Genomic DNA, 57,671 nt, shown 5'->3' on the forward strand with positions numbered 1-57,671 from the left:
CCCGACCTATTAACAACCACCCAACACGCTTACAGCCACAAGGCCAAACCCCCAACATAAACAACGCGTTTAGTTCCTATAGCCCTATAATGGTGTAACGGTGGTGCTACTGTCACCGTTGATGTAATAACTCAAGAATGATAGTTAGGCCTATCTATCAGTGCAGTATTCCAGTTTTAGCTGGGTTGTCAGAGGTGCCATGGCTGACACCGCTGACTTCGTTATTGGTTATCAAGGATGAATTGACTCAACAAACGGAAAGGGGCTTATGATGAAAGCCCTGAACACTATCAAAAGTAGGTTGCTCGCCAGCGTTGCTGTTCCACTTGCGCTGTCTATGGGAGTCGCCATGGTTCCCAGTCAGGCGATGGCTGCAGAGCCTGTGGATACCGCTTCGACATCTATCGTGAGTCAAGTCACCGATTCGCTGACTCCGAGGGATGTGCTGGAGATAGCGGATACCGCATGGGAAAACGGTGATTATGAAGGTGCTGGCATCCTGACCGAGTATGCATTCTCGATGCATGATGGCACTGCCGGTAATGGCTTCCAATCGAGGAATTGGGCTACGACGATCGCCAAGAAAGCTGTCATTAAGCTTCTGCGCTGGGGAGGTTCCAAGCTTCCTGCCAAGATTGCTCCGTGGGCCGGTCGGATTGCAGACTTCCTGGAAGCCACCGGCGTCTGGACTCATGCCGCTATCGTCTCAGGTTTGATGCAGCTGGGCATCCCTTACGATATTGCTGAATACACGGCGACATGGGTTGATTTGTTCCTCTGATTCATGGAGAGAGGGGTGAGCGATGAGTGACCGTGGACGATCAGACCATGTAACGGTTTCGGATGCGATTACCGGTGTTGGTTTTTTCGGAACTGTGTTGTTGGGTTTTGTCTTTCCTTTTGCGGTCGGCATTGGTGTCACTTATCGCTTGCTCCCTTTCGGTGGCGTTCGTTCCTGGGTGCATGGGTGGCGTGGGGTTTTGGGTACCATCGTTATCTTTCTGTTGTGGTTCTTTGGTACCTACATAACTGATGCGTTGGTGGATGTGTTGTTTAGCATGAGCAGTCACAAGGTCTTGAAGAAGCTTGTTAGCGAAGTTGTGAGTTTTGTGTTTCTCATGGGGTTGATGGCCTTGGCCTTCAGCAGGTGGGAAGCCATGGCGCTCTCATCTTTGATAACTGAGGTTCTCACCATTCTCATCTCCCTACTCGTCATTCATGCCGTTGATGCTGCAGACAAGCATGATTAATCTAAACAACGATCATTCCTAGGGAATGAAGCGGATTCGAGTGCCCCTTTTATGGGGCGGGAGAAACGCATCGGACGCGGAGAGGTCTCCTCCTTGGTTTGGGAGGAGACCTCTTCGGTTTGGTTGTGTGTGGTGTTAGTCGTCGGTGGGGTTGATGTTCTTACTGAGGGCCAGGGCGATGAGCGCTGCGAGGTTGTTGGTTCGGTCGAGGGTGAGGGCTTGGACCATGTATGAGCTGGCTTGGTCGGGGTCGCGGGCGGCCCAGGCCAGGTAGGCTCTGGAGGCGCTGAGGTGTGGGGTGGGGCCGACGGCGGCGGTGAGCTGGTCGAAGAGGTTGTAGGCTCTGTCGGCGCGTTCCTGGTTGACGGGGGTCCGGCCTTCGAAGCAGGTGGTGAGGCTGGTGAAGATGAGTTTGACGGCGGCGGGGTCGTGGGGTTGTTCGGTGATGGTGGTCAGGTCGTCTCGGGTGGTGTCGGGGTTGATGGCGGCGACCAGGAGCGCGTCGCGGTGCGGCAGTGAGGTTTCTATCAGCGCGGCCATGCGGGTGAGCCGGTCGTGTCCTATGGCTTCGGGCTGGTGGGTGCCGTCGAGTATGCGCATGATGCTGTCGAGGGCCTGTCGGCCTGCGGTGAGCATGAGTTGGGGGTCCTGGCTCAGTTGCTTGACGTCGTCCTGGAGGCTGGTTGTGGTGTTCATGGGTGTTCCTTTCCTTGGTGCCGGGACTGTTTGTGCCGACGCCTGGAATGGCGGCCCGGGTATAGCGGAGAGTCAAGCCCCCGCGTGGATCCGAACACTCCCCCGGAGGCCGAGGGGGCATGCTGTTCGGCCCCCTCGGCCGGAGCGGGGTGTGGGCGGAGACGCTCGGGGCTTGAGTCGCAGCGGCCCGGGCCAGAATGGAAGGGGGCGGCACAAACACCACATTCCCAACCCCTTCAGCAGCACGCCGCAGGCGTGCGACAGCGGCGGCCAGACATCAAGGCGCAGCCGCCGATGACCACAACCCCGGCCGAGCCGACCAGTTTTATGTTTGCCGATTGAAGGGTGATCTGCAGTAGCTCATGATAGAAGAAAGACCATCCGATAAGAAATGTGTTTATATTGTGAAGCTTTATCTTGATGAAGCTTTCTAACTGATATCCCGAGTATATTAAAGCTTGTTAGAAGCCGCCACTGCCTCTATCATATTTATATGATATGCACACTAGGGCGGCACTTTTTTATCTAAAGGGGTGTAACTGAGATGGACACCGCTCGTATTCCTTACCCTTCGCATCCTTATCAGAGCTCAGCCAATCTAGCCTCTATGCTGATACAGAACGGTCTCTCCGGCATCAGGGGCTATAGGAACTAAACGCGTTGTTTTAGGTTCTGTGTGTGGGTTTGGTTGTGTGTTGGTCAGAGTGTGGTGTTGGGGTATCTGAATGGTGTGTGGAACTCGTTCCAGTTGATGGCGGTGCCGTAGTGTTCGGGCTCGTCCTGTTCCTGTCTGGTTTCCCGTTTGGGTGCTGGTTGTGGCTGGTGGTGTTCGTCCCTGATCAGGCTGGCGGGGTCGGGGTTGTCGGTTTTCATGTAGCAGTGCCATTCGCAGGCGCGTCTCATGTGGCTCTCGGGTAGGCCGTGGTGTTGCAGGAGGGTGCGTTTGATGGGTGGGTTGACTCCTCCTTCCAGCCGTGGTGGTGCGTTCCACTGGCCCGCCGGCGGTGAGTTCGGGTTCCGGGAAGGCGAAGAGCTGCCTGTCTTGGAAGAGGTGTTCGAGCCTGCGGTAGCAGCGGCGGAGTTCCTGGTGGGTCCACCACCAGGATTGGTGGCTGGCTTTGGGGTTGGCTGGGTCGTCCTTGGCCATGGTGCGTTCGTCGATGAGGGTTTTCCATCTTTCGTGCCAGGCGTTCAAGGCCTCACCCCAACGCACCGCTTCCTCGATGGTATGGACCCGGGTGAGCTGGTCGGAGAGTCGCTTGGGTTCCTTGCCGGCCTGAAGTCGTGGTTTGAGTGTCGGGTCGGTTTTGGTGTTGCGTTGCACGTGCACCAGGCAGCGTTGGATGCGCGTGCCCGGCCAGCAGGCATGGCAGGCTTTCTGCACGCCGCGAAGGCCGTCGGTGATGAGCACGTCGGGCCCGGGGATGCGGGAGGACAGGGCCGTGCAGGCCGCCGTGTTCTCCTGATGGCACCACTGCCGGTCGATGACCTGGCCCGTCTGCCCGTCGATCGCTATCAGGAGGCACCAGCCGTGTGCCATATACGTGCCGTCGGCCATGAGCGTGTGATGGACCACCCCGTCCGGTGTGATTGCCGGCTTGATGTTCCAGCACCAGCCGACCCGTTTACGCCAGGCCCTGGCGCCCATGGCCCCCATCTGTTCCCGGGTCCTGCCCGTCAGCAGCCAGTCCGGGAACTCCCTCAACTGCGCGGCGCGGGCCCGGTCCTGCCTGCGCGCGGTGGACGTGATCGAGCAGGACGGACACATCCAGCGCTGCGTGCCTGATCTGTTGCGCCCATGCTTGCGCATCCGCCCATGGCATATGGGGCAATGCCTGGCCCTCTTCGATCTGGTTCTCATTCCCCGATCGAACAGGAACGGGCACCCCTGCAAGACCCCTATTAACAACCCGACCTATTAACAACCACCCAACACGCTTACAGCCACAAGGCCAAACCCCCAACATAAACAACGCGTTTAGTTCCTATAGCCCTATAATGGTGTAACGGTGGTGCTACTGTCACCGTTGATGTAATAACTCAAGAATGATAGTTAGGCCTATCTATCAGTGCAGTATTCCAGTTTTAGCTGGGTTGTCAGAGGTGCCATGGCTGACACCGCTGACTTCGTTATTGGTTATCAAGGATGAATTGACTCAACAAACGGAAAGGGGCTTATGATGAAAGCCCTGAACACTATCAAAAGTAGGTTGCTCGCCAGCGTTGCTGTTCCACTTGCGCTGTCTATGGGAGTCGCCATGGTTCCCAGTCAGGCGATGGCTGCAGAGCCTGTGGATACCGCTTCGACATCTATCGTGAGTCAAGTCACCGATTCGCTGACTCCGAGGGATGTGCTGGAGATAGCGGATACCGCATGGGAAAACGGTGATTATGAAGGTGCTGGCATCCTGACCGAGTATGCATTCTCGATGCATGATGGCACTGCCGGTAATGGCTTCCAATCGAGGAATTGGGCTACGACGATCGCCAAGAAAGCTGTCATTAAGCTTCTGCGCTGGGGAGGTTCCAAGCTTCCTGCCAAGATTGCTCCGTGGGCCGGTCGGATTGCAGACTTCCTGGAAGCCACCGGCGTCTGGACTCATGCCGCTATCGTCTCAGGTTTGATGCAGCTGGGCATCCCTTACGATATTGCTGAATACACGGCGACATGGGTTGATTTGTTCCTCTGATTCATGGAGAGAGGGGTGAGCGATGAGTGACCGTGGACGATCAGACCATGTAACGGTTTCGGATGCGATTACCGGTGTTGGTTTTTTCGGAACTGTGTTGTTGGGTTTTGTCTTTCCTTTTGCGGTCGGCATTGGTGTCACTTATCGCTTGCTCCCTTTCGGTGGCGTTCGTTCCTGGGTGCATGGGTGGCGTGGGGTTTTGGGTACCATCGTTATCTTTCTGTTGTGGTTCTTTGGTACCTACATAACTGATGCGTTGGTGGATGTGTTGTTTAGCATGAGCAGTCACAAGGTCTTGAAGAAGCTTGTTAGCGAAGTTGTGAGTTTTGTGTTTCTCATGGGGTTGATGGCCTTGGCCTTCAGCAGGTGGGAAGCCATGGCGCTCTCATCTTTGATAACTGAGGTTCTCACCATTCTCATCTCCCTACTCGTCATTCATGCCGTTGATGCTGCAGACAAGCATGATTAATCTAAACAACGATCATTCCTAGGGAATGAAGCGGATTCGAGTGCCCCTTTTATGGGGCGGGAGAAACGCATCGGACGCGGAGAGGTCTCCTCCTTGGTTTGGGAGGAGACCTCTTCGGTTTGGTTGTGTGTGGTGTTAGTCGTCGGTGGGGTTGATGTTCTTACTGAGGGCCAGGGCGATGAGCGCTGCGAGGTTGTTGGTTCGGTCGAGGGTGAGGGCTTGGACCATGTATGAGCTGGCTTGGTCGGGGTCGCGGGCGGCCCAGGCCAGGTAGGCTCTGGAGGCGCTGAGGTGTGGGGTGGGGCCGACGGCGGCGGTGAGCTGGTCGAAGAGGTTGTAGGCTCTGTCGGCGCGTTCCTGGTTGACGGGGGTCCGGCCTTCGAAGCAGGTGGTGAGGCTGGTGAAGATGAGTTTGACGGCGGCGGGGTCGTGGGGTTGTTCGGTGATGGTGGTCAGGTCGTCTCGGGTGGTGTCGGGGTTGATGGCGGCGACCAGGAGCGCGTCGCGGTGCGGCAGTGAGGTTTCTATCAGCGCGGCCATGCGGGTGAGCCGGTCGTGTCCTATGGCTTCGGGCTGGTGGGTGCCGTCGAGTATGCGCATGATGCTGTCGAGGGCCTGTCGGCCTGCGGTGAGCATGAGTTGGGGGTCCTGGCTCAGTTGCTTGACGTCGTCCTGGAGGCTGGTTGTGGTGTTCATGGGTGTTCCTTTCCTTGGTGCCGGGACTGTTTGTGCCGACGCCTGGAATGGCGGCCCGGGTATAGCGGAGAGTCAAGCCCCCGCGTGGATCCGAACACTCCCCCGGAGGCCGAGGGGGCATGCTGTTCGGCCCCCTCGGCCGGAGCGGGGTGTGGGCGGAGACGCTCGGGGCTTGAGTCGCAGCGGCCCGGGCCAGAATGGAAGGGGGCGGCACAAACACCACATTCCCAACCCCTTCAGCAGCACGCCGCAGGCGTGCGACAGCGGCGGCCAGACATCAAGGCGCAGCCGCCGATGACCACAACCCCGGCCGAGCCGACCAGTTTTATGTTTGCCGATTGAAGGGTGATCTGCAGTAGCTCATGATAGAAGAAAGACCATCCGATAAGAAATGTGTTTATATTGTGAAGCTTTATCTTGATGAAGCTTTCTAACTGATATCCCGAGTATATTAAAGCTTGTTAGAAGCCGCCACTGCCTCTATCATATTTATATGATATGCACACTAGGGCGGCACTTTTTTATCTAAAGGGGTGTAACTGAGATGGACACCGCTCGTATTCCTTACCCTTCGCATCCTTATCAGAGCTCAGCCAATCTAGCCTCTATGCTGATACAGAACGGTCTCTCCGGCATCAGGGGCTATAGGAACTAAACGCGTTGTTTTAGGTTCTGTGTGTGGGTTTGGTTGTGTGTTGGTCAGAGTGTGGTGTTGGGGTATCTGAATGGTGTGTGGAACTCGTTCCAGTTGATGGCGGTGCCGTAGTGTTCGGGCTCGTCCTGTTCCTGTCTGGTTTCCCGTTTGGGTGCTGGTTGTGGCTGGTGGTGTTCGTCCCTGATCAGGCTGGCGGGGTCGGGGTTGTCGGTTTTCATGTAGCAGTGCCATTCGCAGGCGCGTCTCATGTGGCTCTCGGGTAGGCCGTGGTGTTGCAGGAGGGTGCGTTTGATGGGTGAGTTGACTCCTCCTTCCAGCCGTGGTGGTGCGTTCCACTGGCCCGCCGGCGGTGAGTTCGGGTTCCAGGAAGGCGAAGAGCTGCCTGTCTTGGAAGAGGTGTTCGGGCCTGCGGTAGCAGCGGCGGAGTTCCTGGTGGGTCCACCACCAGGATTGGTGGCTGGCTTTGGGGTTGGCTGGGTCGTCCTTGGCCATGGTGCGTTCGTCGATGAGGGTTTTCCATCTTTCGTGCCAGGCGTTCAAGGCCTCACCCCAACGCACCGCTTCCTCGATGGTATGGACCCGGGTGAGCTGGTCGGAGAGTCGCTTGGGTTCCTTGCCGGCCTGAAGTCGTGGTTTGAGTGTCAGGTCGGTTTTGGTGTTGCGTTGCACGTGCACCAGGCAGCGTCGGATGCGCGTGCCCGGCCAGCAGGCATGGCAGGCTTTCTGCACGCCGCGAAGGCCGTCGGTGATGAGCACGTCGGGCCCGGGGATGCGGGAGGACAGGGCCGTGCAGGCCGCCGTGTTCTCCTGATGGCACCACTGCCGGTCGATGACCTGGCCCGTCTGCCCGTCGATCGCTATCAGGAGGCACCAGCCGTGTGCCATATACGTGCCGTCGGCCATGAGCGTGTGATGGACCACCCCGTCCGGTGTGATTGCCGGCTTGATGTTCCAGCACCAGCCGACCCGTTTACGCCAGGCCCTGGCGCCCATGGCCCCCATCTGTTCCCGGGTCCTGCCCGTCGCAGCCAGTCCAGGAACTCCCTCAACTGCGCGGCGCGGGCCCGGTCCTGCCTGCGCGCGGTGGACGCGATCGAGCAGGACGGACACATCCAGCGCTGCGTGCCTGATCTGTTGCGCCCATGCTTGCGCATCCGCCCATGGCATATGGGGCAATGCCTGGCCCTCTTCGATCTGGTTCTCATTCCCCAATCGAACAGGAACGGGCACCCCTGCAAGACCCCTATTAACAACCCGACCTATTAACAACCACCCAACACGCTTACAGCCACAAGGCCAAACCCCCAACATAAACAACGCGTTTAGTTCCTATAGCCCACCCATGCCGAAGCCAAGATTAGGACACCCCGACAAACTCCGTTACGGCATCAAGGGATAATCTTCGCCAATCACTGTCGGCAATCTATAGAACCCACACCTCGATCAAATCTTTAACCTCGACTAACCAGCATTGTTTTTATCTCCCACCTAACAGGATAGAGCTCGCTCAGACTCCCATTCTTCATTGTGAATCATGCCTGCCACAACCTTTGTGCCGACAAACCTCCAAGGGCCTTACAATTATTCTGATTAAAAATGTCGCAGTCTATCTGCAAACAGATTCATGGGCTCATCGCAACGACTCTGGAGGCTTGCACAACAATGACCAGAACTGAAAAGGGCGCACTGGGCGCACTTACTGGGCTGTCCTTGGGAGATGCGCTGGGCATGCCCACGCAGAGCATGAGTCCAGCAGCCATCCATGAGGCCTACGGCAGGGTTGACACCCTTCGTGATGCTATTGCGGATCAGCCGATCGCTCCAGGTATACCTGCGGGATCTGTGACCGATGACACCGAGCAGGCACTGATTGTCGCAGAGCTGATCATCGAGGGCAGAGGACACATCGATCCCAAAGAGTTCGCTAAGCGCCTTCTGGCCTGGGAGGACGGCATGAAGTCACGCGGATCACTCGACCTGCTCGGGCCATCCACCAAGCTGGCCCTGGAACAGGTTCGCCATGGCGCGGACATCATGACCACAGGAAGGACCGGCACCACCAATGGGGCGGCCATGCGAGTCGCCCCGGTAGGGATAGCCAACAGGCCCGAAGACACCAGACGGCTGGCCAATCGCATCTACGAGTCCTGCCAGGTCACCCACGACACGGTCACAGGCTTTCAAAGCGCAGCGCTGATCGCTACGACAGTCAGTCTGGGACTTGAGGGAATGACCGTTCGCCAGGCACTGAATGAGTCCTTGCGCCTGGTACCCGCCATGGAAACCGCCGGAGCCTGGACACCCAAGGCATCGGTTCCCGCTCGGGCCCGCCAGGCAATACAAGTGTCCGAAGAATTCAGCGATGAGGACGATTTCGAACGCCACCTCATCGAAGACTGCGGCACTTCGGTGGAGGCCAATGAGTCTGTGGCAGCCGCTTTTGCCCTGGCCTGGAGATTCGCCGACGATCCCCAATCGGCTCTATTCGTCGCAGTCAACCTGGGCGGCGATACGGACACCATCGCTGCCATGACCGGCGCAATGACCGGCGCATGCACCGGCCCCGAGGTGTTCGACCCTGCACTCTGCTCCCAGGTGGCTTCGGTATCTCACCTTGACCTGCAGAAAACTGCCCATGGCCTGATTACTTTAAGGTAAAGCGCAAAACGGATACGACAGAATCCTTCAGGAATACAAGAATGTAAAATCCAGTCAACCCCGAGATCATGGGGTCCACCCAGACCACACCACAGGCCTGACCAGACAATCCATCGCTGCATCCAGTACATCGTGAGTCAAAGGAGACAATCCATGTCAACTGCACCAAAAAAGGGCACCATCCTCTCCAGAGTTGAGCAAAGGGGCATCGAACCCGTACCCGAGGACCAGAGGAACGGGTCGCCCGGCCAGCTCTTCTGGGTCTGGTTCGCCGCCAACATCTCGATCCTGGGAATCCCTCTGGGAGCTACCCTGATTGCCCAGGGCCTCAACCTCTGGCAGGCCGTGCTCGCCACGACCATCGGAGCCTTCGGATCCTTCGCACTGGTCGGCATCATTTCCATAGCCGGCAAAAGAGGCGGCGCCCCCACGCTGACCCTGTCCCGAGCCATTTTCGGCGTCAGAGGCAATGCGGGCCCTACCCTAGTGGCCCTGCTATCCAGGCTGGGCTGGGAGACGGTGAACACGATGACCGGTGCCTTTGCTCTGCTCTCACTGATTGCCATCATCTTCGGCACCTCAGCCGATGCCAAGCGCGCCCCCTTCCTGACCTTTGTCTGCATTGCCGTCTTCGTGGCCTTGACTGTGGTGGTCTCTGCCGCCGGCCACGCTTTCATTCTCACTGTACAGAAATGGGCCACCTGGATATTCGGAGCCCTCACTCTACTGGTGGCCATCTATCTGACCACGACCGTCGACTGGTCCTCCTTCATTGGCAATGCCCCCGGATCAGCCAGCGCCTTCCTGATCGGCGTCGGCACCATAGCCGCGGGGACGGGCATCGGCTGGGTCAACTCCGGCGCAGACATGGCCCGCTACCAGAAGACCTCGGTGAAATCGGGCTCTCTGATCCTGACTGCAGCAGCCGGCGCCGGCATCCCCCTGGTCGTGGTTATCGGCCTGGGATCGGTCCTGACAGCAGGCAACTCCACCATTGCCTCCGCCGCTGATCCGGTCGCCGCGGTTCGAAGCGCCCTGCCCGCCTGGGTTTCGATTCCCTATCTGATTGCCGCCTTCGCTGGGTTGCTCATGTCAAACAACCTGTCCGTATATTCGGCCGGCCTGACCACCATCACCCTGGGCATCAGAATTCCCCGCGTCTATGCGGTCGTCGTCGATGTGGTGGTGACCACCTGCGGAGCCCTGTACTTCACGCTGGGCTCCGACGGATTCTACGGCCCCTTCGTCACCTTTATCTCCTTGCTGGCAGTGCCGCTGAGCACCTGGGCAGGCATCTTCCTGTCAGATATGATCTTCCGCAAGCGCTACGATTCGGACGGCCTTTTGAATCTTCAAGCCGATTCCCCATACTGGTACTGGCACGGCATCAACCTCCCGGCCATCGTCAGCTGGCTGGTGGGGATAGTCGTCGGCTTCCTGTTCGTGACGGCCCAGGTCTCCAAGAACGAGGTCTGGTTCTCAGGGCCGCTGGCCGGCAGCTTCCTGGGCAGGAACGGCCTGGCATGGCTGGTATCCCTCCTGCTGGGAGGAATCCTCTATGCCATTTTGCACCTCCTCTCCAAGGACTCCGTGGCTGTGAGGAGCAGCAGTAATGACTGAACCCAGCATCCTTCATCTCGGTCAGGTGGTGATTGACCTGAGCATGAACATCGACCACCTCCCGGAACGCGGAGGGGACATTTTCGCCAGGCGAACCGCCATAAAGGTCGGCGGCGGATACAACGTGATCCAGGCAGCCAGGCGGATGGGGGCACCCATAGCCTACATGGGGGCGATCGGCACAGGTCCGATGGCGGACATGGCCCGTGGAGCCCTTGCTGCCCTGCAGGTTCCCGCACAAGGGCCTGTGCTGGATAACTGTGATACCGGATACTCGGTAGCCATGATCGAACCCTCGGGTGAACGCACCTTTGTGTCGGCGCCGGGCGCAGAGACCCGGGTGCCGGAGGGCACCTACGAAAGCATGAATCTGGTTCCCGGTGATGTCATCTACCTGAGTGGGTATTCCTTCTGCCACAAGGACAACACCCGAAGCCTGCTCGGTTTTGCTGAGAAACACCAGGGCGAAGGATTTCCGGTGCTCTTCGACCTGGGACCCATGGTGGCAGATATTGCACCGGATGTTCTTGATGCGGTCAACGGTCTGCATCCTATCTGGTCCCTCAACGAACGCGAGGGACCAATCCTGGCGCAACGTCTGGGATGCCAACCCGAAACCGGCGACACAACCGGGCTGGAATCCATCTGCCGTTCACTTTCGCTGAGACTGGACAGTCCGGTGGTTCTCAGGGCCGGCGCCCGTGGTGCCTGGTACTGCCAGCCCAAGGATGCGAGCCAAATCAAGTATATTCCCACCCCACAGGTCCAGGCCATAGACACCAACGGTGCCGGCGATGCACACTCGGGCGTCCTCTGTGCGGGCATATTCCAGGGCCTGCCCATCGAAGAGGCGCTGACACTGGCCAACTGCGCAGGGGCCCTTTCCACTACGCAGCCAGGTCCAGCCACATGCCCAGATGAACAAGCCATACGAAAGGCTGCTGCCTCCCTGCAGGAGGGGCCAATGTAAACCAAGCTAAATACAGGCGACCGCCGACTGCATGCCGACGGTCGCCTGGCATCTCGAAGAGGGATCAGAGCAAGAGAATTCAGATCTGCTTGCCCAGCTGATCGGCTGCACGCAGCGCGTGAGCCACATCGGTAGGAGTCACCTCAAAGGGCATGTTGCCCATGGTCTCGTCAGAACCGCAGGCATGCTCGCCGACCTGGAGCAGATCCTCCTCGCTGGCCTGTCCGATGCCGATCTGCTCCAGGGAGGTGGGCAGACCCACGCTGCGGAAGAAGTCGTAGACCCTGCGGGTCTCCTCCAGGGGCCGATCCTCAAGGACCAGCTGGGCCAGGGTGCCGAAGGCCACCTTTTCGCCGTGCAGCATGGAGTGGGTGCCCTCCAGGGCGGTCATTCCGTCATGAATGGCGTGGGCTGCAGCCAGGCCGGAGCTCTCGAAGCCCAGACCGCTCAGCAGTGTGTTGGCCTCGATGATCTTCTCCAGGGCGGCTGTGCGCACACCGGCCTTGGCAGCGGCCACGGCCTTGACCCCATCCTCCAGCAGGGTGTCGCGGCAGAGACGGGCCAGGGCGAAAGCGGCCATGGTGGCGTGCCCCCCGGTCATGGTCACCGCGTTCGACTGGACGCAGGCGGCTGCCTCATAGTAGGTGGCGAAGGCATCGCCCAGCCCTGATACCAGGAAGCGCACCGGAGCCTTGGTGATCACGTCGGTATCCATAAGGACCACGTTGGGATTGGCGGGCAGGGGCAGGTAACGGTCGAAGACACCCTCAGGCGTGTAGAGTACGGACAGCCTTGAGCAAGGCGCATCCGAGGAGGCCGCCGTGGGCACAATCATGACCGGCAGGTGGGCGAAGTGGGCCACGGCCTTGGCGGTATCCAGGGTCTTGCCGCCGCCGATGCCGATAACCGCGTCACTGCCGCCCAAATGGTCACGATGACGGTCGATCTCCTCCATGGAGCACTCGCCGCCGAATTTCATCAGTTCGTAGGGGATCCCATCGTGCTCAAAGGAGGCGACGATGTCGTCGTGGTAGAGCCCGTCGATGACCGGATCGACGATCAGATGGGCGCCCTTGGTGCCCAGAGCCGCGTATTCTCCGGCCAGCTTTCCCATGGCGCCCTCCTGCTGAACATAGGAGCCTGGAGAGCACAGAACCTTACGCATATACACACCTTTCTCATCGCTGATCCCGCCTTCGGGACCAGATCCTTAGGGACGGGCCTCTTGGACCGCCCGAAAGTGACCCTAGTCACATTACATGGTGGGATGGGTGTGCCGCGCCGACTGACAGGTCAGTTACGAGGAGATGGACTGGTCGTGCTCGTCGGTGACGACTGTGGCGTAGGAGCCGTGCTTGAGGGACTTGGCGTGGAGCTGGTCGCGTCGGCAGACGGCGAAGGCGAGCTCGTGGGGTTCCCTCCCTGCGGTTGACTCTGCCCGGATCCCTGTTCGCTGCCTTGGTTCTGATTCGAGCCAGAGGGCTGGTTCTGAGGGGCACTCGGGGTCGTCTGATATTCAGGCTCCTCTGTGCGCCGCGCTGGCTTGGAGGGGGTCTCCTCCTCGCTGGGGGTTACCGTCTGGCTGGTCGGCGGGCTGACCACGTTGCGAACCACCTTGTCGGTGCCTTCGCCCTTGGTCAGGGCATTTATGGCCAGAGCGGAAAGCAGTACGGCCACCAGGGCGCTGACCACGGAGACAATGATGACATTGCGTCGGCGCTGATCCAGCTTCTTCCTGCTGGTTGCCGTCATGGAGGCCGCATGCGTCCGTGGACCATTGCTGGACGAAACGGTCCTGCCGGTCTTGGCTGCCGACTTTTCGTCATTGACAGGGGGCATGACCTGAGTGGACCCATCCACCGGGGCCATGACCTGGGTGGATCCGTCGGCAGCATCGCTGGATTTGTCCGAATGACCCTTACCCTGGGCAGGCAAGGTGGTGGTCTGCCCATCGGCGCCCGAATCGGCATCCGAGTCAGCCCTGGAGTCGTCATCGTCCTGGTCAGCACCGCCGACCACGGACTCCTGCAGCTTCTGGCCAGAGGCTTCCAGAACATTCTTGTAGATCTGCGAGGCCACGGCAGAGACGATGGAACCGATGGCCACGCCGATGATGGATCCCGCCACGCCGATCTTGGCGGCAAGCCAGAAGGAGGTCATGGCTGCAAGAGCGCCGGCGATGATCTGCGCCCAGGAAATGTCATGAAAGAACTGCTTCACTCCGACCCCTTTTGATCCAACGGCTGGTTGCTGCGCTCTTATGGTAGCTGGTGGTCATGGCGATACTGTGATGGTCGTCCGACCGCCCAAGGACCTCAGTCGGTCTGGACCACCCCCCGGGGATTGTCCCAGTCCCCCCGCATGGCGATGGCCGGACCGCGATTGTAATCAATCATGGACCAGCGCAGACCGCCGTCCGGCAGATCCCGTGGCATCAATCGCGCCCAGTGGGCGTTGCGCATGGTGACCAGGCCCAGATATTCAGGATATGCGTTGGCCATGCCCAGCAAGGCCTGGAGAGCCTCAGCAATGAAGGACCCATGGGTGAAGACCATGAGATCCGTGTCCGGGCCAGCACGGTGGATCCACCGGTTCAGGGCTTCCAGGCCTCGTTTGCCCACCTGGGCCTTGGTCTCGGCACCGTGGAGCAGCTCTCCCCCGGCGCCCCGGGACCAGGATTCGTAATCCTCAGGCCAACGTTGACGAACCTCCTCGGCGCTGGCTCCCTCCCACTCGCCGAAGCCGCGTTCACGCAGCCCGGGATCAAGATGGACCGTCTGGCCCAAGGGGTCGGCGAAGGCATGAGCGGTGGCTGCGGCCCGGCCCAGGTCGGAGGAGACCACCAGCAGGTGACGGTCTTGGGGTGCGCCGTCCACATACTCAGCGCGGAGCTCTTCGGCTGTCCTCTCCACCTGCCAGCGGCCAACGCTGTTCAGGGGGATGTCGATCTGACCCTGCATCCGGTGCCCTGCGTTGTATGAGGTCTGCCCATGGCGGACCACGGTCATGGAGCGCACATGCCGTCCATCCTGCACGGCTGTATCCGAGTCAGTCATGGTTTTCCTGTGGGTCAACGAAACGGCTGCGCAGATCATCCCCATTCAGATCGTCCGCCCTGGAGGCCAGCTGGCCGTCCGGGTCATCATCCTTAAGGGTGAAGGGGTGCTCCAGCTGCAGGTCGATCTGGGGGCAGTCCTTCCAAAGCCGTTCCAGGTCGTAGTAGGCCCGGGCCTGCTTGTGCATGATGTGGATGACGAAGTCACCGTAGTCCAGCAGAACCCACTGGGCCTCCTGGACGCCCTCCCGCGAGCGCGGATCCAGGTTTTTCTGCAGATGGAGCTGCTTCTCCACCTCCTCGGCTATGGCCAGGACCTGGCGTTCGTTGCTGCCCGTGGCCACCATGAAGATGTCGGTGATGGCAATGGGCTGGGAGACGTCGAAGGCCACTACGTCCATGGCCTTGACATCGTTGGCGGCCCGAGCGGCCACCCGGACCGCGTCGATGGATTCCTGCAATGCTGGCACTTGTCACGCCTTTCCTTGTTGTGAAGCAGATGCTGTCAAGGTTACCGCTCCCAGGCGGGCTTCCAGTCCGGAACCTCATGCTGGTCGTTGGTGGAATAGACCATGGCCCCGTCCTCGACCGGATGGCGGATGACCGATCCTGCTCCGGTCGTAACCCCGTCGCCCACCTGGACGGGTGCTACGAAGAGGTTCCCTGCGCCCACATGCACTTCCGAGCCGATCTCGGTGCGGTTCTTGTGCACGCCGTCATAGTTGGCCGTGATGGACCCGCCTCCCACGTTGCTGTCGTGGCCTATATGGGCATCCCCCACATAGGAAAGATGGGGCACCTTGGTCCCATGGTCGATGGTGGCCTTCTTCATCTCCACGAAGGCCCCGGCCTTGGTGTCCTCGGCAAGGATGTTGCCAGCCCTCAGGTAGGTCCAGGGACCGATGTTGGCCCTGGCTCCGATTCGGGTCTCCTGCACGCGGGAACGCTCCACCTTGGCCTGCGGCTCGACGATGGCGTCAATCAGGGTGGTATAGGGGCCGATGACCGCGTCCGAGGCGATCTCGGTATGACCCTGCAGGAAGCATCCGGGCAGAATGACGGCATCCTGCTGGATGACCACGTCGTCCTCGATCCAGGTGGTGGCCGGGTCCAGGATGGTCACGCCCTGGCGCATGAACTCCTGGCAGACCCTCAGGTTGTGGGCCTTGGCCAGATCAGCCAACTGAATCCTGTCGTTGACGCCTTCGACCTTGAGCGGATCAGGCGCGGCGAAGGCCCCCACCCTACCCAGACGGCGGGCCGTCTCCAGGGCATCGGTCAGATAGAACTCCCCCTGGGCGTTGCTGTCGTCCAGACCGCGGACCGCCTGTCGCAGCAGATCAGTCTCGAAGACGTAGACGGAGGTGTTGACCTCCTTGACGGCCAGCTCGGTACCGGTGGCGTCCCGCTGTTCGACGATGCGCAGTACCCGTCCATCCTGGTCACGGATGATGCGGCCATATCCGTTGGGGTCGTCCAGATTGACGGTCAGCACGGTGGCCCCGTCGCCGGAGCTGACATGGTAGTCGAGCAGACTGTGCAGTGTGTCCGCATCCAGCAGGGGCATGTCCGAGGCGACGATCAACACCTGACCGTCGTGCCGGAGCTCCCCGTCCAGCTGATCTACGGCGCACTGGACCGCACGCCCCGTTCCCGGTCGGCTGTCCTGACGCACGATGCGCACCTGGGGATCATAGGAGCGTGCAGCCTGCGCCACCAGATCGGCCTGATGATGAACCACCACGGCCGTCAGTTCGGGATTGAGGGCGGTCACCGAAGTCATGACCCTCTGCAGGAAGGTCTTGCCTGCCAGAGTGTGCAGAACCTTGGGATGGGCCGAGTGCATGCGGGTGCCCTCGCCTGCGGCCAGAATGATGCCAGCGGTCAGCGTCTGCCCGCCGCTCAAAACTCCACCACCCCGCTCTCGGCGATGCCGATCAGGTCCTGAATGGAGTCCACCACCTGGTCAGGACGGTAGGGGAAGGTCTCCACCTCGGGTCGTGTGGTGATGCCGGTCAGCACCAGGAAGGTGTTCAGACCGGCCTCGACTCCGGCCACCACGTCGGTGTCCATCCGATCGCCGATCATGGCCGTTGTCTCGGAGTGGCCGCCCACCCTGTTCAGGGCCGTGCGGAACATGATGGGATTGGGCTTGCCCACAAAGTAGGGCTCGCGGTTGGTGGCCTTGGTCACCAGGGCCGCCACCGCGCCGGCTGCCGGCAGGACGCCGTTCTCGCTGGGACCGGTGGCGTCAGGGTTGGTGCAGATGAAGCGGGCGCCACCCAGAATCAAGCGGATGGCTGTGGTGATGGACTCAAAGGAGTATGTCCGGGTCTCCCCCAGGATCACGTAGTCCGGTTTGATGTCGGAAAGAATGAAGCCGGCCTCGTGCAGGGCCGTGGTCAGTCCGGCCTCGCCGATCACATAGGCCGATCCCCGGGGCATGGTCCGGGATACGAAGTCGGCAGTGGCCAGCGCAGAGGTCCAGATCCGATCCTCGGGCACGTCGATGCCCGAACGGCCAAGGCGGGCCGAAAGGTCACGAGGAGTGTAGATGGGGTTGTTGGTCAGTACCAGATACTGGCGGTTGTTGCGCTTGAGGGTGTCGATGAATTCGGCAGCTCCGGGCAGGGCCGTGTTCTCGTGCACCAGCACGCCGTCCATGTCGGTGAGCCAGGTTTCGATCTTCTTGACTGCCAAGACAGTTCCTTTCGGTTGGTCACCGACCCCAAGGAGGCCGTCTCCGACCGGAATCGGCGAGCGTAAGCTCCCCCACCTGGATTCGAACCAAGACTAAGGGTTCCAAAGACCCGTGTGCTGCCTTTACACCATGGGGGAAAGGCGGAACCCTTCAGGCACCGCCAGGTTCATTATGCCACAGCCGGACGATTACGCCACGCCATGCCGCGCAGGCAGGGCGTCAAGCGAAGAGGAAGCCCTGGCCGTGATGGGCCGGATAGGTGTCGAAGAGCCGGGCCACCGAGCCGTCCTCGAAGACCGCCTTGATGGCCGAGGCCAGCAGGGGCGCGATGGACAGCACGGTCAGGCCATCCCAACGCTTCTCCTGGGGGATGGGGACCGTGTCGGTCAGGATGACCTCCTTGGCCTTGCAGGACTTGAGCCGTTCCACGGCAGGCCCGGACATGACGCCATGGGTGGCCACGATGGTGATGGAGTTGGCGCCGGCCTCATCCAGCACATTGCAGGCCTCGGCAATGGTGCCGCCGGTGTCGATCAGGTCGTCCACCAGCACGCAGTCCAGGCCGCGCACGTCGCCCACCACCCGGTGGGCCACAGCCTTGTTTGGCTGGGTGATGTCACGGGTCTTGTGGATGAAGGCCAGGGGCACGCCTCCCAGGCGCTGGGCCCACTGCTCGGCCACCCGGATGCGGCCGGCATCCGGCGAGACCACGGCCACCTTGGACAGATCCATCCGGTCGCGCACATAGTCCACCAGCACAGGCATGGCGATCAGATGGTCCACAGGCCCGTCGAAGAAGCCCTGGGACTGGGCGGCGTGCAGGTCAACCGACATGATCCGGTCCGCGCCAGCCGTCTTGAGCAGGTCGAACATGAGCCGGCAGGAGATGGGCTCGCGGCCCAGATGCTTCTTGTCCTGACGGGAGTAGCCCAGGAGCGGGCAGACCGCGGTGATGGATCGCGCCGAGGCCCTCTTGAGGGCATCGATCATGATCAGCTGTTCCATGATGGACTTGTTGACCGGGTCCGAGTGGGTCTGCAGGACAAAGACATCCGCACCGCGCACCGACTCCGTATAACGCACATACATCTCGCCGTTGGCAAAGTCGTATGCCGTCGTCTCCAGGACGTCGATACCGAGTTGATCGGCCACGTCCGCCGCGAGTCTGGGATGGGCCCGGCCTGTGACAAGTATGAGATTTTTTCCTGGTCTGCCTTTGAGTATCGCGCTCACCATATCTCCAAACGTTGTTTTCGCTGAAGCGGACAGCCTCCATAATAATGGCGCGCGCTGACACGGCCGGGCTGTCCGTGTTGGCGAGTCCGACAGTATGCGAAGCTCAGGAAGCCGAGCGGTAGAGCCCGTGCTTGTTGATGTACTGCACCACCCCGTCCGGAACCAGGTACCAGACCGGCATGCCCCTGGCCGAACGACGGCGCACATCTGTGGACGAGATGGACAGGGCCGGAATCTCCAGGGTATCCACCCGCTGAGCAGGCACCTGAAGGTCGTCCAGGCTGGAGGAGTAGCCGGGCCGGGAAACGGCCACGAACTTGGCCAGATCCCACATCCGGTTGGCATCCTTCCAGCGCATGATCTCGGCCACGGCGTCCGCCCCGGTGATGAAGAAGAGGTCGCTGTCGGGACGCATCCGCTTGATGTCACGCAGGGTGTCCACCGTGTAGGTGATGCCGGGACGCTCGATATCCACCCTGGAGACCGTGAACTTTGGGTTGGAGGCCGTGGCGATCACTGTCATCAGATAGCGGTCCTCGGCATTGGTCACCGTCTTGTTCAGTTTGAAGGCCGGGCGGCCGGTGGGCACAAAGATGACCTCATCCAGGTCGTAGACCCAGGCCACCTCAGAGGCAGCCACCAAGTGGCCATTGTGAATGGGGTCGAAGGTGCCGCCCATGATTCCCACCCGGGGTCGGCGGTTATGGTGGGCAGGCCCACAGGCCCCGTCAATATCTGATGGCTCCTGCCCGGTTTCTCCCTCCTTGGACAGCTCAGACATCATCCGGTTCACCCCTGCTCGCCCTCCCGTCTGGCTTCCGAGGCATTCTCCTCGTTCTCTGACTTGGCCTCCTGCCGCATCTGCTCGGCACTGGGGTTGACCCGGTCGGGATCTATTCGCTCCATGTCGGCATTCCATTCCTCCTGGACCACGCGGCGGATCTCGGAGTAGGTGGGCAGGGGGAAGCCCGGCTGGTAGGCCCGACGGACCTGGGCCACGCATCCGGTGATGGCTACCAATGAATCGGACAGGTCGGCGATGCGCCCCTCCTGCTCCTGTTTGCGGAAGACCGGCACCCGCTCCTCCATGACGGTGATGTCATGCCTGACCTGGTTGAGCTGGTCCTGGTCCAGGTCATACACATCATCGGCATGTTCGTCAGGCCATCCGATCAGGACCGCATCGGCATACTCCAGGCAGGAGCGCTGGTCGGCATCCGGAATGCCATCCTCTATTTGGACCAGAAAGACGTACCGCAGCAGGCTCAACCGCTCTGAAGCCACCCTCAGCCAGATACGCGGATTGTCGTGCTCGCGCTGGAAGAGCTCTTCGATCTTCTCGTTCACAGCCGCACCTGCCCCCTGCCGTAGCCGATCCATTTGGTGGTGGTCAGCTCCTGCAGACCCATGGGTCCTCGGGCGTGCAGTTTCTGGGTGGAGATGCCCAGCTCCGCGCCCATGCCGAACATGCCTCCATCGGTGAATCTGGTCGAGGCGTTGACCATGATCACGGCCGAATCCACCCGGCGGGAGAACTCTTCGACAGCCTCGTAGTCCCGGGCCAGGATGGCCTCGGTGTGGCCGGTGGAGTGACGATTGATGTGCTCGATGGCCTGATCCAGGGAGTCCACCACGCGCACCCCCATCTTCAGGTCCAGATACTCACGGTCCCAGTCATCCTCTTCTGCGCGGACCAGCAGTTCTTCAGGCAGACCATGCCCGGCAAGGATGTCCATGGACACCGCGTCCAGGTGCAGCTCTACCTGGGCCCGGGTCAGCGCTTGCGCCACACGGGGCAGGAATTCAGCGGCCACATCCCGGTGGACGATCAGTTTTTCGGCGGCGTTGCAGACGCCCACCCGCTGGGTCTTGGCGTTGACGATGATGGGGATGGCCTGATCCATGTCCACCGAACGGTCCACATAGATATGGACATTGCCAGCCCCGGTCTCGATGGTGGGCACGGTGGCCTGCTCGATTACGCTGCGGATCAGACCCCGTCCACCCCTGGGCACCAGCAGATCGATATGACCGCGTGCCTTCATCAGTGCCTGGGCCCCCTCGCGACCGTATCGGTCCACAGAAGCCACCAGAGCCGGATCCAGCCCATGCTCACGAAGCACCCCGCCTATCAGCCCCACCAGGGCGCGATTGGTGCGCTGGGCCGCGTGACCCCCTCGCAGGAGGGCCGCATTGCCGGACTTGAGGCAGAGGGCCACCACATCAATGGTGACATTGGGTCGGGCCTCGTAGATCATGGCCACCACGCCCAGGGGAACCCGCACCTGATTGAGCCGCATGCCGTTGGGCATGTCATGGCCGCGAACCACCTCGCCCAGGGGATCGGTCAGCCCAGCCACCATGCGCACGCCCCGGGCGGCGTCCGCAATACGAACCTTGTCCAGGCGCAGACGGTCGATCAGACCGGCGCTCATTCCTTCTTCAAAAGCCTGCGTGCAGTCCTGCTCATTGACTGCGGCAATCTGATCGGCCTGGTCGATCAGTGCATCGGCCAGGGCGAGCAAGAGATCATTCCTGGCCTGACCGGTCATGCCCGCCAGACCTGCCTGTGCAGCGGCCGCAGCATCGGCCATGGCGCAAACCCGATCGAACACATCCTGACGATCGGAGTTCTCGTTTTCACTCATGTTCGTCAGATCCTTTCGCCCTCGCGGGTCCGCCAGACCCATATTCTGTACCGATTGTAACCCTCAGCGAGGGCAATGATGACAGGAGGAGGGAGGGCATTGCTGCGCCTCCCTCCTTCAAGGGCCGATCAGTGGGTCTGATCCAGCTCAGGATAGAGCGGGAAGGCCTCGACCAGCCGGACCACCCGGGCCTTGAGGGCATCCAGATCCGCCTGGGGACCCTGGGCCAGCGCAGTGCCGATCACGTCGGCCACCTCCTCGTACTGGGCCGGGCCGAATCCGCGTGTGGCCAGGGCGGAGGTTCCGATGCGCAGACCGGAGGCCACAGATGCCGGGCGCGGATCGAAGGGCACCGTATTGCGGTTGACGGTGATGCCGATCCTGGCCAGCAGGTCCTCCCCCTGGCGGCCGTCCATCTCGCTGTTGCGCAGATCCACCATGACCAGGTGGACGTCCGTACCTCCAGTGAGCACGGTGATGCCGTTGTCGGCCACATCCTTGGCCATCAGACGCTCGGCCAGAATCTTGGCGCCCTCCAGGGTGCGCTCCATCCGCTCCTTGAATTCAGGCGTGCCGGCCAGCTTGAAGGCCACAGCCTTGGCGGCGATCACATGCATGAGCGGGCCACCCTGGTTGCCGGGGAAGACCGAGGAGTTGAGCTTCTTGGCATACTCCTGACGGGCCAGGATGAACCCGGACCGGGGTCCGCCCAGGGTCTTGTGGGCCGTGGAGGAGACCACATCGGCATAGGGCACCGGGCTGGGATGCAGACCGGCTGCCACCATACCCGCGAAGTGGGCCATATCCACCCAGAACTTGGCCCCCACCTCGTCGGCGATCTCCTTCATGGCTGCAAAGTCCTCAATACGCGGATAGGCGCTCCATCCGCCGATGATCAGGGCCGGATGGGTCTCCAGGGCCCGCTGGCGGATGATCTCGGGCTCGATGCGGAAGGTGTCCGGATCGACCCCGTAGGATTCGGCATGATAAAAGCGTCCTGAGAAGTTGATCTTCATGCCGTGAGTCAGGTGGCCACCGTGGTCCAGGGCCAGGCCCAGCACGGTGTCGCCGGGCTTGATCAGGGCCTGGTAGACGGCGGCGTTGGCCTGGGCGCCCGAATGCGGCTGGACGTTGGCGTACTCGGCGCCGAAGAGGGCCTTGGCACGGTCCCGGGCCAGGTTCTCGACCTGGTCCACCCACTCGCATCCGCCGTAGTAGCGTCTGCCGGGATAGCCCTCGGCGTACTTGTTGGTCAGCACGGATCCCTGGGCCTGCAGGACGGCCTTGGGCACGAAGTTCTCAGAGGCGATCATCTCCAGGCCGCCGCGCTGACGCTCCAACTCCCCATCCAGCAGTGCGGCGATCTCCGGATCCACCTGCGAGATCGAAGAGTTCAGGACATCGTAGGATTGCTGTACCGGGTTCTCTTCGACCATGGGTCGCTCCTTTGTCTTTGACATACAGCCTCGGATACAGGGCTGGTGGGCAATACTGTACGCCATGCCGGCCCCTGGCAGGCCCTGACGTCCATGGACGGTTTCATCCGCGAGCCGAGCAGTGCAATGGTTCGGACCCCTGCGCGGGGTAGAATGCCCTGGTAATGATCAGTTCGGCGACATGGCGGAGGGGCAGGCAACCATGAGCACATACCACAGCACCCGAGGCGGAAGGGAGCAGCTGCAGTCCAAGCAGGCCATCAGACGGGGCCTGGCTCCTGACGGCGGACTCTACGTCAGCGATGAATTGGACGCTGAGACCATCGACCCTACGTCGGTTGCCGGCCTGGACTACAAGGGCACGGCCAAACTGGTCCTTTCGAGACTGCTGAGTGATTACACTTCCCCAGAGCTGGACTCCTGCCTGGACGCGGCCTACGGAGAACAGTGGTCCGATCCGGCAATCACCCCTCTGGTGGACCTGGGCGGCAACGACTTCGTACTGGAGCTCTTCCGCGGGCCCACTTCGGCATTCAAGGACGTGGCCCTGCAGCTCCTGCCAAGACTGATGGCTCTGGCCGGGGAGGATGGCGAACGGATCATGGTGCTCACCGCCACCTCCGGAGACACGGGCAAGGCGGCGCTGGCCGGATTCGCAGACGCGCCGGGCACGGGCATCACCGTCTTCTACCCGCAGGGCAAGGTCAGTCAGATCCAGCGCCTGCAGATGGTCACCCAGCAAGGCGGCAACCTACAGGTCTGTGCGGTTCGGGGCAATTTCGACGATGCCCAGTCCGCAGTCAAATCCATCTTTGCCGACGCCGACCTGGCTGGTGAACTGGAGGAGAAGGCCTCGACCGTCCTCTCCTCGGCCAACTCCATCAACGTGGGCCGCCTGGCTCCGCAGGTCGTCTACTACTTCCGGGCCTACGGGTCCTTGATGGAACGGGGAGTGATCAGATCTGGGGATCCGGTCGAATTCTGCGTGCCCACCGGCAACTTCGGCGATGTGCTGGCCGGATACTATGCCAAGATGATGGGCCTTCCGGTGGCCCGCCTGACCGTGGCCTCGGACCGCAACCGGGTCCTCAACGACTTCCTGACCACGGGCGTCTATGACCGCAACCGCCCCTTCTACACCACCACCTCCCCCAGCATGGACATTCTGATCTCCTCCAACCTGGAACGGATGCTCTATTACATGGCCGACGGCGACACCAAACTGATTGCCTCGCTTATGGCCGATCTGGAGTCCACTGGACGCTACCAGGTGCCTGAGGCCCTGATGACCAGAATCCGCGGGCTCTTCTCCTGTGGCTGGGCCGACGAGGACCAGGTGGCCTCAGCCATCAGCGGCTGCTGGGAGGACCGTGGATACCTGATCGATCCGCACACGGCCTGTGGCTACCAGGTCATGATCGGCCAGACCGACAGGGATCCTGCCGTGCCCCGGGTGCTGCTGTCCACGGCCAGCCCCTACAAGTTCCCCCGGGTGGTCTGCCAATCCCTGGGCCTGGAGACCCCGGACAGCGACTTCGACTGCATGGACATCCTGGCCGAGTCCACCAACACCAGGCCCCCCAAGGCTCTGCGCACCTTGGAAAACGCGCCTGTGCGCTTCCAGGACTGCATCGATCCCGGGTACATGTCCAACTACGTCCGCCATGCGGTCATGCGGTCCTGAAGCCTGAGCGAATTGACTCAGATCTCCTTCCTGGCGTAGACCTTGCGAGATATGGCTATCGAAACCATATCAGCCGCCAGAATCACCGCCAGCCCGAGGAGCACCGGCCGCCACAGGTCAGAAGTCAAAAATCGCATGATTGAATTCCAGAAGGTCCCCCAGTCCAAGGGCAGCAAACTGCCGATAAGGGCCATGATTGGCACCAAACCAAGAAGCGCCAGGAAGACTATCATTGCCTTAACTGGCTCCAGCCAATAAAACAAGGGTGTAGCTACAGCAAAGAGCAAAGACTCCAACAGGAACAACCCCGAAGCAAACAAGACAGTGTCACGCCAATGGTCCTAATCATGCAAAAATGAATCAGTGGCGTAGAAGAAGAATATTGCATAGCCGCAAGACTGAACTAGGACCAGCAGAATTACAGCAGCATAGCGTCCAAATACCTGGTGATCACGTGTTATGGGCAGCAGACCGTTCAAACGAATTGCCGTATTGCTGAAATCGACGAACATACCGAATACCAGGCCTACAAGCAGTCCGATTCCCATGCTGGTTACTGCTCCCGTCAACGCAGTCCGTGCTTCTTTCCCATCATTGCCTGTCAGGGCCATTACTAGGTTCAGCAGGATTCCGATGAGAGGAACGGACATGAAAATCATCACACCGACCCAGGTTCTCCCTGCTCCTGAGAAACGTTGCATGTCCAACCTGATCTGCTTGGCCATCGCCTTCATGATTCCACCTCCTTATTCTTGCCGGTCGCGGCAAGTGAGCCTGCGGTCAGTCTGATGATGTTGTCAAAGTCGGCCCGCTCAACCAGGTAGCGGTTCTCCGAGGGCTCCACGGCGGCAGGAGAAGCAGATGTCAGAAAATCCTTCAAGTGTTCAGTAGGGACCAAAGCCTCGAAACCGGTGGCGGAACGCTGCAAGCCCATCAGATGCGGCATTTGCGCTCCAGCCAGATCGTCCGGCCCCCCTCTCACAACCTGGAAAGCCTCCATCAACTCGTCCTTGGGGCCGGTGTAGAAGACAGACCCCCGGTTGATATAGGTAACGAAGTCAGCCACCCGTTCGAGATCCGCGGTGATGTGCGTGGAGAAAAGCACCGAGTGACGACCGTCGCCGATGTAGTCCAGCAGAATATCCATGAGCTCGTCCCTGGCCAGGACATCCAGACCACTGGTGGGCTCATCCAGAATCAAGAGCCTTGCATCGTGGCTGAGGGCGACGGCCAGCATCAGTTTCATCTGCATGCCACGGGAAAGCTTGCCGATTCTGCGGTTTTCCTGCAGACCGAACCGACGCAGATAGTCATGATAGCGATCACTGTCCCAAGAGGGATACATGGGTGCCATCACTGGCTCGACGGCCTTGACCTTCCACGCCTCAAGGAAATAAATGGAATCGAAGACCACACCCAGGTCTGCTTTGACCTCCTCCTCCTGACTCAAGGGATCACGGCCCAGAATGCTGATTTCTCCGCTGTCTCGGCGAGTCATATTCAGCAAGAGCCGGATCAGGGTGGATTTACCTGCACCGTTGGGGCCTATCAATCCCATGATGTAGCCCATGGGCAGGTCCATGGTGACCTGGTGCAGGCGGAAACCTGTGCCGTCAGCCTTGACGTAGCTTTTCCCAAGGTCGCTGACGCGCAGGGCATAGTCGACATCTTCACCAGAAGTCATCATCGGCGGTGATGCACACATACTGCTATTCCTTTCCTTCTTCGGACGCTGGCGCAGAACCCTTGTCGCCCAGCAGGATGTCGAGCAGGCCGCGAATCCGGTCCGGGTCCATCCCGGCCCGACGAGCCGTATCGACCGCCTCCCCCAGCAGGGACTGCACGCGGTTCTCCAGATGCTGCCGCATGACCTGGTCGCCACTGTCGGCCACGAAGGTCCCCTTGCCTTGGATGTTCTCCACCAAGCCCTCTTGGGCGAGTTCGGTATAGGCGCGGGTCACGGTCAACACGGAGACCCTGAGCTCTCGCGAGAGATGTCGCAGGGAAGGCAGTCCCTCCCCCGCTTTCAGGTCTCCGGTCAGGATGGCCGAACGTATCTGGTCCTCGATCTGCCGATAAATCGGCTGTCCGGACAGGGATGAGATGATCAGCTTCATCCAAGCCCCTTTCGTTGATTGTCGGCACGACCCTGGCTGAGCTGTACCGGTGTTCATGTATACACTATAACAGTTTAATCATGAAGACAAACTTTGCCGCTGATCTTCTCAGGACGTGATTCACAGATTCCACAGAAACGGCGCTGCAGTGCTGAAATCCCGACCGATCACGACTTCGGACAAAATCCATGTTGACCAGGTCATTGCCGCATTGCACATGCCAAGGGCGGATACGGTGTCATCAACGAAAATCAAGCACGGGTGTTACCGCACGATCGTCTACAGCCAATGGCCTGCTGTCAAAGCAACAGAATGACAGATGTCGCGTACTCAGCGGCACGGCCACAAAAGGCAGCAAAGTCGCCCGCAACAAAGTTGCCGAACCTTGTCAAAGTCGCTGAATCGACGAACTTTGGCATGGCAAGGTTGAGGCTACAACCAGACCTATCGGACCTGGAGTCTGCTGGAGGACAGAAGCTCTCGGGCGTGCTTCAGGGAAGTTGTGGACTCGCTGCCGGCCAGCATCCGGGCAATCTCCCGCTCCCTGTCTTTGCCTTCTACCTGGTGGACCAAGGTCTCTACGGCATCGCCGCCCTCCCGGCCCTTGGCCACGACGAACTGTCGATCGGCCCAGGAAGCCACCTGCGGCAGGTGGGTGACCACAATCACCTGGGCGGTGACGGCCAGCCGGGCCAGACGACGACCTAGTTCTACAGCTGCCCGACCGCCGACGCCCGCATCCACCTCGTCGAAGATGAAGGTCATCGTCGGGTCACCGACCTGGGAATCACGGCCAGCATGTCCATGGTCAGACCCGTCAGGCCGCGATGATGTCCGGCCTTCGGCGGCCACCAGCTCCAGGGCCAGCATGAGTCTGCTGAGTTCGCCGCCCGAGGCGCTCTTGCCCATGGGCAGAAGGTCCGAACCCGGATACGGTCTGAAGAGAAAGTCGATCTGATCCAGACCATGCCCGTCCATGTCCTGGTCCTGGCCTGGTCTGACACGGATCTCCAGCCCAGCGCCCGCCATGGCCAGGGAGTGCAATTCACCGTCGACAAGATCGCTCAACCTTCGTGCAGCCTTGGCCCGTGACGCTGACAGAGTCCGTGCGGCTTTCAGGGCGCTCCCGCGAAGCTGCTCAACCTGACCCTGAAGCTCCTCAAGCTTCTCGGGTGAGGCATCCATGTCCTCAAGCTCAAACGCAGCCTTCTTGCGCCAGGCCAGAACGTCGTCGATGTCCGGCCCCCAGCGTCGGGTCAGCTCATCCAAATCGTGGATGCGGGCGTTGATCTTGTCCAGATCGCCCTCCTGGCCTTCGTCATCCAGCTGGCTGCTCAGGGTGAAGACCAGATCAGACAGATCAGCATTCAGCGACCGCAACCGCTGGGCCGACTCCTGAAAGACCCCCTCCACACCGATGCCTTCCAGGGCGGCGATGGCTCGTTCCACCAAGGCCGTGGCCGATGGTGCGTCGGCATCCGGGTCGATCTGGCCGGAGTCCAAGGCGGACAGCGCGGACATGACGCCCTGACTGATCTGAGCCGCGTGCTCGATCCGGTCCCGTTGGGCCTTGAGTTCACGATCCTCGCCGGAATGGGGGTCGACCCGGTCTATCCGGGCGATGGACTCACGGAGATAATCAGCCTGGGCCATGGCCCCTGACTGCTGGTTGCGCAGCTCCTCAAGATGGTCCTGGGCCTGTCGGTACTGCCTGAAGGCCTTGGAAAAAGCCTCCAGCTGCGGACCGTCACCGGCATAGGCATCCAGAAATTCACGCTGCCGGGCCGGACTGGCCATACGCATCTGATCCGCCTGGCCATGGACGGTGACCAGCATTCCAGCCACCTCCTCCAGCAGGCCCCGAGGTGCTGTCCTGCCATTCAGGGCGGCACGGGAACGCCCCTTGACAGGCATGGTCCTCGCCAGGAAGATCTGTCCTTCATCCTCCAAGGGCAGGCCAGCCTCGCTTATGGCAGCGGTCACTGGATTCTCGGCTCCTGCCGTTCCGGCGTCGAAAATCCCCTGGACCCAGGACTCGTGTGCCCCAGGCGACACGAGTTGCGGACGGGCAGTGGACCCCGAGATCAGCCTGATGGCGTTGAGCAGCATGGACTTGCCAGCCCCGGTCTCCCCAGTGATGGCCGTCATGCCAGCAGCAGGGCGCAGCAGGGCATGGTGGATGGGACCCAGGTCTCGTACTTCCAGCTCTTCCAGCATCAGTGCTCCTTGTTCGACTCCGGCGGCTCCCCCTGGTCCTGCCCGTTCGCAGCCGCCGAGGGACGATGCTGCTCCCTCCAGCCGACCACCGGCAGGTCGAACTTGGAGACCAGCCGTCTGGTGAAGGGCACTCCCGACAGCCTGGCCAAACGCAGGATGTCGTGGGACTGTCGCACCACAATGCGGGACCGCTTGGGCACAGGCCGTTGACGGCGCCCATCGTTGCAGATCCAGCCGGCCGACTGGGAATCACCCAGAATATCCAGGGTGAACTGCGACTTGGGGCCGATGATCAGGGACCTGGCGAAGAGGGCGTGGGCGGCTATGGGCACCATCTGCAGCGACTGCGCATCCGGCCAGACGATGGGCCCGCCCACCGAAAAGGCATAGGCCGTCGATCCGGTCGGGGTGGCCACGATCATGCCGTCGCAGCCGAAGGAGCTCATCTCCACATCGTCCACTCGGACCGATACCTCGATCATCTTGCCCCGATCATATCGTTCCAGGGTCATGTCATTAAGGGCCCAGTCGCTCAGTGGTCGATCGGCTCCGGGTATCCACAGGTCCACATGGGCCACCATCCGCTCGTCGATGGAATAGTCATGATCGGCCACCCGGCGGATGGCCTCCCCTATCTGGAAGCTCTCGAACTCGGCCAGGAACCCCACGTGACCCAGATTGACACCCAGGATGGGCACCTCGGTGCCCTTGACCAGCTCTGCAGCCCGCAGAATGGTCCCGTCGCCGCCCAGGACGATGACGATCTCGGTGTCGTCAGCCACCTTCTGGCTGGGACTGCCGAATTCCGGGGCGGCGATGTTGTCGACAATCGAGACGCGAAATCCGTCCCGGCGCAGCTGCTCCTCGACCTCGTCAACCAGGTGGCCGCTTGCCCGGACCCGGCTGTGCGTGACCACGACAGCGCTACGAGCACCCATGGGGCCTCCCTTCCGGCAACAATGATCATCCTATCGGGCCCGGCCAACAGCGGCGCTCATCGCGGCGGGGTCAGGCCAAACGACGACCAGCAGCCTCTGACATGCCTCGCCCGGTCTCATACCGGGGCGATCCGGTCCCTTCCACGGCATCGGCATCAACCACAACACGGGAGACATCCGTCCTGTCGGGCAGCTCGAACATGGTCGCCTCCAAGGTGTGCTCGATGATTCCACGCAGCCCGCGGGCGCCGACCTTGCGCTCCAGGGCGATGGCGGCAACACGGTCCAGGGCGGCATCGGTGAAGACCAGATCGGCCCCGTCATCCAGGAACATGCGCCGGTACTGGTCGACCAGGGCATTGTCCGGTTCGGTCAGCACCCGCCGCAACTCATCGGCGCCCAGCGGCTCCAGTGTTGAGATGACCGGCAACCGCCCCACGAACTCGGGAAGCAGGCCAAACTGTTCCAGGTCCTCGGACCTGACCTGACTCATGACCCGGTCGTCGGGCACCCTATCGCTGCCCTGAGTAGCCGAGAATCCGCTCTCCCGCAGGCCCAGCCGCCGACGGACGATCTCCTCCAGACCGACGAAGGCGCCGCCGCAGATGAAGAGGATGTTGGCCGTGTCCATGACGACCGTGCGGACATCGCCGTGCCGCCGCGAACCCTGTACCGGCACACGGGCCTGGGTGCCCTCGATGATCTTGAGCAGGGCCTGCTGGACCCCCTCGCCGGACACGTCACGGGTGATGGAGGTGTTCTCCCCGGATTTTCTGGCGATCTTGTCGATCTCGTCGATGTAGATGATCCCACGCTGGGCCAGGTCCATATTGCCGTCGGCGGCCTGGAGCAGCCCCTGCAGGACGGACTCCACGTCCTCGCCCACATAACCCGCCTCGGTCAGGCTGGTGGCATCCACAATGACGAAGGGGACGTTCATGATGGTTGCCAAGGTTCGTGCCAGGTAGGTCTTGCCTACGCCGGTGGGACCCATGAGCAGGATGTTGGACTTGTCCACCTGGACGCGTGGGGCAGCATTCTTTCTCTCTAACGCAGTGTCAGCAACACGGCCACGGTCGCCCAGGTCCATGTTTACACGCTTGTAGTGGTTGTAGACAGCCACCGACAGGGTGCGCTTGGCGGCCTCCTGGCCGATGACATAATGGTTCAGATAGGCGAATATCTTTGAGGGCGCAGGCAGAGACACCCGCTGATCGGCGGCATCCTTGGCCATATCCTCCTGGATGATCTGGGCGCATAGGCGTATGCATTCATCGCAGATTGCGCAGGAAGGTCCCTTGACCAGACGGCGCACCTGATGCTCGTCCTTGCCACAGAACTCGCAGCGATTCAGTCCGTCATTGTAGCTGACCACACGGCCCATGGCTCTCCCTTCCCGGAGAATCCGCAAGGATCGCCGAAATCATATGTGAGCGGCATCGTCCATGATGCCAAAAACGTCCGGAGGCCGTGGACCCCAGGGGCCCGCCGCCATCCGGACGATCAATCATGTGCGCAGTCACCGGAGCTAATCGCGGTGCTCCAGGACCTCGTCCACCATCCCGTAATCCTTGGCCTGCTGGGCGGTCAGAATGGTGTCCACCTCGATATCCTTGCGGATCTTCTCCACATCCTGGCCGGTGTGCTTGGCCAGTGTCTCCTCCAGCCAGGTGCGCATGCGCAGCATCTCCTTGGCCTGGATCTCGATCTCGGTGGCCTTGCCGAAGTCCTGCTCCATGGCCGGCTGGTGAATGAGCACACGGGCGTTGGGCAGGATCAAGCGCTTGCCCTTGGTGCCGGCGGCCAGCAGAACGGCAGCAGCCGAGGCAGCCTGGCCCAGGCACACAGTCTGCACATCGGGCTTGATGTACTGCATGGTGTCGTAGATGGCGGTCATGGCCGTCATGGATCCCCCCGGCGAGTTGATGTAGATGATCACGTCGCGGTTGGGATCCTGGCTCTCCAGAACCAGGAGCTGGGCCATGATGTCATCCGAGGAGGTGTCATCCACCTGGACGCCCATGAAGATGATCCTGTCGTCGAAGAGCCTGGTGTATGGGTCCTGGCGCTTGTAGCCGTAGGGGGTGCGCTCCTCGAACTGCGGCAGCACATAGCGATCAGCGGGCATGGCGGCCAAACCGCGAGGGCCAGCCAGTCGACGGGCCCGTGCTACGAATTGCGCTTCTTCAGATGCCATGTGGAGTGCTCACTTCCCTTGATCCGCGGTCATAGTGCCGTGGGTGGTCACGATCCGGTCGACAAAGCCGTACTCCAGGGCCTGCTGGGCCGTGAACCAATGATCGTATTCGTTGTCCCGGTAGATCTCTTCCAGGGTGTGGCCGGTCTGCTCGGCCGTCAGCTGGGAGAGCGTGCGCTTCATGTCCATGATCAGCTCGGCGTTGATCCTGACATCAGTGGCCGTGCCTCCTACGCCGCCCGAAGGCTGATGCATGAGCACCCGAGCATGGGAGGTGACGAAGCGCTTGCCCTTGGCCCCGCTGGAGAGCAGGAACTGGCCCATGGAGGCAGCCATACCGACCGCGACCGTAGCCACGTCGGGCTCAATCAGCTGCATGGTGTCGTAGATGGCCATGCCCGCCGTGATGGAGCCGCCAGGCGAATTGATGTAGAGCCAGATATCCTTCTTGGGATCCTCGGCCGCCAGCATCAGCATCTGTGCGCAGATAACGTTGGCGTTGGCGTCCTTGACCTCGTCCCCCAGCCAGATGATCCTGTCCTTGAGCAGTCGGTTGAAGATGGGATCGGTCGGCGTAGGGGCCTCCCCCTCCTCCATCACAGGACTGGTTGCCAATGAGTTGTTCACCCTGTCTCCTTCGATAAACGTATCTGTATTGAGAGTAGCCCCCGCAATCGACGCGGCCGTGGTCTTTCCGCTCTTTGCGCAACCGCTACGACAGGGCCGCACCCAGGCTGTTTCGCCACTGGGTGCGGCCCTGTTCGTTGCGATTTGTGAGCTACTCCTGATCCTGGGAGAGCTGGTCGGCCACTTCGGCTGCGGCAGAAGCAGCCTGGACGCTCTCGTCCTGCTCCTCCTGGGCCTGGGGCTCATCTTCGCCCAGGAAGCGGCTCAGGTCCACCTCCTGGCCATCGGGATCCTTGAAGGTGACGGCTCGCATGCCGGCCAGCATGCCCTTGGAGCGGCCAACCTCCTGCACAGCCGAACCCAGCTGGCCGTTGCGGACGATGCCGTTGATGAAGGCGCTGGGATCCATGCCGTACTGCTGGGCGATGGAGGCCAGGAAGTTGGTCACATCGGCCTGGCTGACCGTGATGCCCAGCTTCTCAGCCAGGGCGTCCAGGGTCATCTGGTCGCGCAGTTCCTTCTCCACGCTCTCCTCGGCCTCGGCCTTCTCGTCCTTGCTGGCCTTGTCCGGGTCCTTGCCGGTGTTCTTGAGTTGATCGGTCACCATGGACTGCTTGATGCCCTTGGGCACCGGGATGTCCAGGCCGTCCTGGAGCTTGGCGATGAAGGCGTCGCGGGCGTCAGTGGCCTGCCGACCCTCGGCATCCACCTGGCACTGCTTGCGCACGTCCTCGCGCAGCTCCTTCAGGGTCTCGAACTCCGAAGCCTCCTTGGCGAACTCGTCGTCCAGGTCGGGCAGCTCCTCGGCCTTGACCGAGTTCACCTTGACCTTGATCTGGGCCTTCTCGCCCTGGTGCTCGCCTGCCTCCAGGGTGCCCTCGAAGGTGGTCTCTTCCCCGGCGGACAGCCCGTCAAGGGCCTCATCCAGGCCGTCCAGCATGGTGTTGGAACCCAGCTCGTAGCTGACCCCCTGCTGGGAGTCCACGGACTCGCCGTCGATGACGGCATCCAGGTCGATGTTGGCATAGTCACCCTTGGATGCGGGGCGATCCACGCTGACCAGGGTGCCAAAACGCTGACGCAGGTTATCCAGACGCTTGTCCACATCCTCGTCGGTGACGGCGGGCTTGGGGACCTCGATTTCCATGCCCTCGATGTCGGGCAGCTCGATCTTGGGACGAATCTCCACCTCGGCGGTGAACTTGAGCTTGGTGTCGTCCTTGGCCGAGGAAGGAATGTCCTTGACATCAATCTGCGGCTGCGCCATGGCGTGCAGCTGCTTCTCCTCCAGAGCCTTGGAGTAGAGCTCGGGCACGCCGGCGTTGACGGCCTCGCCCGCCACACTGGCAAAGCCCACGCGCTGATCGATGATGGGTCCAGGGACATGGCCCTTGCGGAAGCCGGGGATGGTCACCTGCTTGCCGATCTCCTTACGGGCCTGATCCAGGTAGGGGTTCAGCTCATCGGGATCGACGGTGATGGTGAGCCTGACCTTGGTGGGCTCGAGGTTTCTGACGCTGATTTTCACGCTGCGCTCCAATTCATCCAAACCGTTTGATCTGCCAGTAAGGCAACCGTTACATGATAGCGCGAGTCAGGGACTCTGACAGGAGTGAAACCTGCCAGGGGCGGGCGCCCTCCTGACGCAGGAAGTCGGCCACATCCCGCTTCTCCGGTTCGTCGGTCCAGCAGAGGTTGCGCAGGTAACGGGGCTTGATCAGAATCTCGTCGGGGGTGTTGGTCCGGCGTCCCACTTCGGCCACCGCCTTGCGTGCTGCCTCCAGCCTGGCGAACCGGTCCGGGTGGCGGTGCCGCCAGACCTGCATGGACTTGGGGGCATTGGTCTCCTCACACCGCGGCTTGGGAGGCACCGGCAACTCTTCGGTAGGCAGACTCAGCGCCTCCAGAATGGCCTGTTTCCAGACCGAGGGCCTCACCCGGCGCTGAATGGGAGCGTAGCGCTCGAACATGCGGTCCTGCTCGCCGCCGGTGTGAATCCTGACCCGCTCGTTCAAGGACCGGATGGCCCGGAACTGAGCGTTGTTGTGCGGCTTGAGCCTGCCGGCCTCGATGATGGCCTTGTCAGGCAGGAGGAGCGTCGGAGCGATGTCGTTGCGGCGGGCCAGCTGGTCTCGAGCGGTCCACAGCGAGCGGGCCACAGCCAGGCCTCGGCGGTCGTTGTGCAGGGCGTTGATATGCGAGATATGCCGCCAGGGCTGTTCAGGCTCTGGCTTGGGGATTTTGCCCTGCTCCAGCAGCCAGGCGAATTCCTGCCTGGCCCATTCATCCTTGCCGTGACGGCGCAGGTCCTCCAGCTCGCGCGACCGCACCTGATCCAGCAGCTCCACGTCCAAGGCAGCGTAATTGCGCCAATCACGCGGCAGTGGGCGGTAGGACCAGTCTGCGGCAGAGTGCTCCTTGGCCAGCGTCAGCCCCAGGTAATGCGCGGTCACTGCAGACAGGCCGTAATGACCCAGGTTGAGCATCCTGGCTGCAAGCTCGGTATCGAAGAGCGATGAGGGCCTCATGCCCAATGCATGGAAGCCAGGCAGATCCTGAGGGGAGTCATGAATGATCCACTGGGCCCCATCAACAGCCTTATTGAATTCCGACCAGTCACAGCCCGCCTGCGTCAAAGCCGGTGGATCCAGCAGGAATATCCCCGCCCCCTGGCGCTTGAACTGGACCAGGTAGTCGTCGTGGCCATAGCGGAAACCAGAGGCCCTTTCAGCATCGGCGGCCAACGCACCGCTCCCTCGGGACAGCATTCGACAGGCCCGGCGATATCCGGCCATATCGTCGATGACCGACGGCACACCCTGGGCGGGCTCTGAAAGCAGCTGCGTCTTAGGTTCCGTGGTCACCTGCGCTCAACCTCTTTTTTAGTTTGTCTTCCATCACGCCACCGGACCGACCGGCCCGGAAAACACACGCCTGAAAGCATAGTCCATGGCCTCAACCCACCGACGATTTCTCACTGTGAATGCCATGTCGGGATTTTATCGATTTTTCAGTGTCGGTCATCCATTGAATCCGTCACCCATTGAACCTGCCAATCATTGAACCTGCCAATCATTAGGCCGGTCATTCGGCGTGCCATTCATCTGATGATTCTGTCATTCAGTGAGTCGGTCACTTGCTGATTGGCCGGCTGGCCTGCGCCCGAGCAAACAAAACTCCCCACGACATCTGCCGTGGGGAGTCACAAGAGAATTATTCGGGTTTCTCCTGGATCCGCCCTGGAACCAAATTGGGTTCCACGCCTCAGTAGACCACGAAGCCGTGGGCCTCCAGCTGCTTCTTGACCCGATCCTTCAGGGCCGCAGAGGGGCCTTTGGCATCCTCCAGCGGGTAGGGGATGCGCAGCTCATGCCACTTGGGCCGTCCAAGCTGATGGAAGGGAAGCACATCAATGTGCTCGATGGCATCCTTGAACTGTTCGCACACCCGAGCCACATTCTCGACGTTCTCCTCGGAGTCGGTCAGTCCCGGCACCAGCACAAAGCGAACCCATATCTTGCTGCCACGGGCTGCCAGACGCTTGCCGAATTCGATTGTGGGGGCCAGCGTGCCGCCGGTCACCTTCTTGTAGGTGGCCTCGTCGCCGGACTTGACATCCAGCAGGCATAGGTCGATATCGTCAATCATGGCATCGGTGTAGTTGCGATTGAGGAAGCCCGAGGTGTCCAGGCAGGTGTGGACGCCCATCTCCTTGGCTGCACGAAAGACGCGTGAGACAAAGGCTGCCTGCATCATGGACTCGCCGCCGCTGAAGGTGATTCCTCCGCCCGTGCTCTTGAAGAGGTCCTGGTAGCGGGCCACCTTGTCGATCATGGCCTGCAGGTATACGGGCTGGCCATCACGCATCTTCCAGGTGTCAGGATTCTGGCAGTACTGGCAACGCAGGGGGCATCCGCTCATGAAGACGGTCATCCTTGTACCCGGCCCGTCCACCGAAGTGTTGATGTCCCAGGAGTGAACAAATCCGATGTCGCCCGTGCGCAGGGCATTCATGCGGTCGTGCCGGTCCAGTCCAATGGGCGATTCAAACCCCGAAAGGCCGCCCATCAGCGTCTGGCTCTGGTAGACCTTGGATTCCTTGAGCATGTGCGGGTGTGTGGTATGGAAGGTGGTGGTCTCCGTCATCGGATCCTCCTGAAAAAGACGAAAAGGGGGCAGGGCCTTGGTGCGCCCCGCCCCATGATTCACCGTCTCATCAACGGTTGACTATCGCACAAGGGCGATCAGTCGGTCACCGCGCCCTGGTGGAAGGTGCGGGAGATTACGTCGAGCTGCTGCTCGCGGGTCAGCTTGACGAAGTTGACGGCGTAGCCCGAGACGCGCACGGTCAGGTGCGGGTACTTCTCGGGGTGCTCGACAGCATCCTCCAGCTGCTCCTTGCGCAGGACGTTGATGTTGGCGTGGTAGAGCCCGTGGCCGTTGCCGGCATCCAGGATACCCACCAGGTTGTTGATACGCTCATCCTCGTCGCGGCCCAGGCCGTCAGGGGTGATTGTGTTGGTCAGCGAGATGCCGTCCAGGGCGTCGTTGTAATCAATCTTGCCCACGGAGAACATGGAGGGCAGCATACCGTGCGAATCCATGCCGTTCTCGGGGTTGGCGCCGGGAGCGTACGGGGTGCCCTTCTTGTGGCCGGAGGGGAAGGACCCGGTGTTCTTGCCATACTCCACGTTGGAGGTGATGGTCAGGATGGACTGGGTCGGCACAGCGCCACGGTAGACAGGCAGGCGCTTGATCTGGCCCATGACGGTGGACACGGTCCACTTGGCCAGATCGTCGGCGCGATCATCGTCGTTGCCGTAGATCGGGAACTCACCGACGGTCTTGTAGTTGACGATCAGGTCGTCGTCAGCGCCCTCGACATACTCAGGGGTGCCCTTGGCATCCTTGTTGTAGATCGGGTAGACCTTGGCGTACTTGATAGCCGACAGGGAGTCAGCGGCGATGGACAGGCCGGACATGCCGCAACCCAGGGTGCGGTAGACCTCCTTGTCGTGCAGGGCCATCTCAATGGACTCGTAGTCGTACTTATCGTGCATGTAGTGGATGATGTTCAGAGCCTCGACGTAGGTCTCGCTCAGCCACTGCAGGGCCTTCTCGTAGTTGTCCTTGACCTCCTGGAAGTCCAGAGAACCGTCTTCCTTGGGGGTGACAGGCTTGATTACGTCCTTGTCGATGACCTGCATACCGGTCATCTCGTCACGGCCGCCGTTCATGGCGTAGAGCAGGGCCTTGGCGGAGTTGACACGAGCGCCGAAGAACTGCATCTGCTTGCCGACCCTCATGGGGGACACGCAGCATGCGATGGCGGCGTCATCGCCCCAGTGGGCGCGAATGTCCTTGTCGGACTCGTACTGGATGGCGGAGGTGTCGATGGAGATACGAGCGCAGAAGCGCTTGTAGCCCTCGGGCAGCTTCGGATCCCAGAAAATGGTGATGTTGGGCTCGGGGCCGGGTCCAAGGTGCTCCAGAGTCAGGGTTGCCAGCAGACGGAAGGAGGTCTTGGTGACCATGGGCCTGCCGTCGTCGCCGAAGCCGGCGTCGGACCAGGTGGCCCAGTAGGGGTCGCCCGAGAAGATGTTGTCGTAGTCCTTGGTCCGCAGGAAGCGCACGATGCGCAGCTTCATCACGATGTTGTCGATGATCTCCTGGGCGTCGGTCTCGTCGATCAGGCCAGCGGCCAAATCACGCTCGAAGTAGACGTCGAAGAAGGCGGACAGACGGCCGATGGACATGGCGGCGCCGTCCTGGCTCTTGACCGAGGCCAGGTAGGCCATGTAAGTCCACTGGACGGCTTCCTTGGCGTTCATGGCAGGACGGCTCAGATCCAGGCCGTACTCCTTGCCCAGGTTCAACAGCTGCTTCAGAGCCTTGATCTGCTCGGCGTGCTCCTCGCGGAAGCGAATCCAGTGCTCGATCTCTTCCTCGGTGAAATCGTTGCGGTAAGGAATCGAATCCTTGTCGGCCTTCTTGCGGGCAATCAGCTCGTCGATGCCGTACAGGGCCACACGACGATAGTCGCCAATGATGCGGCCGCGGCCGTAAGCATCGGGCAGACCGGTCAGAATCTTGTTGTGGCGGGCCAGCTTGATTCTCTTGGTGTAGACGTCGAAGACACCATCGTTGTGGGTCTTGCGATACCGGGTGAAGATCTTCTTGACCTCGGGATCGGGCTCCTTGCCGGCCTCCTTGAGGGCCTGCTCAACCATGCGCCAGCCGCCGTAGGGCATCATCGCGCGCTTGCAGGGCACATCGGTCTGAATGCCGACAATCACGTCGTCCTGAGTTTCGCCGGCAGGCTTGCCGTCGATGTATCCGGCCGGGAAGGCGTCAATGCCCGCCGGAGTGTGGGTGTCCACGTCGTAGACGCGCTGCTTGCGCTCTACGGCAAGGAAATTGTCATCCAGGTAGTTCCACAGGAACTTGGTCTTCTCCGTGGCCGGTGCCAGGAAGGATTCGTCACCGGTGTAGGGAGTGTAGTTCTTTTGAATGAAGTCGCGAACGTCGATGTCTTTCTTCCAGTCCTCGCCCTTGAAGCCCTTCCAAGCCTTGGCTTGCAGCTCTGCGGGAGAGACGGTATTGGTCTCAACTGCTGTCATAGTCAACTCCTTGTTGATATGGTCAATGGCGCTTCCTCACACCACTGTCGCTTTCAAGTATAGGGTGCGCACTACCACGGGAAACCGAATCGCGACGTGAGCTATATCACACTGCGGGCAGACTCGCAATGGGCGCCACGCCCATATCTTGCGAGCTCGCCCGGCACACCGCCTGTGTCCCGATCCGTTCTGATTGCGTGGCCGACTGGTCGCCAACGCCGGCGGGCGATCCAGCGCGAGCTTCATCTGTCAGCTGACGACTGTCCCTGCTCAGGATCTCCCTCCCAGGCCTGCCGCCAACGACGGTCTTCCTCATCCCATTCCTTGTTCCTGCGCTTGGCAATCTTCCAGGCATCGAGGGCTTCCTGCTTGCTGCGGTAGGGGCCCATCCGCCTGTCCTGGGGAGACAGCTTGCCCTGCTCGGGTCTGCCGGTGACCGTGTTGAAGTACCAGGCCGTCCGCTCCTGTTCGGCACCCATGGCGATCACTCCCTGAAGGCGTTGGTGACGGGCAGCCGGCGATCCCGGCCGAAGGCCAGGGAGGTGACCTTGGGCCCCAACGGGTACTGACGCCGCTTCCACTCGGCCCGATCAACCAGACGCATGACCGTGTCGACCGTGTCGGAATCGAAGCCATCGGCCAGAAGGTCGGCCCGACCATGGGCATGCTCGATGTACGCCTCCAGGACTTTGTCAAGCAGGCTGTAGTCGGGCAGGGAATCAGAGTCCTTCTGCCCTTGACGCAGCTCGGCAGAGGGCGGCTTGACAATGGAGTTGACCGGGATGGGCTCACGCTCGCCCTGTGCCTGAGCCTGGGCGTTGCGCCAACGAGCCAGCTGCCATACCCGCGTCTTGAGCAGATCCTTGATGGGCGCGTAGCCACCGACCGCATCGCCATATATGGTTGAGTAGCCGCAGGCCAGCTCGGACTTGTTTCCGGTGGCCAGGGCCAGAAGCCCCTCGGCATTGGCGTAGGCCATGACGAGGACGCCACGAATCCGGGCCTGCAGATTCTCTTCAGCAACCCCCTCCAGGTGCAACTGCCCTTGGAAGGCGTCGAACTCAGGGCCTATCGGCTGGACCACGTAACGCACGCCCAGACGCCGGGCCAGGTCGGCAGCATCATCCCGGGAGCCTTCCGAGGAGTAGCGGCTGGGCATGGAGATGCCCCGCACATGCTTCCCCCCGCAGGCATCGGCGGCCATGGTCGCCACCAGGGCCGAGTCGATCCCGCCTGACAGCCCCAAGCAGACGCCCGTGAAGTGGTTCTTGGCCATATAGTCCTTGAGCCCCAGCACGCAGGCCCGATAGACCTCCTCGTCCCCAGGCATCTCTTCGGCCATGCAGGACTGGCTGGGCAGTGGGCGCTCCCCCCGTGCAGGCAGCGTCCACATGGATAGATCCTGCACGAACCTGGGTGAGCGCTCCAGCAGGGTCCCATCCTGATCCACCACGAAACTGCCGCCATCAAAGACCAGGTCGTCCTGCCCACCCACCTGGTTCAGGTAGAGCAGGGGTGCGCCGACCTGCTTGGCCCGGCGAGCCGCCAGCTCGTAACGGACATGCCCCTTGCCCTCCTCGAAGGGTGAGCCATTGATGGTCACCAAGAGGTCGATGTCCCGTCCAGCCAGGTCGCTGATGGGATCGCCCTCCTGCCAGATGTCCTCGCAGATGGCCAGCCCAATCCGGTGCCCCTGCACCTCCAGGACCACGGTCCTATCGCCCGGGGTGAAAATCCTGTACTCGTCAAAGACACCGTAGTTGGGCAGGAAGTGCTTGTCGTAGCCGGCCTCGACCCGACCCTGGTGCAGGACCACCAGCCGGTTGCGGGGCCGGTCCTGATCCGTATCGGTGCCAACGGTCCCCACGATTACATAGAGATGGCCCAGACCCTGCTCCTCAAGCTCCCCGGCCAGACTGTCGGCCCGAGACCAGGCGGCCCGACGGAAGCTGGCACGAAATGCCAGGTCCTCGATTGGGTAACCGGTCAGGCTCATCTCGGGAAAGACCACCAGGGTCGCCTCCTGCTCAGCGGCCTTTCGGGAGTAGTCCATAATAATGTCGGCGTTGCCGTCAAGATCGCCCACACAGGTGTCGATCTGAGCCAGAGCCACCAGCAGATCGCCATCCCGCCGCGGCTGTTCCTCTTGTATGCCCATACCATGATTCTAAACCGTGCCAGGGCCGGCCCACGGGCAGACAGTCCCGAGTGGGGACCGAAGCAGAAGAAGACGGGATTGCGGATGTCTCAGACCTTATCAGCACCAGCCTTGCGGGCGGCCCGGCGCACCAACACCGAGGCGACCAACCCCAGAAGAAGCAACAGGACTGCGAAGCCCATGGCCCACTGGGCGCCTTGGGTGAATCCCTCGGTCAAGGCATTGGTCACCTGAGGACCCAGTGCTCCCAGCCGGCCGCGGGTACCCTGAGCGCGCAGACCGACGATGGCATTCCCTGCGGAGGACTGGACCGATCTGACCAGGCCATCGGCCATCTGCGCTGAGATTCCCTCGAGGGCCGTCAGATGCCCTGGCAGCACCAGGCTCAAAGCCAGGGAGAGGGCGGAGCCGGATACTGCGGCGCCCAGGGCGGTCCCCCACTGACGGATGGTGGACTGGGTGGCAGAAGCCTGGCCGGACTGGGAAACCGGGACACCGGAGAGCACCAGACTGGTCAGCTGTGCCGAGGCAAAGCCCAGACCAGCACCGTAGATGATCAGAGTCAGGGTCATGGGCCAGACCGGCACCGACCCACGCATGAGCAGAATGGACAGGGCCACACCGACAATCTCCATCAAAAGACCTGTCTGCACCGTGCCGCCGGCTCCCAGACGGGCTGAAACCACCCGGGCCAGACCGCCGGAGACAACCGACCCCAGGGCCATGACACCCAGGATGGATCCGGCCCCCAGGGGACTCAGGCCTCTGGCGTTGATCAGGTAGAGGGGCAGGATGAACATGACCGCGAACTGACCGGCGTTGACGATGGCGGCCGTGAGGTTGCCCCAGCCGAAGGTGCCGATGGCGAACATGGACACGTCCAGGATGACCATCCTGCCCCTGCGAGCCCTGGCCAGCTCGGTCAGCGCAAAGGCGGCCAGCAGGGCCAGCCCCAGGATCAGACTGACCGGAACCGGCGACAGGGGCGCCGATACCGACCAGTGCAGTGGGCCAAGTTCAAGTGCGGCGCGGGGATGCCACCAGCCATAGGTCTGCCCCTCGATCAGCGCAAAGACCACCAGGGCCGAACCCAGGGCCGAAAGGAGTATGCCCTTCCAGTCGGCAAGCATCCCCCACCGGTCGCCGGCCTGCCGGGGAGCGGACTTGGTCTCGGGTACAAAGACTGCGCTGGCCACAAGAACGATCAGCCCCAGGGGCAGATTGACCAGGAAAATCCACCGCCATCCGATGGTGCTGGTGAAGACCCCGCCCAGGAAGGGGCCGACTGCCGCAGCGGATGACATGACAGCCCCCCAGATGCCGAATGCAGTGGCCCGGTGCCGGCCCCGGAAGGTGGCGGACACGGTAGAGAGGGTGGACGGCATGACCAGGGAGCCACCGATTCCCTGCACAAGCCGGGCCAGAAGCAACATTGTGCCGGAGGAAGCCGATGCCGCGAAGACGGAACCCAGTACAAAGATGACCGTACCCACCTGCAGGATCCGTTTGCGTCCGATCATGTCCCCGAGCCGACCGGAAGGCAGGAGCAGGGCTGCCAGCACGATGCTGTAAAGGGCGGTCACCCACTGGGCTTGAGCCAGGTTGATATGGATGGCGGCGATGATGGAGGGTATGGAGACGTTGACAATGGACGAATCCAACACAATCATGGCCAGCCCCAGGGCCAACACCCAGAGGGCACGCCAGGGCGGTGCCGCCTCCTGAGACCCTTGGCCGCCTTTCTGACTGCCCTTCTTCACGTCCATGCTTGCCGATCCGCTCATCAGCTCTCCCCTCGCCCTGGTCTGCAATTTTTTGCGACTATACGTCGCGAAAAATCGTCTCGCAAGTTCACTCTGCGCGGACAAGCCGCAGGCTGAAGAGGCCCGGGCAGCTTGGCTCTGCTGGAAATAGGCCATATCATATGCCCCATGACCGGCCGAGCTCGATTCGTTGTCGCTGCTTCCAGAAGGCCGGACCGAGGAGGACCATGCCCAGGATCCGCGAATCCACGCTCCAGGAGCACCGCGCCAAAACCCTGGACCAGATCATTGCCGCCGCCGAGGCCATCCTTCGGACCGGCGGACGCGACCAGCTGACCATGGCCGAGGTGGCCCGACGCACCAATCTGGCCCGGAACTCCCTCTACCGCTACGCCCGGGATGCCGACCAGCTCTGCGACATGGTCATGGAGCGGCATCTGCCCGACTGGGGTCAGGCCCTGGACCGGGCCCTGGGTAGGACAGACGACCCGAGCCGGAAGATCGAGGTCTGGACCCGCACCAATCTGGAGCAGGCCGGACTGCACGGACACGGTTGGCTGATGAACCTTTACGCCGAGCAGCACGACGAGCAGTTACGCCAGGCCCTGATCTACGGCGGTCCCTCGAATCCCCATGAGCCCGACCTTAGGAGCGATCGGTCCACAGACCGGCAAATCCAAGCCCTGCTGGACTTCCACCGGCAGGTCAACCAGCCGCTGATCCAGGCTTGGACAGCCCTGCGGCCAGCAGATCCGGCCATGGGTGTGGAGGTGACGCGAGGCATCGTCCAATCCGGCATGCGCCTGATTGATGCCATGGACCAGGAGCTTGAGCCCGAGCAACGGCAGAAACGACTGACCATCATCATCGAGAAGGTGACCGCCTGCGCCAAGGCCGTCACCGCCACCCTGACGGAAGGACCTACATGCGCCTGATCGGCAACATCTGCTGGCTGCTGCTGGGAGGACTGGCCATCGCACTGGCCTGGACCCTGGTGGGCATCGTGCTCTGCCTGACCGTGGTAGGCATCCCCCTGGGCGTCCAGGCCTTCAAAATGGCCAGACTGACCCTGACCCCCTTCGGCAGGCAGGTCATCTATGGAGGCGGGTTGGGATCCTGGCTGGCCAATCTGCTCTGGATCATCCTGGGCGGTTGGTGGCTGGCTCTGGCCTATCTGGCGGCCGGGCTGGTCACCATGCTGACCGTGGTGGGCATACCCTTCGGCCTGCAGGCCCTCAAGATGGCCCGCCTGGCCCTGATGCCCTTCGGGTCCTCTGTGCGCGTCGCCGTCTTATGAAAGGATTGGGATATGAGCACAGTCATCATGCATACCTCAGAAGGCGACATTCGCCTGGACCTCTTTGACGACAAGGCCCCTGAAACCGTAGCCAACTTCCTGGATCTGGCCGCCGGCCGCAAGGAATGGACCGATCCCGAGACGGGCCGGAAGCGTCAGGATCCTTTCTATGACGGGCTGACCTTCCACCGGATCATCAAGGACTTCATGATCCAGGGCGGCTGCCCGCTGGGCACCGGCACAGGCGGCCCCGGCTACGAGTTCGACGATGAGATCGACCCCTCCCTGACCTTTGAGGAACCCTACAAGCTGGCCATGGCCAATGCAGGGCTGCGCCGGGACCCCGCCACCGGAAAGACCCACGGCACCAACGGATCGCAGTTCTTCATCACCACCGTGCCCACCCCCTGGCTGAACGGGCATCACACCATCTTCGGCCAGGTCGCCGACGAGGATTCACGGAATGTGGTCGACAAGCTGGATGCCGTGGCCACCGACCCGGGCGACCGTCCCCTCGAGCCGGTCTTCATCAACAGCGTCGAAGTCCTCTGAGCCGTGCCGGGGATGGTTTCGAAAAAGACACCCAGCAGATTCCAGCCCGGCACACGCAGCTACACCATGTCCCGGATCAGGGGCACGGAAACATCAATAGAACGCCAGGTCCGGTCCTACCTCTTTTCGCGAGGTCTGCGTTTTCGCAAAAATGACAAGAGGTATCCGGGCCATCCTGATGTGGTTCTGCCCAAGTGGCGGGCCATGGTATTCGTCAACGGCTGTTTCTGGCACATGCATCAGGGCTGTGCCAAATTCTCCCTTCCCAAATCCAATGTGGAGTTTTGGACCACAAAGCTGACAAGGAACCGTCTGCGGGATCAGGAGCAGGGGGAAAAGCTGAAAGCCATGGGCTGGCGGGTTTTCACAGTCTGGGAGTGCCAGCTGGACGCCCGCCATGCCCAGGAAACCCTGCAGAAATTGTATGAGGCCATCACAGCAGATGGCGATTCGAACGAAGGAGTCAAGAATGAGTAGATTGAACGGCAAGCGGCAAGAAGCTGAGCAGAAGGACATGCGGGTCAACTTCGCCATTCTCGGAGCCGGACGGATAGCCAACGCCCTGGCCAAGACGGTGGTGATGATGGCTGGGGATCAACGGTATAGCCACCTGGTGGCCCCATACGCCGTGGGCGCCAGGGACGGGGACCGCGCAGCCGCCTTCGCTGAAAAATATGGATTCCAGCATTCCTATGGCTCCTACCAGGAACTCTTGGATGATCCCCAAGTGGATCTGGTCTACATCGCCACGCCTCACAGCCTCCACGCCGAGCAGGCCATCGCCTGCATGAAGGCCGGAAAGAACGTGCTGGTCGAGAAGTCCTTCGCCGCCAACGCCGACCAGGCCAGGCAGGTCATGGAGACATCCGAAAGCACCGGCCTGCTCTGCACCGAGGCCATCTGGACCAGGTACATGCCCTCGCGCTCCATCATCGACGACATCATCTCCTCGGGAGAAATCGGCACCGTCAGGACCGTGACCGCCAACCTGGGATATGTAACCGCGGGCAAGGCCAGAATGACCGACCCGGCCCTGGCCGGTGGCGCCCTGCTCGACGTGGGTGTCTACCCTCTCAACTTCATCGACATGGTCATGGGGCCCAAGCCCATTGAACGGGTCTGCACGGATTGGGTACGCAGCCCGGAGGGCGTGGACAGCCAGAACTCCACGACCATTTTCTACCAGGATGGATCCATGGGCGCAGCGGCCAGCTCCATGGTCTCGGACAGCGACCGGACCGGCAACATCTGGGGAGACCGGGGTTACCTACAGTGCGCCAATATCAACAATGTGGAGTCCATCGACCTGTACGACGGGGACCACAAGTTGATGAAGAACTACCCCATTCCCGACCAGCTGACCGGCTATGAGTACGAGGTGGCCAGCTCCGCACAGGCCATCCTGGACGGCAAGACCGAGTGCGCCCAGATGCCCCACAAGGACACCCTGCGCATCATGGAGCTCATGGACTCCCTGCGCCGCCAGTGGGGATTGGTCTTTCCCTTCGAATCATGAACTATCAGATAAAAGCCGTGGTGACCAGCCTGCCTATTTGATGCGGCGAACCCGGCCGTGCTCGACCAAGTAGGCTCTCCGGGCAAGATCGATCATGGGCAGGTCGAAGGCGGAATCGGTATAGAAGGCGTCGATGGCCGTCTCCCGGCCCAGGATCCGCTGAAAATGCAGGGGCTTGTCGGGTCCGAAGTTGAGGTAGCCCACGCTCAGGGACTCCAAATCCAGGGTGGAGCCGATGCAGCGGGTGATGCCCAGTCGTCGGCAGGCCTCCCCCGCCACCAGATCGAAGGAGGCGGTCACCACCACATCGTCGGCCTGGGGGGTGTACCAATCCATGATCTTGTGCATGTTGGCATCCCAGAACTGGCTGACCAGCCGGTCCATGTCAAAGCCTGGACGCGAGGTCAGCCGACGCAGATAGCGCGAGCCCACCCGACGCATGGCCGAGTCCAGCTGCTCCAGGGTGACCCGACCCAGGCGGTAGCGGACGGCATAGAAGAGGGCAATCGGCAGGTAGTGCAGCACCCGCGGATCCCTGCGGGCAGTGAACAGGTAGAAGTCAAGCAGGCTTTCGCCATCGTAGATGGTGCCGTCGAAGTCCAGTACCCGCATGCCAATCCTTTCCAGATTCCGTCGCGAAAGGGGAACATTTTAGCATACAGTGGAGCAACGACGGTGATAATCCCCGACCTTGACCGGCTCTGCCCTGCTGGATGCTGACCTGTCTAGCCTGACCAAGTGAGACATTCTTTTTAGCCCGCAAGCCTGAACACAAGACCGAAGCAGACGGCAAATCCCTGGATAATCGATGGTGAAAGGCTCCAAGCAGGATTGGCACCAGGGAAATCCCGGCTTGTCTCGCCTTTGCCTGAATCGTGGACCATCCCCATGGTGTCGACGGTATTGATATGATGAAAAATGCGTCGTCCGTGCCGGGCCGAGGCTAGGGAGTTGCCGGAAAAAGGCCTGGAAGGGGAAAGGCGCCTAAGGGGTCCATGCGGTCATCGAGCCAACCATGCCTGCAGAACTCTTCGATTTTCCTTACCAGCTAGGGGGCAGCAACGATGTTGAAGAAGAGTCACTACCACAACCTGAGCAGCTGTATAGCCGGAATCTACCGGCATGCACGCAACGATGCCAGCCGGTACATAGGCGAAACCACCTTACGAGGCACCCAGGGTGATCTGATTATATACCTCTATGACCATCCCGGCCTCAGCCAGCGCCAGATAGCCCGGGACCTATGTGTAGACCCCAGTCTGCTGGCCCGGGATCTCAAGGCTTTGAAGGCCCAGGGTCTGGTCAGCCGTGAACAGAACCCCGCCGATCACCGGGTCAACATCATCGCCCTGACCAGGTCGGGCGCGGACATAGCCCGCAGGAGAATCAGGTCGGTCAACAACTGGTGGATCGATCTGTTCAAGCAGAATCCCGATATTGACCCCGAGACCTTCCAGACCGAGCTGCGCTGCGTCTACAACCGGCTGCTGGCCAACCAGCTCTGATCCCTCTTTGCTGACAAGGGACGCTTACCGAGAATGGGACCCGACCGAACCTTTCGCCGCCTCTCGACGGCCCCAGGCTCGTGCCAGGCCCCTTGCTTTTCAGACTCTTTACGACCTTGCGCCGGCTTGTATCAGCCCACCGAACGGCCGGAGGTCTCCCAGCCCATCAGGCCTACAACCAGCATGGAGGCCAAGGCCACCAGGCTGATGGTGACGAAAATCGAGGTGCTCCCCCACTGGCTCAACATGGCCCCGATGAGCACGGGCATGAGCACATTGCAGAGCTTGGCGACGGCATTGGCAATGCCCACGCAGCGGAAGCGGACCGTAGTCGGGAAAAGCTCGGGCGCATAGACGGCCACCACCGAAGACATGAGGACATAGAGGCTGGCCATGAGCAGGATGCCCACCAGGATGGCTGTGACCTGGCTGGTCTGCGCTGCGTAGAGCAGACCGAAGACCGCCGTCAGCAGGAAGGCCGTGACAATGATCCTCTTGCGGCCGACCCGGTCCAGGAGCAGGGATCCGATCAGGCAGCCCAGGGGGGCGCCCAGCATCATCAGGGTGCTGATCCACAGGGATCCGCTCAGATTAATGCCCCGCTTGAGTAGGATGGTGGGCACCCAGGAGGTGAAGGCGTAGGAGCAGACGTTGGTGGCCGAGACCGCCACAGTGGCCACAATCAGGCCGCGAACTACGCTACCTGATGCCTTGGCAGGTGCCTCAACGCCCTCATCCTCGCCAGCAAATGCGGAACCGTTGACGGAATCGGAGCTTGACCCTCCTCGGCCATTGTCGGCCTCCAGAAGCTCGACCACCTGGACAGCCTCGTCCATCCGCCCGTGCAGGGCCAGCCAGCGAGGGGACTCGGGGATGTCACGCCGCAGGTACCAGATCAGCGCCGCCGCCAGACCGATACCCACGAAGAGCGGCCGCCAGGACCAGCGCGGGATGATCCAGGCGCACAGGAGCATGGCCAGGGGCACACCGGTGTTGGCTACCAGCGAGACGATGGCGCTCCAACGGCCGCGATGCCGGATGGGAGCGAATTCGTTGACCATGGAGAATCCGGTGACTATTTCGGCCCCAAGACCCAGACCAGCCCCCAGACGGCAGGCCGAAAGGACGGCCATGTTGGGAGCCAGAGCGCCCAGCAGGGTAAAGCCTCCGAAGAGCAGCAGATTGATCTGATAGGCGGTCTTGCGCCCCCGCAGGTCCCCGACGAACCCGGCCAGCAGCGAGCCGACCAGAAGCCCCAGAAAACCCGCCGACAGGAAGAGGGAATTCTGGGCGACCGTGGACCACCCGGTGCTCAGCGCCGAACTGGCTACTGCGCTGCCCACATAGACATCGATGCTGTCCATGAGCATTCCCGCGGCCACCAGGGCCACGATCTTGTAAAAAGTAGCCGATTCACGAGCATTGTCTACTCGCCGGGTAATCTCCCGGACCGCCAGGCCGTCCCCGGCAAGGCCGGGATTCTTGGATTGCTCGGATATGTCTGCATTGTCAATGACCGCTGTCGACATCGTCACCCTCGCGCCCGTGCATGAGGCAGGCATGCCCCATGTGTCCATGCCAGACCCGCCGACGGCGACACGCTCCTTGTGGGAGCTTGGCGACCGTCAATATGGAAGGCCTGGACCCTGCGGCGTTTCGGTCATTGTGTGGCTACTCAACGTCTATTGGGTGCCAAGTATAGGAGTCCGGACGGTCATTGCCCAGACCCGGCGTTTCCCTCCGGCCCGGCGGCCCTGTCCAGGATGGCCCTGATGGCTTCCAGACGGGGGCCCAGCTGACGCTCATAGCCCCGATCATTGGGGTGGTAGTAGCGTCGTCCGACCAGTTCGTCAGGCATGTACTGCTGAGGCGCCACCGCGTCCGGCGCATCGTGGGCATACTGATAGCCCTCGTGGTTGCCCCAGGCCTTCATCAGCTTGGTGGGAGCGTTGCGCAGATGAAGGGGAACCTGGCCGATATGCCCGGCGTCCACGTCCTCCAGGGCCTGGTTGATGGCCAGGTAAGACGCGTTGGACTTGGGTGCGGTGGCCACGGCAATGACTGCTTCGGCCAGAATCAGCCGGGCCTCCGGCATGCCCACCATGGCCACGGCCTGGGCAGCCGCGACCGTGATCTCCAGCACCTCCGGAGAGGCCATACCCACCTCCTCGGCGGAGGCGATCATGATCCGTCGGGCGATGAAGCGCGGGTCCTCGCCGGCCCGGATCATCCGAGCCAGGTAGTGCAGGGCCGCATCCACGTCGGATCCCCGCATGGACTTGATGAAGGCCGAGGCCACGTCGTAGTGATCGTCACCCTTCTTGTCATAACGGACGGCGGCCACGTCCATGACCGAGGAGACCACCTTGGCACTGACCAGGGGTCGACGCGCACCCTTGGCACGAGGCCCGTCCTCGGTGACCGCCCCGGCCGCAGCCTCCAGAATGGTCAGGGCCCGGCGGGCGTCACCCCCGGCAAAACGCACGATTTGGTCCAAAGCCGCCGAATCCAGCCGCACCTGATCCTTGAGCCCCCGCTGGTCCTTGACAGCCCTGCGGACCAGCTTGGCCAGGTCCTGGTCGTCCAGGGCCTCCAGCTTGACCACCACCGAGCGCGAAAGCAGGGGCGAGATGACCGAAAAGCTAGGATTTTCGGTGGTGGCTGCGATGAAAGTCACATCCCGGTTCTCCACGCTTGGCAGCAGGGCATCCTGCTGAGACTTGGAAAAGCGGTGGACCTCATCGATAAAGAGGACCGTCTCCTGCCCTTGGCTGACCAGCCGCTCCCGGGCCTGGGCGAGGACCTGCCGCACCTCCTTGACCCCCGAGGTGACGGCCGAAAGCTCCTCGAAATGCCGCCCGGACTGTCGGGCCACGATGTAGGCCAAGGTGGTCTTGCCCACCCCGGGAGGGCCGAAAAGAATGACCGAGCTGGGAGCCGTCAGACGGTTGTTCGGGTCCGAACGGGCAAGTCGCTCCAATGGGGTTCCCGGAGCCGTGACCTTGTCCTGGCCGACCACCTCGTCCAGGCTTCTGGGCCGCATCCTGACCGCCAAAGGCAGGGTGTGCTCCTCTGGGGGATCCGCCGCCTGGAAGAGATCATCAACCATCTGCAATACCTCATTCCTAGGGGCCCCTATGGCTCCCTGCCCTCACCAGCATAGGCCTGTGCCTGCCACAAACAGGAAGACGAACGCGCTAGACTGGAAACCCATATGGCCGTATCGCCCAGCGCGTAGTTGGGTCCCGGAAACACGGTTTGTGTACAGTTTACTGGTCATCAGCCTGAATATCTTCAGGTAGGCCCATGGACGGCAGCAAGGCCTGCCGCCTAAAAAAACCGGGACCGCCACAGTCGGAACAATAAGGAGAATCGCCAGTGATCGCCAAGCATGTTCGCCAGGGATGGACATCAGGTCCAGGCAGGTGGGCCATCGGCCTGCTCGTCCTGGTCCTGGGGCTCTCAGCCCTGATCGTCGCCCCCCTGGCCACGCCGGCGCAGGCAGCCGAGGACTCTCCCGCCGCCCAAGCGGTCCAAGGACGCACCTTCCGTGTCGCCACCGACACCACCTTCGCCCCCTTTGAATTCAGGGACTCCTCCGGCAAGCTGGTCGGCATCGATATGGATCTGATCCGCAAGATCGCCGACATCGAGGGGTTCTCGGTGCAGATCCAGTCCTTGGGCTTCAACGCCGCCCTCCAGGCCTTGAACTCCCAGCAGGCCGATGTGGTCATAGCCGGCATGACTATCACCGACCAGCGCAAGCAGGTCTACGACTTCACCGACCCCTATTTCGACTCCGGCGTGCAGATGGCCATCGCCAAGGACAACGACCAGATCCACAGCTACAAGGATCTGCAAGGCACGGTGGTGGCCGTCAAGACGGGCAGCGAGGGCGAGGCTTTCGCCAAGCAGCGTGCGGCCCAATACGGCTTCACGGTCAAGGCGGTGGACCAGTCCTCCACCATGTATGAGATGGTCAAGTCCGGCAATGCCCAGGCGGTCATCGACGACTACCCGGTCCTGGCTTACGGGATCGCCCAGGGCAACGGATTGAAGACCGTGACCAAGAAGGAGCCTGGCGCCTCCTACGGGGCGGCCGTCCGCAAGGGCGAGAACAAGGAGTTCGTGGCCGCCTTCAACGAGGGCCTGGCCAAGATGAAGGCCGACGGCAGCTATAAGAAGCTGGTCGATTCCTATGTGGGCAGCGGCCAGTCCAGCAAGAGTGCCCCCGCCTCCCGGCCAGGATTCTTCGAACTGGTCCGCCAGGCCTTCCCCTCCCTGATGCTGGGCCTGCGCAACACCCTGGCCATCACAGCCATATCTTTCGTCATCGCCTTGGCCATTGGCATCATCCTGGGACTGTGGCGAATCAGCCCCAACCGGATCCTGTCCTGGATTGCCCGCATCTACGTGGCGGTCTTCAGGGGAACACCCGTCCTGGTCTGGGCCTTCTTCTTCTACCTGGGTGTCCCTCAGCTGATCGGCCACCGCATCAGCATCTGGCTGGCCGGCGCGCTGACACTGTCCCTCAACTCCGGAGCCTACCTGGTGGAGATCGTGCGCGGGGCCATCGACTCGGTGGACGTCGGTCAGATGGAGGGGGCCCGCAGCCTGGGACTGACACGACGCATGGCCTTGCGCCGGGTCATCCTGCCCCAGGCCGTAAGGTTCGCCACGCCCTCCATCATCAACCAGCTGGTCATCATGCTCAAGGATTCCTCCCTGCTGCTGGCCATCGGCTTCGGCGAACTGCTCTACCAGGCACAGCAGATCTACGCGGCCAACTTCCGCGTGACCGAAACCCTGTTCATGGTGGGCGTCATCTACTTCGTCGCCATCAGCGCCCTGACCTGGATGGCCAATATGCTCGATAGGAGGCTGCATCGATGAACTTCGAGGACCCGGACATGGACACCGGACGACTGACCCGTCGCATCCGCCAGAACCAAAGTCGCCGCAACCAGGGAGAGTCCCAGATGGCCGTATCCATCCGCGACCTGCACAAGCGCTACGGCGACACCGAGGTCCTCAAGGGGATCGACATGGAGGTCAAGCCGGGCGAGGTCATCTCCATCATCGGCCCCTCCGGCGCGGGCAAGTCCACCCTGCTGCGCTGCATCAACGCCCTGGAGATGCCGACCTCGGGCACCATCAGCGTCTACGGGATCGACATTTCCGATCCAAAGACCAACATCGACAAGCTGCGCGAGCACGTGGGCATGGTCTTCCAGCACTTCAACCTCTTCCCCAACATGAGTGTGGCCGACAACATCATGCTGGCCCCTCATATGCTGCACAAGACGCCCAAGGAGGATGCCCGTCAGCAGGCTCTGGACCTGCTGGAGACCGTAGGGCTTCAGGAGAAGGCGGACGCGCGGCCCACGGATCTGTCAGGCGGGCAGCAGCAGCGTGTGGCCATCGCCCGCGCCCTGGCCATGCACCCGGACATCATGCTCTTCGACGAGGCCACCTCGGCCCTGGATCCGGAGATGGTGGGCGACGTGCTTGAAGTCATCCGCTCCCTGGCTGAGGGCGGCATGACCATGATTCTGGTCACCCACGAGATGGCCTTCGCCCGGGAAGTCTCCTCCAGGGTGATCTTCACCGATGCCGGGATCATCGAGGAGGAGGGCACGCCCGAACAGATCTTCGGCCACCCGCAGAGCCCTCGGCTGCAGTCCTTCCTCTCCAAGGTCCTGTAACGCCTCGGGGCTAGAGGTCCATCAGTTCCTCGATGGGACCCACCCGGTATTCCCTGAAGACCACCTGGCCGCTCTCCTGGGTGGCATCCAGATCCACGATGCCTGCGATGCCCCAGTCGCGCTCCCCTTCGACGTCGTCGAAGATCTGTTGGACCCGCCAGGTGTGCCCCTGGCGCTCGTCACGGTCATCCAGGCTGAAGAAGTCCGAGGACCTGGCCTGGGCATCGGTCAGAATCTGCTCATGAGCCTCGTAGAGGTCGTCCAGTGCGTCGCTCCAGGCCCGCAGGCCGTAGCCCCAGTCCGCATCCAGGTCGGCCAGGACCTCCGGCCGGTCGGCGGCAACCAGCTCCACCCGCTGGAACATGGCGTTGCGCACCAGCAGGGTCAACCCACGCCGGTCCGCCACCACCTGGTTCTCCACCTTGGGCGGAGCGGCATCCAGGCCGCTTGCGACTTCGCCATTTTCAGCCCTGCCCGCGGCCTCCCACTCATCCACCAGGCTGGAATCCACCGAGCGCACAATAAGTCCCAGCCAGGCCAGGATGTCCTCCAGCCGCTCATCCATGAACTCTTCGGGAACCGTCCTGCTGAGCGCCCGATAGGCATCGGACAGATAGCGCAGCAGGGTCCCCTCCGACCGGGATATTCCGTAGCGGGCGATGTAGCCGTTGAAGTCCGAGGCCGTCTCGATCATGTCCCGCAGAACGGACTTGGGGTGGATCTCATAGTCGTTGGCCCAGGGAACATCCCGACGGTAGCGGTCGAAGGCCTCCCCCAGCAGCTCCTCCAGGGGCTTGGGCCAGGTCACCTCCTGCAGACGCTCCATCCGTTCCTCGTACTCCAGGCCATCCTCCTTCATCTGCTGGATGGCCGCGTCACGGGCCTGCCGCTGCTGGGCCTTGAGAATCTGCCGGGGATCCTCCAGGGTGGCCTCGACCATGGAGAGCAGATTCATGTCGTAGTCAGGGTCCTCGGGATCCAGCAGCTCCAGGGCGGCCAGCAGGAAGGGCGAGAGGGGCTGGTCCAGGGCGAAGTCCTCGGGCAGGTCCACGGTCGTGAAGTAGTCCAGGCCGCCGTCGGGGTTCCGTTCGGTCTCGATGACCCCGGTGTCGGTCAGGGTCTGGAAGATCTCGTCGGCCCGGTCCTGCAGATGCTCCTTCTGCTGCGGGGTCTGACGGGAGTCCTCGATCAGGTCCTCGACCCGTCTCCTGGCATCCCCGCCCTGGTCGACCTCGTTGAGCACCATGGCGTGGGAGATCTTCAGGTGCGGCGTCAGGGTCTCGGGACGGGCCTCGATCAGTTTGTCGAAGGTCCCCTTGCCCCAGGTGACGAACCCCTCCTGTGGCTTCTTGCGTTTGATCCGCTTGAGCTTCTTGGGGTCGTTGCCGGCCTTGGCCACGGCCCTGGCGTTCTCAATCTCGTATTCGGGGGCCTCGGCCACGACCAGCCCGCTGGTATCGAAGCCCATGCGTCCGGCCCTGCCTGCGATCTGGTGGAATTCCCGGGCCCGCAGGCGACGCATCCTGTAGCCGTCGAACTTGGTCAGCCCGGTCAGCAGGACCGTGTGGATGGGCACATTGATGCCGACCCCCAGGGTGTCCGTGCCACAGATGACCGGCAGAAGGCCATCCTGGGCCAGCTGCTCCACCAGACGCCGATACCGGGGCAGCATGCCCGCATGGTGGACCCCGACCCCGGTGCGCAACAGCCGTTGCAGAATCCTACCGAAGGCCGTGGTGAAGCGGGTGCCGGCCATGGCCTCCTTGATCCGGTCGCGCTGGCCCCGGTCGGAGACCCCCGTGCTGGACAGGGCCTGGGCCGTCTCCAGGGCGGCATCCTGGGAGAAGTGAACAATGTAGACCGGCGAATCCCCATCGGCCAGCAAGGACTCCACAGTGTTGGGCAATGGGGTGTCCACATAACGGTAGTCCAGAGGCACCGGTCGTGGGGCATCGGCGACGATGTCCACACCCACCCCGGTTTTGCGCTCCAGGTCCACGGCGATCTGATCCACGTCGCCCAGGGTGGCCGACATGAGCAGGAACTGCACATCGGGCAGGGTCAGCAGGGGCACCTGCCAGGCCCAGCCTCGGTCCGGGTCCCCGTAATAGTGGAACTCATCCATGGCCACGCAGCCGATGTCGGCTTGCCTGCCCTCCCTGAGCGCCTGGTTGGCCAGGATCTCGGCAGTGCAGCAGATGACCGGGGCATCCGTGTTGATATGGGTGTCGCCGGTGATCATGCCAACACGGTCGCGACCCAGAACCGAAACCAGGTCGAAGAACTTCTCGGAGACCAGGGCCTTGATGGGAGCCGTGTAATAGGAGCGCCGCCCTGTGCACAGGGCGATGAAATGCATGGCCAGGGCCACCATGGACTTTCCCGAGCCGGTCGGGGTCGACAGGATCACATGGTCGCCAGAAACCAGGGAGAGGACGGCCTCCTCCTGGTGCGGCCAGGGGGTGATGCCCCGGGAAGCCACCCAGGAGAAGAAGCGGTCGTAGATCTGATCCTCGGTCAGGTTGCGGGGGCCTCCCGCCTCGGGGACCAAGTCGCCCAAGGAGACTGGTTGGTCGGTTGAGGCGGTTGAGGAATCAGCATGTTCTTGGACCATGTCCACCAGTCTATCCGGCCAGGCACACAAGTCCGGCCGGAGACCGGCTTGGAATCATGGGAGCTGAGGACCGGTCAGTCCTGGTCTTTGCCCTCTTGCTTCTTGCCCTCGTCCTTCTGATCGCCACCGGAGCGGCCGCCACGTCCAGGCTTGAGGAAGTCCGGAATCTCCAGGCTCGCCTTGTGCGGATCGACCAGCGTGTCGGGCTGGGTACGGTCATAGCCCTGGATGTAGCGGGTCTTCCTCCAGTGCTGGATGGAGGCGTTAGATCCACGGTGGTGGGCGTGGTACTTCAGCGGCGCGCCGCCGTACCGGTCCTCGTCCACCTCCTTGGCCACGGCTATCTGGTTGACATTGGAGGGATCCATGATGGCCACGGGCGCGGCAGGCTCCACGAAGTCGGCGGGGGCGGCGGTGCGCTCCTGCATCTTCTTGGGCAGCCAGCGGGCGAAGTGGGAGAGCAGGAAGCAGACGAAGAAGTAGACCACCGAGGCCACCACCAGGGTCTGCAGGATGTTGAAGTACATGGAACCCAGACGACGGGATTCCTGCAGCAGATCCGTGTACATGATGATGGAACCCAGGGCCGTGTCCTTGAGGACCACGACCAGCTGGGTCACAGCCGCGGGCAGCATGGCGTAGACGGCCTGCGGAACCTCGATCTGCATCAGCGACTGGGTCCTGGTCAGCCCCAGGGCCAGGGAGGCCTCGCGTTGACCGTTGGGCAGGTTGCCCACGCCCGAACGGATCAGCTCGGCCACCACGGAGCCGTTGTAGAGGATCAGCCCCAGCACGACGGCCCAGTAGGAGGCCTGGCTGACTCCGGCAAAGGCGAACCAGCGCCAGAAGAAGATCATCATCATCAACACCGGAACGGCCCGGCAGAACTCCACTATGATGCCTGAGACCGCCCTTACCAGTCCGTTGGGCAACAGACGGCCGATGCCGAAGATGAACCCGAAGACGACCGAGCCGATCACTGCAACAACCGAGGCTTTGATGGTCAGCCAGAGCCCGGGCAGGTAGAAGTCCGACCAGGCTTCATAGTCCAGGGCCGGGCGCCAGAGCTCCCAGCTCAACTGGTTCTCCCCGTCCGGGGGGTTGTGCAGCCGCATCAGCACCAGGATGACCACTACGGCGAAGATGATGGCGGCTATCCAGTTGGCGATTCGTATGGTGCGCCGGCCCTTGGGACCGGGCTGATCGAAGAGCAGCGAGCTCTCATTGTCCTGTGCCATGGCCGCTCACCTCCTCACTGCCAGCTTGTTGGACAGGTACGTGGTCAAAGCCCCGATGGGCAGAACCAGAATCACGTATCCCAAGGCGAAAATCAGGAAGATGGCCACGATGGCGTTGGCGTGGAACTCAATCATCTCACTCA

At 61.8% G+C, this 57,671-nt stretch carries 51 protein-coding genes, 1 tRNA gene and 2 pseudogenes (1 of these 54 running past the window's edge); 16 read left to right on the plus strand and 38 right to left on the minus strand.

Annotated elements, in window-relative coordinates; all coding sequences use genetic code 11:
- The first annotated feature begins 268 nt into the window (after window positions 1-268).
- On the plus strand, window positions 269-781 hold the full coding sequence (locus H3U90_RS00005) for a hypothetical protein (RefSeq protein ID WP_045925197.1): 513 nt from the start codon (window positions 269-271) through the stop codon (window positions 779-781).
- A gap of 22 nt (window positions 782-803) precedes the next feature.
- Complete coding sequence (locus H3U90_RS00010; protein ID WP_015022033.1) at window positions 804-1,250, plus strand: hypothetical protein; 447 nt, start codon at window positions 804-806, stop codon at window positions 1,248-1,250.
- 135 nt (window positions 1,251-1,385) lie between these two features.
- Here the strand turns inward: H3U90_RS00010 and H3U90_RS00015 are convergent, their stop codons facing one another.
- Together H3U90_RS00015 and H3U90_RS00020 are read right to left on the minus strand one after the other, a co-directional pair.
- Window positions 1,386-1,946 carry a hypothetical protein gene (locus H3U90_RS00015; protein WP_015022034.1) on the minus strand — a complete coding sequence of 187 codons (561 nt, stop codon included), beginning with the start codon at window positions 1,944-1,946 and terminating at the stop codon, window positions 1,386-1,388.
- A 699-nt stretch (window positions 1,947-2,645) separates the two neighbouring features.
- Window positions 2,646-3,807, minus strand: a pseudogene (locus tag H3U90_RS00020) (IS1249 family transposase).
- A gap of 316 nt (window positions 3,808-4,123) precedes the next feature.
- Between H3U90_RS00020 and H3U90_RS00025 the strand changes: the two are divergent.
- Window positions 4,124-4,636, plus strand: coding sequence for a hypothetical protein (locus tag H3U90_RS00025; protein ID WP_045925197.1), 513 nt, complete (start codon window positions 4,124-4,126; stop codon window positions 4,634-4,636).
- A gap of 22 nt (window positions 4,637-4,658) precedes the next feature.
- Window positions 4,659-5,105, plus strand: coding sequence for a hypothetical protein (locus H3U90_RS00030; protein ID WP_015022033.1), 447 nt, complete (start codon window positions 4,659-4,661; stop codon window positions 5,103-5,105).
- A 135-nt stretch (window positions 5,106-5,240) separates the two neighbouring features.
- On the opposite strand, the gene H3U90_RS00035 is transcribed toward H3U90_RS00030, so the two are convergent.
- Together H3U90_RS00035 and H3U90_RS00040 are read right to left on the minus strand one after the other, a co-directional pair.
- On the minus strand, window positions 5,241-5,801 hold the full coding sequence (locus H3U90_RS00035; RefSeq protein ID WP_015022034.1) for a hypothetical protein: 561 nt from the start codon (window positions 5,799-5,801) through the stop codon (window positions 5,241-5,243).
- A gap of 699 nt (window positions 5,802-6,500) precedes the next feature.
- Window positions 6,501-7,661: pseudogene (locus H3U90_RS00040) on the minus strand (IS1249 family transposase).
- A 457-nt stretch (window positions 7,662-8,118) separates the two neighbouring features.
- Between H3U90_RS00040 and H3U90_RS00045 the strand changes: the two are divergent.
- The 3 genes from H3U90_RS00045 to H3U90_RS00055 all read left to right on the plus strand — a co-directional run bounded on the left by H3U90_RS00045 (window position 8,119) and on the right by H3U90_RS00055 (window position 11,704).
- Window positions 8,119-9,114, plus strand: coding sequence for an ADP-ribosylglycohydrolase family protein (locus tag H3U90_RS00045; RefSeq protein ID WP_198176534.1), 996 nt, complete (start codon window positions 8,119-8,121; stop codon window positions 9,112-9,114).
- 153 nt (window positions 9,115-9,267) lie between these two features.
- Window positions 9,268-10,734 (plus strand): purine-cytosine permease family protein, encoded by a 1,467-nt coding sequence (locus H3U90_RS00050; protein WP_198176535.1) that lies wholly within the window; start codon window positions 9,268-9,270, stop codon window positions 10,732-10,734.
- A complete protein-coding gene (locus H3U90_RS00055; protein WP_198176536.1) occupies window positions 10,727-11,704 on the plus strand; it encodes a PfkB family carbohydrate kinase in 978 nt (325 codons plus the stop codon). Before H3U90_RS00050 ends, H3U90_RS00055 begins: the two co-directional genes overlap by 8 nt.
- 79 nt (window positions 11,705-11,783) lie before the next feature.
- On the opposite strand, the gene H3U90_RS00060 is transcribed toward H3U90_RS00055, so the two are convergent.
- The 12 genes from H3U90_RS00060 to glyA form a co-directional block, all read right to left on the minus strand.
- Window positions 11,784-12,869, minus strand: a complete 1,086-nt coding sequence (locus tag H3U90_RS00060; protein ID WP_198176537.1) for a glycerol dehydrogenase — start codon at window positions 12,867-12,869, stop codon at window positions 11,784-11,786.
- A 128-nt stretch (window positions 12,870-12,997) separates the two neighbouring features.
- Window positions 12,998-13,924 (minus strand): hypothetical protein, encoded by a 927-nt coding sequence (locus H3U90_RS00065; RefSeq protein WP_198176538.1) that lies wholly within the window; start codon window positions 13,922-13,924, stop codon window positions 12,998-13,000.
- A gap of 95 nt (window positions 13,925-14,019) precedes the next feature.
- Window positions 14,020-14,760 (minus strand): histidine phosphatase family protein, encoded by a 741-nt coding sequence (locus H3U90_RS00070; RefSeq protein WP_198176539.1) that lies wholly within the window; start codon window positions 14,758-14,760, stop codon window positions 14,020-14,022.
- On the minus strand, window positions 14,753-15,229 hold the full coding sequence (rsfS, locus tag H3U90_RS00075) for a ribosome silencing factor (RefSeq protein ID WP_198176540.1): 477 nt from the start codon (window positions 15,227-15,229) through the stop codon (window positions 14,753-14,755). Before rsfS ends, H3U90_RS00070 begins: the two co-directional genes overlap by 8 nt.
- 41 nt (window positions 15,230-15,270) lie before the next feature.
- Entirely contained in the window at window positions 15,271-16,647 is a 1,377-nt protein-coding gene (gene glmU, locus H3U90_RS00080; protein ID WP_269748694.1) for a bifunctional UDP-N-acetylglucosamine diphosphorylase/glucosamine-1-phosphate N-acetyltransferase GlmU, read from the minus strand.
- A 14-nt stretch (window positions 16,648-16,661) separates the two neighbouring features.
- Window positions 16,662-17,459, minus strand: a complete 798-nt coding sequence (locus tag H3U90_RS00085) for an HAD-IIA family hydrolase (protein ID WP_101432244.1) — start codon at window positions 17,457-17,459, stop codon at window positions 16,662-16,664.
- A gap of 67 nt (window positions 17,460-17,526) precedes the next feature.
- Window positions 17,527-17,597 (minus strand) — tRNA-Gln (locus tag H3U90_RS00090).
- 82 nt (window positions 17,598-17,679) lie between these two features.
- Window positions 17,680-18,696, minus strand: a complete 1,017-nt coding sequence (locus H3U90_RS00095; RefSeq protein ID WP_045935295.1) for a ribose-phosphate diphosphokinase — start codon at window positions 18,694-18,696, stop codon at window positions 17,680-17,682.
- 103 nt (window positions 18,697-18,799) lie between these two features.
- Entirely contained in the window at window positions 18,800-19,480 is a 681-nt protein-coding gene (gene nadD, locus H3U90_RS00100) for a nicotinate-nucleotide adenylyltransferase (RefSeq protein ID WP_198176542.1), read from the minus strand.
- Window positions 19,481-19,485: 5 nt separating this feature from the next.
- A complete protein-coding gene (locus H3U90_RS00105) occupies window positions 19,486-20,043 on the minus strand; it encodes a phosphoribosylglycinamide synthetase (protein ID WP_081709108.1) in 558 nt (185 codons plus the stop codon).
- Window positions 20,040-21,344, minus strand: coding sequence for a glutamate-5-semialdehyde dehydrogenase (locus tag H3U90_RS00110; protein ID WP_198176543.1), 1,305 nt, complete (start codon window positions 21,342-21,344; stop codon window positions 20,040-20,042). Before H3U90_RS00110 ends, H3U90_RS00105 begins: the two co-directional genes overlap by 4 nt.
- A gap of 128 nt (window positions 21,345-21,472) precedes the next feature.
- Window positions 21,473-22,780 carry a serine hydroxymethyltransferase gene (glyA, locus tag H3U90_RS00115; protein WP_232340552.1) on the minus strand — a complete coding sequence of 436 codons (1,308 nt, stop codon included), beginning with the start codon at window positions 22,778-22,780 and terminating at the stop codon, window positions 21,473-21,475.
- Between the two features lie 202 nt (window positions 22,781-22,982).
- Here glyA and thrC point away from each other — a divergent pair, with 202 nt between their 5' ends.
- Window positions 22,983-24,464, plus strand: a complete 1,482-nt coding sequence (gene thrC / locus H3U90_RS00120; RefSeq protein ID WP_198176544.1) for a threonine synthase — start codon at window positions 22,983-22,985, stop codon at window positions 24,462-24,464.
- Window positions 24,465-24,481: 17 nt separating this feature from the next.
- On the opposite strand, the gene H3U90_RS00125 is transcribed toward thrC, so the two are convergent.
- From H3U90_RS00125 to H3U90_RS00200, 16 genes are all read right to left on the minus strand, one after another.
- On the minus strand, window positions 24,482-24,769 hold the full coding sequence (locus tag H3U90_RS00125; protein ID WP_198176545.1) for a hypothetical protein: 288 nt from the start codon (window positions 24,767-24,769) through the stop codon (window positions 24,482-24,484).
- A 36-nt stretch (window positions 24,770-24,805) separates the two neighbouring features.
- Complete coding sequence (locus tag H3U90_RS00130; RefSeq protein ID WP_198176546.1) at window positions 24,806-25,198, minus strand: hypothetical protein; 393 nt, start codon at window positions 25,196-25,198, stop codon at window positions 24,806-24,808.
- Window positions 25,195-26,151 carry an ABC transporter ATP-binding protein gene (locus tag H3U90_RS00135; protein WP_415873751.1) on the minus strand — a complete coding sequence of 319 codons (957 nt, stop codon included), beginning with the start codon at window positions 26,149-26,151 and terminating at the stop codon, window positions 25,195-25,197. Before H3U90_RS00135 ends, H3U90_RS00130 begins: the two co-directional genes overlap by 4 nt.
- A 22-nt stretch (window positions 26,152-26,173) precedes the next feature.
- Entirely contained in the window at window positions 26,174-26,581 is a 408-nt protein-coding gene (locus H3U90_RS00140; protein WP_198176548.1) for a GntR family transcriptional regulator, read from the minus strand.
- 444 nt (window positions 26,582-27,025) lie between these two features.
- Window positions 27,026-28,798, minus strand: a complete 1,773-nt coding sequence (gene recN, locus H3U90_RS00145) for a DNA repair protein RecN (RefSeq protein ID WP_198176549.1) — start codon at window positions 28,796-28,798, stop codon at window positions 27,026-27,028.
- Entirely contained in the window at window positions 28,798-29,736 is a 939-nt protein-coding gene (locus tag H3U90_RS00150) for an NAD kinase (protein WP_198176550.1), read from the minus strand. Before H3U90_RS00150 ends, recN begins: the two co-directional genes overlap by 1 nt.
- A gap of 70 nt (window positions 29,737-29,806) precedes the next feature.
- The gene (clpX, locus tag H3U90_RS00155; RefSeq protein ID WP_198176551.1) at window positions 29,807-31,120 is read right to left on the minus strand and encodes an ATP-dependent Clp protease ATP-binding subunit ClpX; all 1,314 of its coding nucleotides are present in this window, start codon (window positions 31,118-31,120) and stop codon (window positions 29,807-29,809) included.
- Between the two features lie 144 nt (window positions 31,121-31,264).
- Window positions 31,265-31,933: an ATP-dependent Clp protease proteolytic subunit gene (locus tag H3U90_RS00160; RefSeq protein WP_198176552.1), complete on the minus strand. Its 669-nt coding sequence runs from the start codon at window positions 31,931-31,933 to the stop codon at window positions 31,265-31,267.
- Window positions 31,934-31,942: 9 nt separating this feature from the next.
- On the minus strand, window positions 31,943-32,530 hold the full coding sequence (locus H3U90_RS00165) for an ATP-dependent Clp protease proteolytic subunit (RefSeq protein ID WP_029678947.1): 588 nt from the start codon (window positions 32,528-32,530) through the stop codon (window positions 31,943-31,945).
- Window positions 32,531-32,711: 181 nt separating this feature from the next.
- Entirely contained in the window at window positions 32,712-34,088 is a 1,377-nt protein-coding gene (gene tig / locus H3U90_RS00170; protein WP_198176553.1) for a trigger factor, read from the minus strand.
- Window positions 34,089-34,137: 49 nt separating this feature from the next.
- A complete protein-coding gene (locus tag H3U90_RS00175; RefSeq protein WP_198176554.1) occupies window positions 34,138-35,424 on the minus strand; it encodes an HRDC domain-containing protein in 1,287 nt (428 codons plus the stop codon).
- 400 nt (window positions 35,425-35,824) lie between these two features.
- Complete coding sequence (gene pflA / locus H3U90_RS00180) at window positions 35,825-36,706, minus strand: pyruvate formate-lyase-activating protein (RefSeq protein ID WP_198176555.1); 882 nt, start codon at window positions 36,704-36,706, stop codon at window positions 35,825-35,827.
- A 98-nt stretch (window positions 36,707-36,804) separates the two neighbouring features.
- A complete protein-coding gene (gene pflB, locus H3U90_RS00185) occupies window positions 36,805-39,180 on the minus strand; it encodes a formate C-acetyltransferase (RefSeq protein WP_198176556.1) in 2,376 nt (791 codons plus the stop codon).
- A 242-nt stretch (window positions 39,181-39,422) separates the two neighbouring features.
- Window positions 39,423-39,659 carry a hypothetical protein gene (locus H3U90_RS00190; protein ID WP_198176557.1) on the minus strand — a complete coding sequence of 79 codons (237 nt, stop codon included), beginning with the start codon at window positions 39,657-39,659 and terminating at the stop codon, window positions 39,423-39,425.
- 5 nt (window positions 39,660-39,664) lie between these two features.
- Window positions 39,665-41,338, minus strand: coding sequence for an NAD+ synthase (locus tag H3U90_RS00195; RefSeq protein ID WP_198176558.1), 1,674 nt, complete (start codon window positions 41,336-41,338; stop codon window positions 39,665-39,667).
- 89 nt (window positions 41,339-41,427) lie between these two features.
- The gene (locus tag H3U90_RS00200; RefSeq protein WP_198176559.1) at window positions 41,428-43,122 is read right to left on the minus strand and encodes an MFS transporter; all 1,695 of its coding nucleotides are present in this window, start codon (window positions 43,120-43,122) and stop codon (window positions 41,428-41,430) included.
- 206 nt (window positions 43,123-43,328) lie between these two features.
- On the opposite strand from H3U90_RS00200, the gene H3U90_RS00205 reads away from it, so the two are divergent.
- From H3U90_RS00205 to H3U90_RS00225, 5 genes are read left to right on the plus strand one after another with little or no spacing between them, the layout of a single operon-like run.
- Window positions 43,329-44,036 (plus strand): TetR/AcrR family transcriptional regulator, encoded by a 708-nt coding sequence (locus H3U90_RS00205; RefSeq protein WP_198176560.1) that lies wholly within the window; start codon window positions 43,329-43,331, stop codon window positions 44,034-44,036.
- On the plus strand, window positions 44,027-44,398 hold the full coding sequence (locus H3U90_RS00210; protein ID WP_198176561.1) for a YccF domain-containing protein: 372 nt from the start codon (window positions 44,027-44,029) through the stop codon (window positions 44,396-44,398). Before H3U90_RS00205 ends, H3U90_RS00210 begins: the two co-directional genes overlap by 10 nt.
- Before the next feature lie 12 nt (window positions 44,399-44,410).
- Entirely contained in the window at window positions 44,411-44,950 is a 540-nt protein-coding gene (locus H3U90_RS00215; protein ID WP_015021693.1) for a peptidylprolyl isomerase, read from the plus strand.
- Between the two features lie 12 nt (window positions 44,951-44,962).
- Window positions 44,963-45,427 (plus strand): very short patch repair endonuclease, encoded by a 465-nt coding sequence (locus H3U90_RS00220; protein ID WP_198176562.1) that lies wholly within the window; start codon window positions 44,963-44,965, stop codon window positions 45,425-45,427.
- A complete protein-coding gene (locus H3U90_RS00225; RefSeq protein ID WP_198176563.1) occupies window positions 45,420-46,466 on the plus strand; it encodes a Gfo/Idh/MocA family protein in 1,047 nt (348 codons plus the stop codon). The genes H3U90_RS00220 and H3U90_RS00225 overlap by 8 nt, the downstream gene beginning before the upstream one ends.
- Window positions 46,467-46,499: 33 nt before the next feature.
- Here H3U90_RS00225 and H3U90_RS00230 read toward each other — a convergent pair whose 3' ends face one another.
- The gene (locus H3U90_RS00230; RefSeq protein ID WP_198176564.1) at window positions 46,500-47,078 is read right to left on the minus strand and encodes a haloacid dehalogenase-like hydrolase; all 579 of its coding nucleotides are present in this window, start codon (window positions 47,076-47,078) and stop codon (window positions 46,500-46,502) included.
- Window positions 47,079-47,530: 452 nt separating this feature from the next.
- Between H3U90_RS00230 and H3U90_RS00235 the strand changes: the two genes are divergently transcribed.
- Window positions 47,531-47,971: a MarR family winged helix-turn-helix transcriptional regulator gene (locus H3U90_RS00235; RefSeq protein WP_198176565.1), complete on the plus strand. Its 441-nt coding sequence runs from the start codon at window positions 47,531-47,533 to the stop codon at window positions 47,969-47,971.
- Between the two features lie 131 nt (window positions 47,972-48,102).
- Here H3U90_RS00235 and H3U90_RS00240 read toward each other — a convergent pair whose 3' ends face one another.
- Window positions 48,103-49,500 (minus strand): MFS transporter, encoded by a 1,398-nt coding sequence (locus H3U90_RS00240; RefSeq protein ID WP_198177545.1) that lies wholly within the window; start codon window positions 49,498-49,500, stop codon window positions 48,103-48,105.
- Window positions 49,501-49,685: 185 nt separating this feature from the next.
- Window positions 49,686-51,080: a replication-associated recombination protein A gene (locus H3U90_RS00245; protein ID WP_198176566.1), complete on the minus strand. Its 1,395-nt coding sequence runs from the start codon at window positions 51,078-51,080 to the stop codon at window positions 49,686-49,688.
- A 269-nt stretch (window positions 51,081-51,349) separates the two neighbouring features.
- Here H3U90_RS00245 and H3U90_RS00250 point away from each other — a divergent pair, with 269 nt between their 5' ends.
- Together H3U90_RS00250 and H3U90_RS00255 are read left to right on the plus strand one after the other, a co-directional pair.
- On the plus strand, window positions 51,350-52,864 hold the full coding sequence (locus tag H3U90_RS00250) for an amino acid ABC transporter substrate-binding protein/permease (RefSeq protein WP_198176567.1): 1,515 nt from the start codon (window positions 51,350-51,352) through the stop codon (window positions 52,862-52,864).
- 86 nt (window positions 52,865-52,950) lie between these two features.
- Window positions 52,951-53,676: an amino acid ABC transporter ATP-binding protein gene (locus tag H3U90_RS00255; RefSeq protein ID WP_045936082.1), complete on the plus strand. Its 726-nt coding sequence runs from the start codon at window positions 52,951-52,953 to the stop codon at window positions 53,674-53,676.
- 10 nt (window positions 53,677-53,686) lie between these two features.
- Here the strand turns inward: H3U90_RS00255 and H3U90_RS00260 are convergent, their stop codons facing one another.
- The 3 genes from H3U90_RS00260 to H3U90_RS00270 all read right to left on the minus strand — a co-directional run.
- A complete protein-coding gene (locus H3U90_RS00260) occupies window positions 53,687-56,290 on the minus strand; it encodes a DEAD/DEAH box helicase (RefSeq protein ID WP_232340550.1) in 2,604 nt (867 codons plus the stop codon).
- A 74-nt stretch (window positions 56,291-56,364) separates the two neighbouring features.
- Entirely contained in the window at window positions 56,365-57,528 is a 1,164-nt protein-coding gene (locus H3U90_RS00265) for an amino acid ABC transporter permease (RefSeq protein ID WP_198176568.1), read from the minus strand.
- Between the two features lie 6 nt (window positions 57,529-57,534).
- On the minus strand, window positions 57,535-57,671 hold the end of the coding sequence (locus H3U90_RS00270) for an amino acid ABC transporter permease (RefSeq protein WP_024627819.1). 541 nt of this gene lie beyond the right edge of the window; only the last 137 of its 678 coding nucleotides appear in the window; its start codon lies off the right edge, out of view — the gene reads right to left on this strand; the stop codon is at window positions 57,535-57,537.

Origin of the sequence: Bifidobacterium sp. W8103 (genome assembly GCF_016100775.1) — a bacterium.
GTDB classification, from domain to species: domain Bacteria; phylum Actinomycetota; class Actinomycetes; order Actinomycetales; family Bifidobacteriaceae; genus Bombiscardovia; species Bombiscardovia choladohabitans.

Bases quoted from the DNA above. Each gene is read 5' to 3' on its own strand.
- H3U90_RS00005 (WP_045925197.1), top strand. From the start codon at position 269: ATGATGAAAGCCCTGAACACTATCAAAAGTAGGTTGCTCGCCAGCGTT.
- H3U90_RS00010 (WP_015022033.1), top strand. From the start codon at position 804: ATGAGTGACCGTGGACGATCAGACCATGTAACGGTTTCGGATGCGATT.
- H3U90_RS00015 (WP_015022034.1), bottom strand. From the start codon at position 1,946: ATGAACACCACAACCAGCCTCCAGGACGACGTCAAGCAACTGAGCCAG.
- H3U90_RS00025 (WP_045925197.1), top strand. From the start codon at position 4,124: ATGATGAAAGCCCTGAACACTATCAAAAGTAGGTTGCTCGCCAGCGTT.
- H3U90_RS00030 (WP_015022033.1), top strand. From the start codon at position 4,659: ATGAGTGACCGTGGACGATCAGACCATGTAACGGTTTCGGATGCGATT.
- H3U90_RS00035 (WP_015022034.1), bottom strand. From the start codon at position 5,801: ATGAACACCACAACCAGCCTCCAGGACGACGTCAAGCAACTGAGCCAG.
- H3U90_RS00045 (WP_198176534.1), top strand. From the start codon at position 8,119: ATGACCAGAACTGAAAAGGGCGCACTGGGCGCACTTACTGGGCTGTCC.
- H3U90_RS00050 (WP_198176535.1), top strand. From the start codon at position 9,268: ATGTCAACTGCACCAAAAAAGGGCACCATCCTCTCCAGAGTTGAGCAA.
- H3U90_RS00055 (WP_198176536.1), top strand. From the start codon at position 10,727: ATGACTGAACCCAGCATCCTTCATCTCGGTCAGGTGGTGATTGACCTG.
- H3U90_RS00060 (WP_198176537.1), bottom strand. From the start codon at position 12,869: ATGCGTAAGGTTCTGTGCTCTCCAGGCTCCTATGTTCAGCAGGAGGGC.
- H3U90_RS00070 (WP_198176539.1), bottom strand. From the start codon at position 14,760: ATGACTGACTCGGATACAGCCGTGCAGGATGGACGGCATGTGCGCTCC.
- H3U90_RS00095 (WP_045935295.1), bottom strand. From the start codon at position 18,696: ATGGTGAGCGCGATACTCAAAGGCAGACCAGGAAAAAATCTCATACTT.
- nadD (WP_198176542.1), bottom strand. From the start codon at position 19,480: ATGATGTCTGAGCTGTCCAAGGAGGGAGAAACCGGGCAGGAGCCATCA.
- H3U90_RS00110 (WP_198176543.1), bottom strand. From the start codon at position 21,344: ATGAGTGAAAACGAGAACTCCGATCGTCAGGATGTGTTCGATCGGGTT.
- glyA (WP_232340552.1), bottom strand. From the start codon at position 22,780: ATGGTCGAAGAGAACCCGGTACAGCAATCCTACGATGTCCTGAACTCT.
- thrC (WP_198176544.1), top strand. From the start codon at position 22,983: ATGAGCACATACCACAGCACCCGAGGCGGAAGGGAGCAGCTGCAGTCC.
- H3U90_RS00130 (WP_198176546.1), bottom strand. From the start codon at position 25,198: ATGAAGGCGATGGCCAAGCAGATCAGGTTGGACATGCAACGTTTCTCA.
- H3U90_RS00135 (WP_415873751.1), bottom strand. From the start codon at position 26,151: ATGATGACTTCTGGTGAAGATGTCGACTATGCCCTGCGCGTCAGCGAC.
- H3U90_RS00140 (WP_198176548.1), bottom strand. From the start codon at position 26,581: ATGAAGCTGATCATCTCATCCCTGTCCGGACAGCCGATTTATCGGCAG.
- recN (WP_198176549.1), bottom strand. From the start codon at position 28,798: ATGCTGGAAGAGCTGGAAGTACGAGACCTGGGTCCCATCCACCATGCC.
- H3U90_RS00150 (WP_198176550.1), bottom strand. From the start codon at position 29,736: ATGGGTGCTCGTAGCGCTGTCGTGGTCACGCACAGCCGGGTCCGGGCA.
- clpX (WP_198176551.1), bottom strand. From the start codon at position 31,120: ATGGGCCGTGTGGTCAGCTACAATGACGGACTGAATCGCTGCGAGTTC.
- H3U90_RS00160 (WP_198176552.1), bottom strand. From the start codon at position 31,933: ATGGCATCTGAAGAAGCGCAATTCGTAGCACGGGCCCGTCGACTGGCT.
- H3U90_RS00165 (WP_029678947.1), bottom strand. From the start codon at position 32,530: ATGGAGGAGGGGGAGGCCCCTACGCCGACCGATCCCATCTTCAACCGA.
- pflA (WP_198176555.1), bottom strand. From the start codon at position 36,706: ATGACGGAGACCACCACCTTCCATACCACACACCCGCACATGCTCAAG.
- pflB (WP_198176556.1), bottom strand. From the start codon at position 39,180: ATGACAGCAGTTGAGACCAATACCGTCTCTCCCGCAGAGCTGCAAGCC.
- H3U90_RS00190 (WP_198176557.1), bottom strand. From the start codon at position 39,659: ATGGGTGCCGAACAGGAGCGGACGGCCTGGTACTTCAACACGGTCACC.
- H3U90_RS00195 (WP_198176558.1), bottom strand. From the start codon at position 41,338: ATGGGCATACAAGAGGAACAGCCGCGGCGGGATGGCGATCTGCTGGTG.
- H3U90_RS00200 (WP_198176559.1), bottom strand. From the start codon at position 43,122: ATGAGCGGATCGGCAAGCATGGACGTGAAGAAGGGCAGTCAGAAAGGC.
- H3U90_RS00205 (WP_198176560.1), top strand. From the start codon at position 43,329: ATGCCCAGGATCCGCGAATCCACGCTCCAGGAGCACCGCGCCAAAACC.
- H3U90_RS00210 (WP_198176561.1), top strand. From the start codon at position 44,027: ATGCGCCTGATCGGCAACATCTGCTGGCTGCTGCTGGGAGGACTGGCC.
- H3U90_RS00215 (WP_015021693.1), top strand. From the start codon at position 44,411: ATGAGCACAGTCATCATGCATACCTCAGAAGGCGACATTCGCCTGGAC.
- H3U90_RS00220 (WP_198176562.1), top strand. From the start codon at position 44,963: ATGGTTTCGAAAAAGACACCCAGCAGATTCCAGCCCGGCACACGCAGC.
- H3U90_RS00225 (WP_198176563.1), top strand. From the start codon at position 45,420: ATGAGTAGATTGAACGGCAAGCGGCAAGAAGCTGAGCAGAAGGACATG.
- H3U90_RS00230 (WP_198176564.1), bottom strand. From the start codon at position 47,078: ATGCGGGTACTGGACTTCGACGGCACCATCTACGATGGCGAAAGCCTG.
- H3U90_RS00235 (WP_198176565.1), top strand. From the start codon at position 47,531: ATGTTGAAGAAGAGTCACTACCACAACCTGAGCAGCTGTATAGCCGGA.
- H3U90_RS00240 (WP_198177545.1), bottom strand. From the start codon at position 49,500: ATGTCGACAGCGGTCATTGACAATGCAGACATATCCGAGCAATCCAAG.
- H3U90_RS00245 (WP_198176566.1), bottom strand. From the start codon at position 51,080: ATGGTTGATGATCTCTTCCAGGCGGCGGATCCCCCAGAGGAGCACACC.
- H3U90_RS00255 (WP_045936082.1), top strand. From the start codon at position 52,951: ATGGCCGTATCCATCCGCGACCTGCACAAGCGCTACGGCGACACCGAG.
- H3U90_RS00260 (WP_232340550.1), bottom strand. From the start codon at position 56,290: ATGGTCCAAGAACATGCTGATTCCTCAACCGCCTCAACCGACCAACCA.
- H3U90_RS00265 (WP_198176568.1), bottom strand. From the start codon at position 57,528: ATGGCACAGGACAATGAGAGCTCGCTGCTCTTCGATCAGCCCGGTCCC.